Origin of the sequence: Salipiger pentaromativorans (assembly GCF_024721115.1) — a bacterium.
Classification (GTDB): domain Bacteria; phylum Pseudomonadota; class Alphaproteobacteria; order Rhodobacterales; family Rhodobacteraceae; genus Salipiger; species Salipiger pentaromativorans.
Genome location: NZ_JAMDHK010000009.1, coordinates 111,397 through 169,067, shown reverse-complemented (window position 1 = coordinate 169,067; position 57,671 = coordinate 111,397). Strand labels below are relative to the sequence as shown.

43 protein-coding genes (2 of these 43 only partly in view) are annotated in these 57,671 nt (G+C 66.5%); 22 read left to right on the top strand and 21 right to left on the bottom strand.

The genetic code is table 11. The features are described from left to right. Nucleotides 1-10, top strand: partial view of a DUF302 domain-containing protein gene (locus M4578_RS14995; protein ID WP_258094099.1) — the end only. 428 nt of this gene lie to the left of the window's left edge; the window shows 10 of its 438 coding nt (coding positions 429-438); its start codon lies off the left edge, out of view; it ends in the stop codon at nt 8-10. A 389-nt stretch (nt 11-399) separates the two neighbouring features. On the opposite strand, the gene clpB is transcribed toward M4578_RS14995, so the two are convergent. Continuing rightward, the gene (gene clpB, locus M4578_RS14990; RefSeq protein ID WP_258094098.1) at nt 400-3,015 is read right to left on the bottom strand and encodes an ATP-dependent chaperone ClpB; all 2,616 of its coding nucleotides are present in this window, start codon (nt 3,013-3,015) and stop codon (nt 400-402) included. Nucleotides 3,016-3,305: 290 nt separating this feature from the next. On the opposite strand from clpB, the gene pyrF reads away from it, so the two are divergent. Next, nucleotides 3,306-4,025 carry an orotidine-5'-phosphate decarboxylase gene (gene pyrF / locus M4578_RS14985; RefSeq protein WP_258094097.1) on the top strand — a complete coding sequence of 240 codons (720 nt, stop codon included), beginning with the start codon at nt 3,306-3,308 and terminating at the stop codon, nt 4,023-4,025. Nucleotides 4,026-4,220: 195 nt separating this feature from the next. Beyond that, entirely contained in the window at nt 4,221-5,222 is a 1,002-nt protein-coding gene (gene trpS, locus M4578_RS14980) for a tryptophan--tRNA ligase (RefSeq protein WP_258094096.1), read from the top strand. Nucleotides 5,223-5,256: 34 nt separating this feature from the next. On the opposite strand, the gene M4578_RS14975 is transcribed toward trpS, so the two are convergent. The 3 genes from M4578_RS14975 to M4578_RS14965 form a co-directional block, all read right to left on the bottom strand. Beyond that, nucleotides 5,257-5,523, bottom strand: coding sequence for an NfeD family protein (locus M4578_RS14975; protein WP_258094095.1), 267 nt, complete (start codon nt 5,521-5,523; stop codon nt 5,257-5,259). Next, nucleotides 5,523-6,386, bottom strand: a complete 864-nt coding sequence (locus M4578_RS14970) for an SPFH domain-containing protein (protein WP_420854815.1) — start codon at nt 6,384-6,386, stop codon at nt 5,523-5,525. Before M4578_RS14970 ends, M4578_RS14975 begins: the two co-directional genes overlap by 1 nt. A 178-nt stretch (nt 6,387-6,564) precedes the next feature. Then, nucleotides 6,565-6,957, bottom strand: coding sequence for an NUDIX hydrolase (locus M4578_RS14965; RefSeq protein ID WP_258094093.1), 393 nt, complete (start codon nt 6,955-6,957; stop codon nt 6,565-6,567). Nucleotides 6,958-7,024: 67 nt separating this feature from the next. Between M4578_RS14965 and M4578_RS14960 the strand changes: the two genes are divergently transcribed. Together M4578_RS14960 and M4578_RS14955 are read left to right on the top strand one after the other, a co-directional pair. Continuing rightward, nucleotides 7,025-8,278, top strand: coding sequence for a DNA polymerase IV (locus M4578_RS14960; RefSeq protein WP_258094106.1), 1,254 nt, complete (start codon nt 7,025-7,027; stop codon nt 8,276-8,278). 118 nt (nt 8,279-8,396) lie between these two features. After that, a complete protein-coding gene (locus M4578_RS14955; protein WP_258094092.1) occupies nt 8,397-8,795 on the top strand; it encodes a CZB domain-containing protein in 399 nt (132 codons plus the stop codon). A gap of 33 nt (nt 8,796-8,828) precedes the next feature. Here M4578_RS14955 and M4578_RS14950 read toward each other — a convergent pair whose 3' ends face one another. The 4 genes from M4578_RS14950 to M4578_RS14935 form a co-directional block, all read right to left on the bottom strand. Continuing rightward, complete coding sequence (locus M4578_RS14950) at nt 8,829-9,158, bottom strand: DUF3775 domain-containing protein (RefSeq protein WP_258094091.1); 330 nt, start codon at nt 9,156-9,158, stop codon at nt 8,829-8,831. Nucleotides 9,159-9,319: 161 nt separating this feature from the next. Then, nucleotides 9,320-10,456, bottom strand: a complete 1,137-nt coding sequence (locus M4578_RS14945) for a DNA recombination protein RmuC (RefSeq protein ID WP_258094090.1) — start codon at nt 10,454-10,456, stop codon at nt 9,320-9,322. Beyond that, on the bottom strand, nt 10,453-12,279 hold the full coding sequence (mutL, locus tag M4578_RS14940) for a DNA mismatch repair endonuclease MutL (RefSeq protein ID WP_420854814.1): 1,827 nt from the start codon (nt 12,277-12,279) through the stop codon (nt 10,453-10,455). Before mutL ends, M4578_RS14945 begins: the two co-directional genes overlap by 4 nt. Before the next feature lie 315 nt (nt 12,280-12,594). Next, entirely contained in the window at nt 12,595-13,821 is a 1,227-nt protein-coding gene (locus M4578_RS14935) for a urate hydroxylase PuuD (protein WP_258094088.1), read from the bottom strand. 291 nt (nt 13,822-14,112) lie between these two features. Here M4578_RS14935 and M4578_RS14930 point away from each other — a divergent pair, with 291 nt between their 5' ends. Continuing rightward, on the top strand, nt 14,113-14,487 hold the full coding sequence (locus M4578_RS14930; protein ID WP_258094087.1) for a rhodanese-like domain-containing protein: 375 nt from the start codon (nt 14,113-14,115) through the stop codon (nt 14,485-14,487). A 136-nt stretch (nt 14,488-14,623) separates the two neighbouring features. On the opposite strand, the gene M4578_RS14925 is transcribed toward M4578_RS14930, so the two are convergent. Together M4578_RS14925 and M4578_RS14920 are read right to left on the bottom strand one after the other, a co-directional pair. Further along, nucleotides 14,624-16,024, bottom strand: coding sequence for an aspartate aminotransferase family protein (locus tag M4578_RS14925; RefSeq protein ID WP_258094086.1), 1,401 nt, complete (start codon nt 16,022-16,024; stop codon nt 14,624-14,626). Nucleotides 16,025-16,091: 67 nt separating this feature from the next. After that, complete coding sequence (locus M4578_RS14920; protein ID WP_258094085.1) at nt 16,092-16,748, bottom strand: GntR family transcriptional regulator; 657 nt, start codon at nt 16,746-16,748, stop codon at nt 16,092-16,094. 150 nt (nt 16,749-16,898) lie between these two features. Between M4578_RS14920 and M4578_RS14915 the strand changes: the two genes are divergently transcribed. From M4578_RS14915 to M4578_RS14895, 5 genes are all read left to right on the top strand, one after another. Then, complete coding sequence (locus M4578_RS14915) at nt 16,899-17,984, top strand: polyamine ABC transporter substrate-binding protein (RefSeq protein WP_274705640.1); 1,086 nt, start codon at nt 16,899-16,901, stop codon at nt 17,982-17,984. Nucleotides 17,985-18,054: 70 nt separating this feature from the next. Next, nucleotides 18,055-19,176 carry an ABC transporter ATP-binding protein gene (locus M4578_RS14910; RefSeq protein ID WP_258094083.1) on the top strand — a complete coding sequence of 374 codons (1,122 nt, stop codon included), beginning with the start codon at nt 18,055-18,057 and terminating at the stop codon, nt 19,174-19,176. 140 nt (nt 19,177-19,316) lie between these two features. Further along, a complete protein-coding gene (locus M4578_RS14905; RefSeq protein ID WP_258094082.1) occupies nt 19,317-20,207 on the top strand; it encodes an ABC transporter permease subunit in 891 nt (296 codons plus the stop codon). 91 nt (nt 20,208-20,298) lie between these two features. Further along, a complete protein-coding gene (locus tag M4578_RS14900) occupies nt 20,299-21,120 on the top strand; it encodes an ABC transporter permease (RefSeq protein WP_258094081.1) in 822 nt (273 codons plus the stop codon). Further along, nucleotides 21,117-22,436 carry an NAD(P)/FAD-dependent oxidoreductase gene (locus tag M4578_RS14895; protein ID WP_258094080.1) on the top strand — a complete coding sequence of 440 codons (1,320 nt, stop codon included), beginning with the start codon at nt 21,117-21,119 and terminating at the stop codon, nt 22,434-22,436. Before M4578_RS14900 ends, M4578_RS14895 begins: the two co-directional genes overlap by 4 nt. Before the next feature lie 64 nt (nt 22,437-22,500). On the opposite strand, the gene M4578_RS14890 is transcribed toward M4578_RS14895, so the two are convergent. The 5 genes from M4578_RS14890 to M4578_RS14870 all read right to left on the bottom strand — a co-directional run bounded on the left by M4578_RS14890 (nt 22,501) and on the right by M4578_RS14870 (nt 26,267). After that, a complete protein-coding gene (locus M4578_RS14890) occupies nt 22,501-23,241 on the bottom strand; it encodes a substrate-binding domain-containing protein (protein ID WP_258094079.1) in 741 nt (246 codons plus the stop codon). Next, complete coding sequence (modC, locus tag M4578_RS14885; protein ID WP_258094078.1) at nt 23,234-24,328, bottom strand: molybdenum ABC transporter ATP-binding protein; 1,095 nt, start codon at nt 24,326-24,328, stop codon at nt 23,234-23,236. Before modC ends, M4578_RS14890 begins: the two co-directional genes overlap by 8 nt. Then, entirely contained in the window at nt 24,328-25,020 is a 693-nt protein-coding gene (modB, locus tag M4578_RS14880) for a molybdate ABC transporter permease subunit (RefSeq protein WP_258094077.1), read from the bottom strand. The genes modC and modB overlap by 1 nt, the downstream gene beginning before the upstream one ends. 9 nt (nt 25,021-25,029) lie before the next feature. Next, nucleotides 25,030-25,818, bottom strand: coding sequence for a molybdate ABC transporter substrate-binding protein (gene modA / locus M4578_RS14875; RefSeq protein WP_258094076.1), 789 nt, complete (start codon nt 25,816-25,818; stop codon nt 25,030-25,032). A 68-nt stretch (nt 25,819-25,886) separates the two neighbouring features. Beyond that, nucleotides 25,887-26,267: a winged helix-turn-helix domain-containing protein gene (locus M4578_RS14870; RefSeq protein ID WP_258094075.1), complete on the bottom strand. Its 381-nt coding sequence runs from the start codon at nt 26,265-26,267 to the stop codon at nt 25,887-25,889. Nucleotides 26,268-26,812: 545 nt separating this feature from the next. Between M4578_RS14870 and M4578_RS14865 the strand changes: the two genes are divergently transcribed. Continuing rightward, on the top strand, nt 26,813-28,585 hold the full coding sequence (locus tag M4578_RS14865) for a putative bifunctional diguanylate cyclase/phosphodiesterase (protein ID WP_258094105.1): 1,773 nt from the start codon (nt 26,813-26,815) through the stop codon (nt 28,583-28,585). Here the strand turns inward: M4578_RS14865 and M4578_RS14860 are convergent. Further along, nucleotides 28,549-30,897, bottom strand: coding sequence for an ATP-binding protein (locus M4578_RS14860; protein ID WP_258094074.1), 2,349 nt, complete (start codon nt 30,895-30,897; stop codon nt 28,549-28,551). The two genes, M4578_RS14865 and M4578_RS14860, sit on opposite strands and share 37 nt — an antisense overlap. Nucleotides 30,898-30,900: 3 nt before the next feature. Next, nucleotides 30,901-31,272, bottom strand: coding sequence for a response regulator (locus M4578_RS14855; protein ID WP_258094073.1), 372 nt, complete (start codon nt 31,270-31,272; stop codon nt 30,901-30,903). Nucleotides 31,273-31,354: 82 nt separating this feature from the next. Here M4578_RS14855 and M4578_RS14850 point away from each other — a divergent pair, with 82 nt between their 5' ends. The 4 genes from M4578_RS14850 (at nt 31,355) to M4578_RS14835 (ending at nt 38,386) form a co-directional block, all read left to right on the top strand. Next, entirely contained in the window at nt 31,355-33,967 is a 2,613-nt protein-coding gene (locus tag M4578_RS14850; protein WP_258094072.1) for a CheR family methyltransferase, read from the top strand. A gap of 173 nt (nt 33,968-34,140) precedes the next feature. Continuing rightward, the gene (locus tag M4578_RS14845; RefSeq protein WP_258094071.1) at nt 34,141-35,535 is read left to right on the top strand and encodes a phosphomannomutase; all 1,395 of its coding nucleotides are present in this window, start codon (nt 34,141-34,143) and stop codon (nt 35,533-35,535) included. Between the two features lie 175 nt (nt 35,536-35,710). Continuing rightward, nucleotides 35,711-37,036, top strand: coding sequence for a UDP-glucose dehydrogenase family protein (locus tag M4578_RS14840; RefSeq protein ID WP_258094070.1), 1,326 nt, complete (start codon nt 35,711-35,713; stop codon nt 37,034-37,036). A gap of 285 nt (nt 37,037-37,321) precedes the next feature. Beyond that, nucleotides 37,322-38,386 (top strand): Hint domain-containing protein, encoded by a 1,065-nt coding sequence (locus tag M4578_RS14835; RefSeq protein ID WP_258094069.1) that lies wholly within the window; start codon nt 37,322-37,324, stop codon nt 38,384-38,386. Nucleotides 38,387-38,493: 107 nt separating this feature from the next. On the opposite strand, the gene M4578_RS14830 is transcribed toward M4578_RS14835, so the two are convergent. Further along, nucleotides 38,494-38,994 carry an SH3 domain-containing protein gene (locus M4578_RS14830; RefSeq protein WP_258094068.1) on the bottom strand — a complete coding sequence of 167 codons (501 nt, stop codon included), beginning with the start codon at nt 38,992-38,994 and terminating at the stop codon, nt 38,494-38,496. Between the two features lie 105 nt (nt 38,995-39,099). On the opposite strand from M4578_RS14830, the gene M4578_RS14825 reads away from it, so the two are divergent. After that, nucleotides 39,100-40,086, top strand: a complete 987-nt coding sequence (locus tag M4578_RS14825; RefSeq protein WP_258094067.1) for a 2-hydroxyacid dehydrogenase — start codon at nt 39,100-39,102, stop codon at nt 40,084-40,086. 82 nt (nt 40,087-40,168) lie between these two features. Here M4578_RS14825 and M4578_RS14820 read toward each other — a convergent pair whose 3' ends face one another. Then, a complete protein-coding gene (locus M4578_RS14820; protein WP_258094066.1) occupies nt 40,169-41,080 on the bottom strand; it encodes a glycosyltransferase in 912 nt (303 codons plus the stop codon). A gap of 565 nt (nt 41,081-41,645) precedes the next feature. Here M4578_RS14820 and M4578_RS14815 point away from each other — a divergent pair. Then, nucleotides 41,646-42,965, top strand: coding sequence for an ICP22 family protein (locus tag M4578_RS14815; protein WP_258094065.1), 1,320 nt, complete (start codon nt 41,646-41,648; stop codon nt 42,963-42,965). 54 nt (nt 42,966-43,019) lie between these two features. Here the strand turns inward: M4578_RS14815 and M4578_RS14810 are convergent, their stop codons facing one another. Continuing rightward, nucleotides 43,020-44,588 carry a 2-isopropylmalate synthase gene (locus tag M4578_RS14810; RefSeq protein ID WP_258094064.1) on the bottom strand — a complete coding sequence of 523 codons (1,569 nt, stop codon included), beginning with the start codon at nt 44,586-44,588 and terminating at the stop codon, nt 43,020-43,022. 339 nt (nt 44,589-44,927) lie between these two features. Between M4578_RS14810 and M4578_RS14805 the strand changes: the two genes are divergently transcribed. Then, nucleotides 44,928-47,903, top strand: a complete 2,976-nt coding sequence (locus tag M4578_RS14805) for a calcium-binding protein (protein ID WP_258094063.1) — start codon at nt 44,928-44,930, stop codon at nt 47,901-47,903. A gap of 6 nt (nt 47,904-47,909) precedes the next feature. Here the strand turns inward: M4578_RS14805 and epsE are convergent, their stop codons facing one another. Next, nucleotides 47,910-49,124, bottom strand: a complete 1,215-nt coding sequence (gene epsE / locus M4578_RS14800; RefSeq protein ID WP_258094062.1) for an exopolysaccharide biosynthesis GT4 family glycosyltransferase EpsE — start codon at nt 49,122-49,124, stop codon at nt 47,910-47,912. 152 nt (nt 49,125-49,276) lie between these two features. On the opposite strand from epsE, the gene M4578_RS14795 reads away from it, so the two are divergent. The 3 genes from M4578_RS14795 to M4578_RS14785 form a co-directional block, all read left to right on the top strand. Then, nucleotides 49,277-50,134, top strand: coding sequence for a glycosyltransferase family 2 protein (locus tag M4578_RS14795; protein WP_258094061.1), 858 nt, complete (start codon nt 49,277-49,279; stop codon nt 50,132-50,134). Then, a complete protein-coding gene (locus M4578_RS14790) occupies nt 50,131-51,498 on the top strand; it encodes an oligosaccharide flippase family protein (protein WP_258094060.1) in 1,368 nt (455 codons plus the stop codon). The genes M4578_RS14795 and M4578_RS14790 overlap by 4 nt, the downstream gene beginning before the upstream one ends. Nucleotides 51,499-51,685: 187 nt before the next feature. Then, a protein-coding gene (locus tag M4578_RS14785) for a type I polyketide synthase (protein ID WP_258094059.1) crosses the window boundary here: on the top strand, nt 51,686-57,671 show its 5' portion. 473 nt of this gene lie beyond the right edge of the window; only the first 5,986 of its 6,459 coding nucleotides appear in the window; the start codon lies at nt 51,686-51,688; its stop codon lies beyond the right edge, outside the window.

Below are 57,671 nucleotides of genomic sequence, written 5' to 3'. Positions count from 1 at the left end.
TCTGGACTGAGCGCAAGCGGGTGGTGGGCAGATTGCCCACCCTACGGGGTCTGCGCCATGCAATGTAGGGTGGGCAATCTTTGCCCACCGTCGCCAACCAGTCTCCGCTTCGCAAAGATCGAGAGCCGCGCATGCGCCGGACCGTGGGCTGGCGCTCGGCCTTCTGAGCCTCTCGATTTATCCCGGCCACGTCCGAAAGACCTCAACACTTGACGCGGTCGTCACAAAAGCGCCAGACCGCCGGGACGGTCCGGCGCTTGCGCGGCGCCCTTCGGGCTTGTTCCGCGCCGGGACAACGCTCATTTGTAGGGTGGGCAATCTGCCCACCATCCCTCAAACCGAACCCAACGAAAAAGGCCCGCCAACCGGCGGGCCTTTTCCTGTTCATAAATGCAACACTCAATGCACGACCGCATCGTCCGGGCGCGGGCGGTTCGAGGCCCCGACGCGCTCGCCGATCAGCAGCCCGTCGGCCCCGGCGCTCACCGGCACCAGATCGCCGTCATGGATGTCGCCACCGAGGATCATCTCGGCCAGCGGATCCTGCAAGGCACGCTGGATCACCCGCTTGAGCGGACGCGCCCCGAAGACCGGGTCGTAGCCTTCCTCGGCCAGCCATTTCTTGGCCGCCTCGTCCAGCTCCAGACGCACCTTGCGCTGCGCCAGCCGCTTGAGCAGCCGCGACAGCTGGATCTCGACGATACCATCCATATCGTCCCGCTTCAGCCGGTCGAAGATGATCGTCTCGTCCAGACGGTTGAGGAACTCGGGGCGGAAATGCGCCCGCACCGCGTCCATCACGTCGCGCCGTGCCTGCGCACTGTCCGCGCCTTCCGGCAGCTGCGACAGCGCCTGAGACCCGAGGTTCGAGGTCAGGATGATCAGCGTCTGCTTGAAGTCGACCGTGCGGCCCTGACCGTCGGTCAGCACCCCGTCGTCCAGCACCTGCAGCAGCACGTTGAACACGTCCGGGTGCGCCTTTTCGACCTCGTCGAACAGCACCACCTGATAGGGGCGCCGGCGCACGGCCTCGGTCAGCACACCGCCCTCGTCATAACCGACATAGCCCGGAGGCGCGCCGATCAGACGCGAGACCGCGTGTTTCTCCATGAACTCCGACATGTCGATCCGCACCATGGCGTTGTCGTCGTCGAAGAGGAACTCGGCCACCGCCTTGGTCAACTCGGTCTTGCCCACGCCGGTCGGCCCGAGGAAGAGGAACGAGCCCAGCGGACGGTTCTCGTCGTTCAAGCCCGCGCGCGCCCGCCGCACGGCATTCGCCACGGCGCGCACCGCCTGCGCCTGACCGACGACCCGCTTGTGCAGCCCGTCTTCCATGCGCAGCAGTTTCTCGCGCTCGCCCTCCAGCATCTTGGAGGTCGGGATGCCCGTCCAGCGTTCCACCACCTCGGCGATCTGCTCGGGACGCACGGCCTCTTCGACCATGACATCGTCCTCGGCGCTTTCCGCCTCGGCGAGCTTTTTCTCCAGCTCCGGGATGCGCCCGTATTGCAGCTCCCCGGCCTTGGCGAAATTGCCCTCGCGCTTGGCGATCTCAAGATCGGCCCGCAGCTTGTCGAGCTCTTCCTTGATGTCGCGCGCCGAGGCCAGCTTGTCACGCTCGGCCTGCCACTGGGCGGTCATCTCGGCGGATTTCTCCTCGAGATCGGCCAGTTCCTTTTCGAGCTTTTCGAGCCGGTCCTTCGACGCCGCATCGTCTTCGAGCTTCAGCGCCTCGACCTCGATCTGCATTTGCAGGATGTTCCGGTCGAGCTGGTCGAGCTCTTCGGGCTTGCTGTCGACTTCCATCCGCAGACGCGACGCCGCCTCGTCCATCAGGTCGATGGCCTTGTCGGGCAGGAAGCGGTCGGTGATGTAGCGGTGCGACAGCGTCGCGGCGGCCACAAGGGCGCTATCCGAGATCCGCACACCATGGTGCAGCTCGTATTTCTCCTTGATGCCGCGCAGGATCGAGATCGTGTCCTCGACCGTCGGCTCCTGCACCATCACCGGCTGGAAGCGCCGGGCAAGGGCCGGGTCTTTCTCCACATGCTTGCGGTACTCGTCGAGCGTGGTGGCGCCGACGCAGTGCAGCTCACCCCGTGCCAGCGCCGGTTTCAGCAGGTTCGAGGCATCCATCGCCCCGTCCGCCTTGCCCGCGCCGACCAGCGTGTGCATCTCGTCGATGAAGAGGATGATTTCGCCCGCGGCGCTCTCGATCTCCTTCAGGATGGATTTCAGCCGTTCCTCGAACTCGCCACGATATTTCGCGCCGGCGATCAGCGCGCCCATGTCGAGCGCCAGAAGACGCTTGTTCTTCAGGCTTTCGGGCACGTCGCCATTGACGATGCGCAGCGCCAGCCCCTCGGCGATGGCGGTCTTGCCGACACCGGGCTCGCCGATCAGAACCGGGTTGTTCTTGGTCCGGCGGGACAGCACCTGCATCGAGCGGCGGATTTCCTCGTCGCGGCCGATGATCGGGTCGATCTTGCCCTGTTCGGCACGCTCCGTCAGGTCCAGCGCGTATTTCTTCAGCGCCTCATAGCCTTCCTCGGCATTGGCGCTGTCGGCGGTGCGGCCCTTGCGGATGTCGTTGATCGCCTCGTTGAGCTTTTGCGGCGTCACGGCACCGGCTTCCAGCGCCTCCTTGGCACCGGATTTCTCGATGGCCAGCGCCATGAGAATGCGCTCCACGGGCACAAAGCTGTCACCGGCTTTCTTGGCGATCTTCTCGGCCTCGTCCAGCACCTTGCCGGTCGCAGAGTCGAGATAGACCTGCCCCGCGTCGCCCGAGACTTTCGGGAATTTGGCGAGCTTCTGCTCCAGCGCCTCGACCACACGGTTGGGCTGACCGCCCGCGCGGGTGATGAGATTGGACGCGAGCCCCTGGTCGTCGTCCATCAGCGCCTTGAGGATATGTTCGGGCGCCAGCCGCTGGTGGCTTTCCCGCATCGCAATGGTCTGCGCCGCCTGAATGAAACCGCGCGACCGCTCCGTGAACTTCTCCAAGTTCATGGTGTCTCTCCTTCCATTAAGCGCCCGATCGGGATTTGCAGCGCCTGCCAGGCAGCACGCGGCGATGTCGGGCCTCATCCCTCAAGATGGTCCTGAGAGCGCGTGCCTTCAAGTCCCGTGATCACAAAATCCGCAGCGCGGTTCCGCTGAAAATACCCCGGTCTTCCGCACCGCATAACGAATCTTTTGGCAAAAGCGCCCACCCCCTGTTCCCGAGGCTTGACGCTGCGGAGCCGCCGCCGCATGAGAGGCCCGTCCCAAACATACCGCCCACATATAAGGAGCGCCCCATGTCCGACGACCGCCTGATCGTTGCCCTCGACGTGCCCAACGCCCTGGAGGCGCTGAAGCTGACCGACGCCATCGGCGACGCCGTGTCCTTCTACAAGATCGGGCTGGGCATGCTCACCGGCGGCGGGCTGGCGCTGGCCAACGAGCTGAAGCAGGAGCATGGCAAGCGCATCTTCCTCGACATGAAGCTCTTCGACATCGGCCAGACGGTGGAGAACGCGGTGCGCGGGCTGGCACAGTTCGATCTCGATTTTCTCACCGTGCATGGCGACCCGCATGTGGTGCGCGCCGCCAAGGAAGGCGCGGCGGGCAAGGATCTCAAGATCCTCGCGGTGACCATTCTCACCTCGCTCGACCGCACCGATCTGGATGACAGCATGATCCGCGCGGGCGAGGTGCCCGATCTGGTGGTGGAACGCGCTGCCCGCGCCTTCGAAGCGGGGGCCGATGGCGTCATCGCCTCACCCAACGAGGCCGCCCGCATCCGCGCGCTGCCCGAGGCCGAGGGGCGTCTGATCGTCACCCCCGGCGTGCGCCCCTATGGCACGGCGGATGACGACCAGAAGCGCATCGCCACCCCCGCCAGCGCCATCGCCGCCGGGGCCGACCATATCGTCGTCGGCCGCCCGGTCTGGCGCGCGCCGAGCCCGCGCGACGCGGCGCTGTCGATCCAGCAGGAGCTGCGCTCGCCGCAGGCCCAGCGCCCCAACCGGGGCTGAGGCCCTTGCTCCCGGCGCGGCAAGCGTCTAACCAGCAGCGCATGACCCGCGCCGTGACCCATACTCAGTTCTGGTGGCAGCCCTCGTAACAGGGCGGCCCGCGCGATTCATGCAAACACAGGCCGCCGCATCGGGCGGCCTTTTTCACATCCCCTCCCCCTGCGGCGTCCCGTCCCTTCCAAACGGAGACCCCACATGACCAGACCCGTGATCCTGACCGGCGACCGCACCACCGGCCCGCTGCACATCGGCCATTACGCCGGTTCGCTGAAAAACCGCCTGAGCTTTCAGGACAGCCACCGGCAATTCCTGCTGCTCGCCGACACCCAGGCACTGACCGACAATGCCGACGACATCGGCAAGGTGCGGCGCAATGTGCTTGAGGTGGCGCTGGATTACCTTGCCGTCGGCATCGACCCGGCGAAAACCACGATCTGCCTGCAATCGCATCTGCCCGCGCTGGCGGAGCTGTCGATGCTCTACCTGAACTTCGTCACCGTCGCCCGGCTGGAGCGCAACCCCACCATCAAGGACGAGATCCGCGCGCGTGGCTTCGGGCGCGACATCCCGGCGGGGTTTCTCTGCTATCCCGCCGCCCAGGCCGCCGACATCACCGGCTTCAAGGCGACCGTGGTGCCGGTGGGCGAGGATCAGGCGCCGCTCATCGAGCAGACCAATGAGATCGTGCGCCGCATCAACACCGCCGCCGGGCGCGAGGTGCTGCCCGAGGCACGGGCGGTGATCCCCAAGGCGGGGCGTCTTCCGGGGATCGACGGCAAGGCCAAGATGAGCAAATCCGGCGGCAATGCCATCGCCCTCTCGGCCAGCCCCGACGAGATCTCGGCGGCGGTGCGCGCCATGTACACCGATCCGGGCCACCTGCGCGTGAGCGATCCCGGCAAGGTCGAGGGCAATGTGGTCTTCACCTATCTCGACGCTTTCGACGAGGATCAGGACGAGGTCGCGCGACTCAAGGAGCACTACCGGCAAGGCGGCCTTGGCGATGCGGTGGTGAAACGGCGGCTGGAGGACATCCTTCAGGCGCTGCTCGCCCCGATCCGCGCGCGGCGCGCCGAGTATGCCACGGATCTGGCCGAGGTGACGCGCATCGTCGCCGAGGGCACGCAGCAGGCGCGCGAGGTGACCGAGGCCACCAAGCGCGAGGTGATGGACGCACTCGGCGTCTTCCGGCTCTGAGCCCGAGGGCCCGTCCCGAAACCGGGGCGGGCCGTCAGTCTTCGTTGATGTCGCGGTCCCAGTGCTTGATCTGGCCCTTGCGGATGCCCACCACCTGCCGCAGCGCCAGCCAGGCGGCCAGCGAGACCAGCGCAAAGATCAGGAACAGCCAGGGCCAGGCCAGCGCATAGCCCGCCAGCAGCCAGAGCCCGACCGCCGCCGCCCCGATGGCAAAGCCCAGAAAGACAAAGGCCGGGGCCAGCATCTCCAGCACCAGCAGGATCACCGCCGCCGCCAGCCAGACCCACCAGAGCGTCACCATCAGCTCCGCCCCTTCAGCATCCCGAAGGCGTTCTTGAACGCGTCCAGCGCGTCGGCGGGCACCACGATGGTCTGCTTGCCCTCGCCCTTTCCGAGCGAGACCAGCGCCTCGACCTGCTTGAGCGCCACCTGATACTGCGCGGCCGCAAGACCATGCTCGGCAATGGCCTGCGCCACGACCTGGGTCGCGTAGGCTTCGGCATCCGCCGCGATGCGCCGCGCCTTGGCCACCTGTTCGGCGGCGTAAAGCTCGGCGTCGGCGGAAAGCTCCACCGCGCGTTTCTTGCCCTCGGCCTCGGTCACCTGCGCGCGGCGCGCGCGCTCGGCATTGAGCTGCTGGAGCATCGCGTCGCGCGTCGCCTGATCGAGATTCACGTCGAGGATCTCGGCCCGCGTGACCTCGATCCCCCAGTTGTCGACCGCATCCTCGACATTACCCTTGATGGTCGAAATCAGTGCCGAGCGGTTGGACTGCACCTCGTCCAGCTCCATCTTGCCGATCTCGGCCCGCACGATCCCCGCCACGGTGGTGGCGATGGCCGCGTCCACGTCGCGAATCCGGTAGACCGTCTTTTCCGGCTCCAGAATGCGGTAGAAGACCGAGGTTTCCACCTGCACCAGCACGTTGTCGGCGGTGATGGCATCCTGCGAGGCGGTCGGAAGCTGGCGTTCCAGGATCGACACCTTGTGGGCAACCCGGTCGAGAAACGGCACGATGAAGTTGATCCCCGGCCCCAGCACCGCGCGCAGCCGCCCGAAGCGTTCGACCACATGTTTTTCCGACTGCGGCACAATCCGCACCCCAAGAAGGATGGCGAGGATGAGGAACCCCGCCAGCAGCAGGATCACAAGGTTCCCGCCCATAAAAATCTCTGCAACAAGCTCTTCAACGTTCATAATGGCCTTCCTTCTCTATGCGCGCAGTATGCCCTGCCGCGTGAGGGCCGAAAAGCGGTTTCGGACCCACCGCGCGTCCTTGGCAGCTCTTGGCAAACCGAGTGGAATCGCGGACAGAGAGCGCCCATCGCGTCCCCGGGCGCCGTCACCCCTGTGTCGCCAGATAGGCGGACAGCATCTCCTGAAAATGTGGAATCGCATCGTCACGGCGGGCGTATTCCTCGGGCGGCATGAGCTGCCAGCCATAGCCCTCGCCCCCGAACCGCACATCCTCCGCCCGGCCGGCGGGCAGATGCGCCGCGAAAAACCAGCTCGGCCCGTTGCGGCGGCGCCAGACCAGCGCGCTGCGCGGCAGCGTCAGCCCCACCTCTTCCTGGGTCTCGCGCAAGGCGCACTCCTCGGCGCTTTCAGAGCCTTCGCGGCCACCGCCCGGAAAATCCAGATAGCCCGGCCAGGGAATCCCCGTGCTGTGATCGCGCCGGATCACCAGCAGATCGCTGCCCAGAAACAGAATAAGTTTCGCACCTGCAAAGCTCACGGCGTGGCCCCACGCTCCATTCCCGCGTATAAGGAAGAGGTAACCACTCATGGCGGAATTACCACCCATGCCCGCGCTTTGCCGCGACTGTCTGGCAGAATTCGACGCGGGCACGCGCTGCCCGAGCTGCGGGCGCCCCAGAATCGTCTCGCATGACGAACTGTGGTCGCTGTCGATCGCGCATATGGATTGCGATGCCTTCTATGCCAGCGTCGAGAAACGCGAGAATCCCGCGCTGGCCGACAAGCCGGTGATCATCGGCGGCGGCAAGCGCGGCGTGGTCTCGACCGCCTGCTACGTGGCGCGCATCCGGGGCGTGCGCTCGGCCATGCCGATGTTCAAGGCGCTACAGCTCTGCCCCGACGCGGTGGTGCTGAAACCGCGCATGTCGCTTTATGCCGAGGTCTCGCGCAAGATTCGCGGCTTCATGGAAGAGCTCACGCCCGCCATCGAACCGCTGTCGCTGGACGAGGCGTTTCTGGATCTGACCGGCACCGCGCGGCTGCATGGCGCGCCGCCCGCCGTGGTGCTGGCGCGGCTGGTCAAACGCATGAAGGCCGAGCTGGGCGTCACCGGTTCCATCGGGCTCTCGCACAACAAGTTTCTCGCCAAGATCGCCTCGGATCTCGACAAGCCGCACGGGTTTTCGGTGATCGGCGCGGCGGAAACCCAGGCCTTCCTGCGCCCCAAGCCGGTGCGGATGATCTGGGGGGTGGGGCAGGCGACGCAGGATGCGCTGGAACGTTCGGGCATCCGCAGTTTCGAGGATCTGCTGCGCTGGGAGCGCGAGGATCTGACCGCGCGCTTCGGCTCGATGGGCGATAGGCTCTGGCATCTCGCGCGCGGTGAAGACCACCGGCGCGTGACCCGCGATGCGCCGGTGAAGTCGATCTCGAACGAGACCACCTTTCACGAGGATACCGCCGACCCGGATCTTCTCGACGGCCATCTCTGGCGCATGTGCGAAAAGGTTGCCGACCGCGCCAAGGCCAAGGGGCTGGCTGGGCGGGTGGTGGTGCTCAAGGTGAAGCGCGCGGATTTCCAGCTTATCACGCGGCGCCACGCGCTGGGGGATGCCACGCAAATGGCCGACCGGATCTATCGCGAGGCGCGCGCGCTCTTCGACCAGCTCGGACCGCGCGGCCCCTATCGACTGCTGGGGGCCGGGATCTCGCAGCTTGTGCCCGCCGAGCAAGCCGACCGGCTGGGAGATCTGCTCGACCCGCAGGCGGCGCGGCGCGCCGGCGCCGAGCGCGCCACGGATGCGATCCGGGCGAAATTCGGCGAGGACGCCATCGTCAAGGGGCGCGCCCTGCGATAGCGACCGGTGTTGCGCCAGGTGACCTGACCGCGGCCGCCATCCGGAAGCCCTCCGGCTCTAGCAGAGGGGAAAGGTCTTTGCGTCACATTCGCCTAGTGGGGCGCTTCAGGAGACGACAATGACCGAAGCTGACATCGACGCCGCCCTTGGCGATGCGATCCGCAAACATGTTGAATGGAAAGTCCGTCTGTTCAAGGCCGCCTCCACCGGGCGGCTCGACGTTTCCCCCGCGATGATCGGAAACTGCCAGGGCTGTGCCTTCGGAAGATGGCTGGACGACCCCAGTATGACCCCGCAGATCCGCGCCGGCAAACCATGGCAGGTCGTCTACCGGCTGCACAAGGAGTTTCACGAGATCGCCGGCGACGTGGCAGCGCTGATTGCCGAGAACCAGACCGACCAGGCTCTCGACATGATGCACGGCCTTTACAAGCAGAAATCCGACAAGCTGGTCTCGGCGCTGGCTCTCTGGCGCTCGGAACTGCGGCTGGGCGCAGTACACGCCCCCGCCTCCTGACAGGGAGGCGGATCGCCGGGCTTAGACTCAGGCTCAGGCGCCGCGGCGCAGCAGCTCATCTTCCTCGTCGGAGGAATCGTAGCCCAGCGCTTCGAGGCCCGCTTCGAGATGGTCGGCCACATGCGGCGTGCCGATCAGGTAGTCGGCCGTAGGTGTCGAGGCTTCGGCGACGGCGGTCGCATAGGCCTCGGCCCATTCGTCGGCATCGAACGCGTCGCGGCCGATCCACATGATCGCGACCAACGCGGCCTGTTCCTCTTCGGTCATCTGGTCGATGATCCCGCGCAGCTCGCCTTCGCCGCGGTCGATCTCGCGCGCCAGCAGGATCACATGGGCGACCTTACGGACACTGATCTCTTCCATTTCCCCGTCTCCTCTATCTGGCCCGGCAGCATGGGCGCGGGCCGGCCTCCCGTCCTTGATCTTGCGCAAGAATACGGCAGGATGGCCCGTCTGGCAAAACATGTCCGATCCGCAATACGTAAGAATTCATCCGGTGGGAAGAGCGCGGCGTCCGCGCGGGCTCAGGAATTGCGCGGCAGCGGCACCACCGTGTCGGCGCGCCGGTCCTCGAAATCGAAATCGTCGAGCCTGCGCGCGCGCCGGCCCGCCTTGTCGGCGCTGATGCGGATTTCGGACACATCCCGGGCGGCCTGGGCGAAATGCCGGTCGAGATTCTCCACCCGCGCGCCCAGCCGTTCGACATCCGTGTTCAGCAGCGCCAGCTCGCGCCGGATCGCCCCCGCCTGCTCGCGCATCCGCGCATCCTTGAGCACCGCGCGCAGCGTGTTAAGCGTGGCCATGCAGGTGGTGGGCGAGACGATCCAGACCCGCAGCTTGAAGCCTTCGCGCACCACCTCCGGGTGGTTGGCGTGCAACTCGGCATAGACCGCCTCCGAAGGCAGGAACATCAGCGCCGAGTCGGCGGTCTCGCCCTCGATCACATAGCGCTCTGCGATGTCGCGCAGGTGCTTGCGCACCGAGAGGCGAAAGGCCTGCGCCGCGCGCGTGCGGCTGTCGCCCATCTCGGCCCGCATCAGCGCCTCATAGGCTTCGAGCGGGAATTTCGCGTCGATGACGATGGGGCCCGGCGGCTCGGGCATGTGGATCAGGCAATCGGCCCGGCGCCCGTTCGACAGCGTCGCCTGAAGGGTATAGCTGTCCGGCGGCAGCGCCTTGCCGACGATGTCGGTGAGCTGGATCTCGCCAAAGGCGCCGCGCGTCTGCTTGTTCGACAGGATGTCCTGAAGCGACAGCACGTCGCCCGAAAGCCGCGAGATATTCTCCTGCGCGCGGTCGATGAGTTTCAGCCGTTCCTGCAACTCGCCGAGGCTGTGGGCGGTACGGCGGGCGGTGCCGTGCAGGCTTTCCGACATATGGCCCTGCACCTCGGCCAGCCGCCGCTCCATCAGTTCCAGCATGGCGGTCTGGCTTTGAAGCTGCGCCTCGGTGACGTGGTGCAACCCGCCCGCCAGCCGCTCCTGCCCCTCGCCCAGCGCATGCACGCGGGCATTGAGCTGCGCCAGCGGCTGCGCCAGACTCGCGGCGCGGTTGGCAGCGCGGATCGCCAGAAACAGGACCAGCAGCAGCGCCGCCAGCGCCAGGCCCGCCCAGAGGCGCGGGTCGTCCAGCGCGACCGTGACCCCGCCGAGATCGCTCATGTGCGCCCGAACAGCCGCTCGATGTCGGAGAGTTTCAGTTCCACATAGGTCGGCCGGCCATGGTTGCATTGGCCGGAATGCGGCGTTGCCTCCATCTCGCGCAGGAGCGCGTTCATCTCTTCGGCGCGCATCCGGCGGCCCGACCGGATCGAACCGTGACAGGCGACACGCGACAGGATCGCCTCGATCTTCTCCTGGACAAGCTGGGAACTGCCGTAATCGGCAAGCTCGTCGAGAACATCGCCGAGCAGCGCCTTGGCATTGACCTCGCCGAGAATGGCCGGGGTCTCGCGCACCGCGACGGCGCCGCCTCCGAACGGCTCGACAGTGAGCCCCATGCGGGCGAGCTCCTCGGAAATAGAGAGCAGGCGCACAAGATCGTCGGCAGAGAATTCGACGATTTCGGGGATCAGCAGCGCCTGGGCGGCGACGCCGCGCTCGGCCATCTGGCGTTTCAGCTTTTCATAGACGAGACGTTCATGCGCGGCATGCTGATCGACGATGACGATGCCGTCCCCGGTCTGGGCGATGATGTAATTCTCATGCACCTGGCCGCGCGCGGCGCCAAGCGGCAGCGTCTCATCGGCGCCTTGCGGCGCCTCTTCGACCGGATCGACACGGCCGGAATAGGCCTGCGCCATCTCGGCGAACCCCGCCTCGGGCTGCGGTGCCGGCATCGGCGCCTGCGCCCGCCAGGCGGTGGAGAGCGCCCCCTGCGAGGGCCGGTCCATCTGATAGACGCGCGGAGCCACCGGTTCCGGCCGCATCGCCCCCAGCGTGGCGCCCGCCACGGTGCTCGACGCCCGGTGCCCGGCCTCGGCCAGCGCGTGGCGCAGCGCCGAGACGATCAGCCCGCGCACCACGCCGGGATCGCGGAACCGCACCTCGGATTTCGCCGGGTGCACGTTCACATCCACCTTGTGCGGGTCGCAATCGACAAACAGCGCCACCGCCGGGTGCCGCTCGCGGCTGAGGAAATCCGCATAGGCGCCGCGCAGCGCGCCATGCAGCAGCTTGTCCTGAACCGGGCGCCCGTTGACGAAGAGATACTGCGCCACCGAGGTGCCCCGCGAATAGGTCGGCAGCGCCGCGAGACCGGTCAGCCGGAACCCCTCGCGCTCGGCATCGACGGAAAGCGCATTGTCGGTGAACTCCGCCCCCATCACCTGCGCCAGCCGCCCGCGCAGCGCGTCGAAGAGATCGCCCGAGCAGGGATCGGCGCGGAAACTCACCCGGTCCTTGCCCTCGCTCACATCGCGCAGGGTAAAGCCCACCGAAGGCTCGGCCATGGCCAGCCGCTTGATCACATCGGAAATCGCCTGCTGCTCGGCGCGGTCGCTGCGCAGGAATTTCAGCCGCGCCGGCGTGGCGAAAAACAAATCGCGCAGCGTCACCACCGTGCCGCCGTTCAGCGCGCAGGGCTTGGCCGGCGTCATCTTGCCGCCGGAGACCGAGATCTCGGCCCCTTCCTCGCCCGCGGCGCGGCTCTGGATCGTCAGTCGACCGACAGCGCCCAGCGAGGGCAGCGCCTCGCCGCGGAATCCGAAGCTGTGGATGTTCAAGAGATCGCTGCCGTCGATCTTGGAGGTGGCATGGCGCGACAGCGCCAACGGCAGCTCTTCGGCGCTCATGCCGCAGCCGTCGTCGCTGACCCGGATCAGCGTCTTGCCACCGTCCGCCACCTCGACCGTGATCCGCCGCGCGCCCGCGTCGATGGCGTTTTCCACCAGCTCCTTCACCGCGGAGGCGGGCCGCTCCACGACCTCCCCCGCCGCGATCCGGTTGATCGCGGCCTCGTCGAGCTGACGGATGACAGGGCGCATATTGGGGCTGCAAGTATTCATCCTACAAAACCTAGCAGAGCCGCCGCGATTCTGAAACGGGGGAATCGCAGCGCATCACTGCGGTGCCCGAGCATGAAACCAAAGTCGCACTTGGCTCGAAGGGGAAATAAATGCAAAGATTTAACACGGAATGACGCAGCATTGTTGCGTTACTCCGGGAGCAGTCAGAGGAGGCCGAGATGCCCGTAACCCGCTTCGCCTATGAAACCATCGCCGCGCTTTACGGCCAGAGCTTTGCACAAACCTGGTTCCGCCCGGTATCGGCGGTCTTCAAGGACGCCGAGTAAAGAGCGGTCAGCCCTCGCTCGCCGCTTCGAACCAGCGGCGGATGACCTCGCGTTCGCCGTCCTCCATGAAGGACAGGTTGGCAGGCGGCATGGCCCGGCTCAGCCCGGCCTGAAGATAGATCGCCTTGGCATTGGCCGCGATGCCCTGCGCGCTGTCCAAATGCACGCCCTTGGGCGCCCAGGCGAGCCCGTCCCAGCCCGGCTCGGCGCTGTGGCACATGGAACAGCGGCCCAGCACGATGTCCTGCACCTCTTCAAAGCCTTCGGCCTGCGCATAGCGCAGCGTCGCCCCCTGCGCTTCGGCCTCCCAATCCGACTCGCCCGGCAGATCCAGCGTGGACAGCCACATGATCGCGATGAAGAGCAGCGCCGTGACCAGCCAGGTCCAGTAGGGCGTGCCCTTGCGCGCATGCATGGAGTTGAAGAAATGCCGGATGGTGACGCCCATCAGGAAGACAAGGCTGGCGATGATCCAGTTATACTCGCTGGCAAAAGCCAGCGGGTAGTGGTTGGACAGCATCAGGAACAGCACCGGCAGCGTCAGATAGTTGTTATGGGTCGAGCGCTGCTTGGCGATCTTGCCGTATTTGGGATCCGGGGAGCGGCCGGCCTTCAGGTCCTCGACCACGATCTTCTGGTTCGGGATAATCACGAAGAACACGTTGGCGGTCATGATCGTCGCGGTGAAGGCGCCCAGATGCAGCAGCGCGGCGCGGCCGGTGAAAACCTGCGTATAGCCCCAGGCCATGATCACAAGCACCACGAAGAGGAACAGCATCAGGCGGGTGTTGTCCTCGCCGAATTTCGATTTGCAGAGCAGGTCATAGGCGATCCAGCCGATGCTCAGCGACAGGAGCGAGATCACGATCCCGGCCCAGATCGGAATATCCAGAACCTCGGGATCGACGAGATAGAACTCGGCGCCCAGGTAATAGACCAGGATCAGCATGGCGAAGCCGGAAAGCCAGGTCACGTAGCTTTCCCATTTGAACCAGACAAGATCGTCCGGCATGTTCGCGGGCGCCACGAGATATTTCTGGATATGGTAGAAGCCGCCGCCATGAACCTGCCATTCCTCGCCATCCGCCCCCGAGGCGAGATTGCGGTCGCGGTGCAGACCCAGATCGAGTGCGATGAAATAGAACGAAGACCCGATCCAGGCGATCCCGGTGATGACATGCAGCCAGCGCACCGCAAATTCCACCCAGGCCTCGGCCGCCAAGAAATTGATCATGTCCCGTCTCCGTCTTCTTTTTCTTCTAGGTTTTTCCGTCCGTCCGGCGCATCCCGCGCAAACGACCGTTTCCTTTAGAAAACCCAGTTTTGCGCGAAATGCATCCGGAAAACCGCCCCCCTGCGCCGCGCCGGCACATTTCACAGGCGTTCTGCCCGCCCGGTGACCATCTCGCGCGCCGAAACACGCGGCGCGATGCCGCGTCGCAGAATACGCCCCCTTGCGCGACAGCCGTCCGAGACGCACTTACTTAGACAATCACGCTTCACAACGCCCGAAAGGAATTGCGCCATGAAAACCGAACAGGTCGGCGACGGCATCCTCGAAACCTGGACCGTCGAAGAGGTCGATGAGGCCTTCAAGAAGAACGAGATCGTTCTGATCGACGTGCGCACGCCGCAGGAATACATGTTCGAACATGTGGAAGGCGCGCTGCTGATGCCGCTGTCCTTCTTCAAGGCCGAGAAACTGCCCGGCCAGAGCGACAAGCGCATCGTGTTCCACTGCGGTTCGGGCGTGCGCTCCGAACGGGTGGCCCGCGCGGCGCTGGACGCGGGCTTTGCCCGTGTGGCGCATATGGAAGGCGGGTTCGGCGCATGGAAAGGCGCCAAGAAACCCTATATCGGCACCAACATGGCCACCGGCGCGCCGCATCTGGTGAGCTGACGCATCGCTCTGGTGCCGCAACCTCTGGCCGGCGCCGTTTTTTGCGTATTTGACAAGAGAAGAAGGGCCAAGAGCGATCCTGGCCCTTCTTCTTTTTCATAAATACGCAACCGCAGCCTGGCCGCCGGGCGCGCCGTCAGCCGCGCTGGCCGGCCACCATGAGCCCTTCGGATTTGAGCGCCGCATGGCACTCGTCGAGCGAGGTCCAGGCACGTTCGATGAGGGTGTCGATCTCGGCCTTGGTCAGCACCAGCGGCGGCGAGATGATCATCCGGTCGCCCACATGGCGCATCACCAGATTGTTGGCGAAGCAGCGCTCGCGGCAGATATAGCCCACGGTGCCCGCCTCGGACGCGAAGGGCGCACGCGCCGCCTTGTCCGGGGTCAGCGCGATGGAGCCCATGAAGCCCGCGATCTTCGCCTCGCCCACCAGCGGGTGATCGGTCAGCGATTCGAACTTCTCTTTCAGATAGGGGCCGGTCTCCTCGCGCACGCGGGTCACGATGTTCTCTTCGTCGAGGATGCGCAGGTTTTCCAGCGCCACGGCACAGGCCACCGGGTGGCCGGAATAGGTGTAGCCGTGGTTGAACTCGGTGCTGGCGATGACCTCGGCCACCTCGTCGCAAAGCACCGACCCGCCGATCGGCTGGTAGCCGGAGCTGAGACCCTTGGCGATGGTCATGATATGCGGCGTGATCCCCATGGTTTGCGAGCCGAACCAGTTGCCGGTGCGTCCGAAGCCGCAGATCACCTCGTCGGCGATCAGCAGGATGCCGTATTTGTCGACGATGCGCTGGATCTCGGGCCAGTAGCTGGCGGGCGGGATGATCACCCCGCCTGCACCCTGGATCGGCTCTGCGATGAAGGCCGCGACCTTCTCGGGGCCGATCTCCTCGATGGCAGCTTCGAGCTGGCGGGCGCGCTCCAGGCCGAACTCCTCGGGGCTCATGTCCCCGCCCTCGGCCCACCAGTGCGGCTGGTCGATATGGTGCACATCCGGGATCACGCCCCCCTGCCCGTGCATGCCCTTCATGCCGCCGAGGCTGGCCGAGCCCACGGAAGAGCCGTGATAGGCGTTCCAGCGCGAGATGATCACCTTGCGCTCGGGCTGGCCCTTTTCGGCCCAGTAGGTGCGCACCAGGCGGATATTGGTGTCGTTCGCCTCCGACCCGGAGGACGCATAGAAGACGTGGTTGAGATCGCCCGGCGCCAGCTCCGCCAGCCGCGCCGAAAGCTGGATCGCGGGCACATGGGTGGTCTGGAAGAAGGTGTTGTAATAGGGCAGCTCTTCCATCTGGCGGGCGGCGGCGGCGGCGAGTTCCTTGCGCCCGTAGCCCACATTCACGCACCAGAGCCCGGCCATGCCGTCGAGAATGCGTTCGCCCTCGCTGTCGGTCAGCCACGAGCCTTCGGCGCGGGTGATCACCCGCGCACCCTTTTTGGCAAGCTCGTTACCATGGGTGAAGGGATGCACGTGATGGGCGGAGTCCAGCGCCTGCAGCTCGGCTGTGGGCGCGTTGGGAGAAATGAAGGTCATGGCCGCGTCTCCTGAATTTCGGGGGTCGAGGCGCAGAATATGATCAAATTATTTCCTGTCAATCGAATCAGGACAATCCGGCGGCGATCTGCGTCATCCCCTGCGCGACATCGGCCTGCATGGCCGCGGCGGCCCCCTCCGGGTCGCGGCGGGCCAGCGCGGCGAGGATCGCCTTGTGCTGGTCGGGCAGGTTGCGCGTGCCGAACTGGCCGCAGACCACCCGCAGCGACGGTCCGAAGCGCAGCCAGAGCCCTTCGACCAGATCGGTCAGTATGGGGGCGCCCGCCACCGCATTCAGCTCGGCATGGAACTGGTGATTCTCGACCAGGTAACCGCGCACGTCGCCCTTGGCGATGGCCGCATCCAGCCGCGTGTCGGTGGCCGTCAACAGTGCCACCGCCGCGTCGTCGCAGCGCAGCGCCGCACGCCGCGCCAATTGCGGCTCAAGCGCCACGCGCGCCAGCGTCAGCTCCTCGACCGCGGCCGCGTCCAGCACCGGAACGGTGATCCGCCGGTTGCCCTGAAACACCAGCGCCCCTTCGGCGATCAGCCGCCGCAGCGCCTCGCGCACCGGGGTCATGCCCGCCCCGAGCCCCTCCACCAGCCCCTGGATCGTCACCGGCTGTCCCGGCTCCAGCTCGCCGAAGAGAATCATGTCGCGCACCTGGCGATACACCACTTCATGGGTCGGCAGGCCCGCACCCTCTGCCCGCAAGTTCACCATCTGCCTCCTGTTTGACCAATCCGCCCGCAAACCCATCTTGCACGCTCCCGCAGCCCGTGAAAACATCTCGTATGTTGCCATATCGCGCAACATTTGATCAAATCCAAAGGCCACGGGGCGACAAGACCCCATGTCCAACGGGAGCACATGATGAAAACACCCCTTCTGACGATTACCGCGACCCTCGCGCTGGCCACGGGGATGGCCCAGGCCGAAGAGGTCCGCGTCTACAACTGGTCGGACTATATCGACGAGGATCTTCTGACCAAGTTCGAAGAGGAAACCGGCCTCGATCTGATCTACGACGTGTTCGACAGCAACGAGGTGCTGGAGACCAAGATGCTCGCCGGCGGCTCCGGTTATGACGTGGTGGTGCCCACCGGCACCTTCCTGCAGCGCCAGATCGCCGCGGGCGCATTCCAGAAGCTCGACAAGTCGAAGCTGCCGAACATCGCCAATATGTGGGATGTGATCGCCGACCGGACCTCGAAATACGACCCCGGCAACGAATACGCGATCAACTACATGTGGGGCACCACCGGCATCGGCGTGAACGAACCCAAGGTCAAGGAAATCCTCGGCGAAGACGCGCCGGTGACCTCCTGGGACCTGGTCTTCAAGCCCGAGAACATGGAAAAACTCGCCGCCTGCGGCGTGATGTTCCTCGACGCCCCGACCGAGATGATCCCCGCCGCGCTGAACTATATCGGCGAGGATCCCGACAGCCACGACCCCGAGGTGATCGCCAAGGCCGAAGCGGTCTATATGCCGGTGCGCCCCTATATCCAAAAGTTCCACAGCTCGGAATACATCAACGCGCTGGCCAATGGCGACATCTGCGTGGCGGTGGGCTGGTCTGGTGACGTGCTGCAAGCGCGCGACCGCGCGGCCGAGGCCGACAACGGCGTCGAAATCTCCTATTATGCGCCGGACGAGGGTGCACAGATGTGGTTCGACGAGATGGCCATCCCGGTCGACGCCCCGAACCCCGATGGCGCCCATGTGTTCCTGAACTTCATCATGGATGCGCAGAACATGGCGGCGGCGTCGAACTACGTCTATTACGCCAACGGCAACCTCGCCTCCCAGGAATTCCTCGAAGAGGACGTGATCGGCGATCCGGCGATCTATCCGACCCCGGCGGCGATGGAGAACACCTTCACCACCACGCCCTATGAGCCAAAGGTGCAGCGTGTGGTGACGCGCCTCTGGACCAAGATCAAGTCGGGCACCTGAGACCCCGACGGACCGGCCCGCGCCCCAAAGGCGCGGGCCTTTTCTTGACCCAGACAGGACAGTATTCCGCATGGCTCAGACCGTTTTCGCCCCGTGGACAGACCCCGATCAGAAACCGCTGATCGAATTCCGCAACGTGACCAAGCGCTTTGGCGACTTCACCGCCATCGACACGCTGTCGCTCGACATCTACGAGCGCGAGTTCTTCGCCCTGCTCGGCCCCTCGGGCTGCGGCAAGACCACGATGATGCGGATGCTCGCCGGGTTCGAGACGATCTCGGACGGCGAAATCATCCTCGGCGGTCAGAACATCAGCGCCGTGCCGCCCAACAAGCGCCCGGTGAACATGATGTTCCAGAGCTACGCGCTGTTTCCGCATCTGTCGATCTGGGAGAACATCGCCTTCGGCCTGAAGCGCGAGAGCCGCGACAAGGACGCCATCGCCGCCCGCGTGGAAGAGATGCTGCGCCTCACCCGGCTGACCAAATTCGCCAAGCGCAAGCCGCATCAGATTTCCGGCGGCCAGCGCCAGCGCGTGGCGCTGGCCCGCTCGCTCGCCAAGGCGCCCAAGCTGCTGCTGCTCGACGAGCCGCTGGGGGCGCTCGACAAGAAGCTGCGTGAGGAAACGCAGTTCGAACTGATGGACATTCAGGAAAAGACCGGCACCACCTTCGTGATCGTGACCCACGATCAGGAAGAGGCGATGACCGTCGCCTCCCGCATCGCGGTGATGGACGAGGGGCGGCTGGTGCAGGTCGCCACGCCCCCGGTGATCTACGAACAGCCGAATTCGGTCTATGTGGCCGGATTCCTCGGCGATGTGACCGTGCTCGAGGGCAAGGCGCGCAAGGCGGGCGATGTCTATGAGCTGCACTGGGCCGAGGGCCAGCCGCCGCTGCGCTGCGCCTCGCCGCTGGTGCTGTCCGAAGGGCAGACCGGCTATGTGGCCGTGCGGCCCGAGAAGGTCGAGATCCACCACAACAAGCCCGAGGACGACAATGTGCTGCGCGGCAAGGTGATCGACATCGGCTATCTCGGCAACCTCTCGACCTATCATGTCGAGCTTGGCAACGGGCAGATCATCAAGGCGCAGAACTTCAACACCGAACGCGACACGCGGCGCAGCTTCACCTGGGAAGACGAGGTCTGGGTGAACTGGACGGACCGCTGCGGCGTGCTGCTGGAGGGCTGAGCCGATGCTGACCGCCCTCCCTCGCCACCCGTCCCGGCCCCCGCGCCGGGACCTCGCCGGTGGAACAGATGACAGATGTGGAGGCCCCGGAACAGGTCCGGGGCGGGTTTCGCAAGCCCCGAGCCGGGGAGGCTTCTGAGATGCGCCGCTTCGCCCTCATCGCCGTGCCCTATCTCTGGCTTCTGGTGCTCTTCCTCGTTCCCTTCGTGATCGTGCTCAAGATCTCGCTGTCGGACGTGGCGCTGGCCCGCCCGCCCTACACGCCGCAGCTCGATTTCTCCGCTGGCTGGGAGGGGCTCAAGACCTTCTTCTCGGAGCTGGACTTCGAGAATTTCGTCTTCCTCACCACCGACTCGCTCTACTGGAAAGCCTATCTCAGCTCGCTGAAGATCGCCGCGCTCTCCACCGTCCTGACGCTGCTGGTCGGCTACCCCGTCGCCTATGGCATGGCCCGCGCCGCCACCGAATGGCGCCCCACCCTGCTCATGCTGGTGATCCTGCCGTTCTGGACCTCTTTCCTGATCCGCGTCTATTCCTGGATGGGGATCCTCTCGACCGAAGGCGTGCTGAACACGGTGCTGCTCAAGATCGGCATCATCTCGGACCCGCTGATGATCATGAACACGCCCACGGCGGTCTATATCGGCATCGTCTACACCTACCTGCCCTTCATGGTGCTGCCGATCTATTCGGCGCTGGAAAAGATGGACGAAAGCCTGATCGAAGCCGCCGAGGATCTCGGCTGCTCGCGCTTCGCGGCCTTCTGGCTGGTCACCTGGCCGCTGTCGAAAAACGGCATCATCGCGGGCTGCTTCCTGGTCTTCATCCCGGCACTCGGCGAATTCGTCATCCCCTCGCTGCTCGGCGGCTCGGGCACGCTGATGATCGGCAAGGTGCTCTTCGAGGAGTTCTTCTCCAACCGCGACTGGCCGGTGGCCTCGGCGGTGGCGGTGATCCTGCTGTTGATCCTGATCATCCCGATCATCCTCTTCCAGCGCAACGAGCAGAAGGCACGGGAGGCGGAAGGATGACATCTCTTCCCACCCCCCTGCGCTTCTTCTCTTTCCAAATACGCAAACCCGACCCTGCCGCCCGCGCGGCGCGGGGCATGGAGGCGCAGGCATGAGACGCTTCTCCTGGTTCAACGCCACCTCGCTCACGCTGGGCTTTGCCTTCCTCTACCTGCCGATGATCCTGCTGGTGATCTACAGCTTCAACGAAAGCCGTCTGGTCACCGTCTGGGCGGGGTTCTCGACCAAATGGTATGGCGAGCTGTTCCGCGATCAGGAGTTTCTCGACGCCGCCTGGGTCACGCTCAAGGTGGCGGTCTTCTCCTCGACCCTCGCCACCGTGCTCGGCACCATGGCCGCCTATGTGCTGGTGCGCGCGGGCCGTTTCCTTGGCCGCACACTGTTTTCCGGCATGATCTACGCGCCGCTCGTCATGCCCGAGGTGATCACCGGCCTGTCGCTGCTGCTGCTCTTCATCGGCATCGGGCTCGACCGGGGCGTCTTCACCATCGTTCTGGCCCATACCACCTTTGCCATGTGCTATGTCTCGGTGGTGGTCTCCTCCCGGCTCACCAGCTTCGACAAATCGCTGGAGGAAGCCGCTCTCGATCTCGGCTGTTCGGCCTTCGAGGCATTCCGGCTGGTCACCCTGCCGATCATCGCGCCCGCGGTGATCTCGGGCTGGCTGCTGGCCTTCACGCTCTCGCTCGACGATCTGGTGATCGCCAGCTTCACCACCGGGCCCTCGGCCACCACCCTGCCGATCAAGATCTTCTCGGCGGTGCGCTTGGGTGTCAGCCCGCAGATCAACGCGCTCTCCACGATCCTCATCGCCATCGTCACCGTAGGGGTGATCAGCGCCTCGATCATCACCAAACGCGCCGCCGTGGCCCAGGCCCGCGACGAACAGGCCGCGATCCGCACCGAAGAATGAAACGCATCTACGAACCGGCCGCCTACGGCCCGCAGGGCGCCTGTTTCTGGGCCGATACCGTGCCGCCCGATGACTGGCCGACATTGCCCGGCCCGCGTCACACCGAGGTCGCCGTCATCGGCGGCGGCTTCACCGGGCTTTCCGCCGCACTGCATCTGGCGCAGGACGGGGTCGGGGTCACCGTGCTGGAGGCGGATCACGCGGGCTATGGCGCCTCGGGGCGCAACGGCGGGTTCTGCTGTCTTGGCGGCGCCAAGGCCTCGGGCGCCAGCCTGCGCCGCAGCTACGGCGCCAAGGGGTTGAAGGACTGGCGTGCCACCGAAAAAGCCGCCATCAACACCGTGGCGGGGCTTATAGAAGCCCACGGGATCAACGCCGACTCCCATTCCGAGGGCGAGACGCTCATCGCCCACAACGCCCGCGCCTTCGAAAAGCTGAAGGCGGGGGTTGAGGAGACACAAACCGACTACGGGGTCACGCCCCGGCTCATCGAAATGGAAGACATGGCCGCCGAAGGGCTCGGCGGACCGTTCTTCGGGGCGCTCACCACGCCGCTCGGCTTTGCGCTGAACCCGCGCAAATATCACGCGGGCCTCGCCCGCGCCGCGCAATCCGCCGGTGCCACGCTCCACGCCCACAGCCCGGTCACCAGCCTGAAGAATAACGGCACATGGCGACTTCAGACGCCGCACGGCACGCTGACCGCCGATAGGGTGCTCCTCGCCACCAACGGTTATTCCTCCGAGGATCTGCCCGACTGGCTGCGCGGCCGGTATCTGCCCGTGCAGTCGAGTGTGATCGTCACCGAACCGCTCTCTGACGCGCGCAAGGCCGCGCAGGGCTGGACCTCGCATCAGATGGCTTATGACACGCGATTTCTGCTGCATTATTTCCGCCTGATGCCCGACAATCGCTTTCTCTTCGGCATGCGCGGCGGACTCACCGCACGACCGGGCAGTCAGGCGGCGATCTCGCGCAAGATCCGCGCCGATTTCACCCAGATGTTCCCCGGCTGGCGCGATGTGGCGCTGACCCATGAATGGGCCGGGCTGGTCTGCCTCATGGCAAGCCTCACCCCTTTCGCCGGGCCGGTGCCCGGCCACCCCAGCCTTTTCGCCGGCATGGGCTATCACGGCAACGGCGTCGCCATGGCCAGCCACACCGGCATGATCCTCGCCGATCTCATGCAGGGCAAAGCCCCCCGGGCGCCGCTCCCCGAGGCCATGCGCCATCCGCCGCGCCGCTTTCCGCTGGGCCGGTTCCGCCGCGCATTGCTGGCACCGGCCTATGCCACCGCCAGCCTGTTCGATCTGTAAACGACAGCCTCCCACGCCCCGATGACCCGCCGCTCAGCGCGGCAGCGTCAGGCAGCCCGGCCTCTCACATCTCGAAACCAGTTTCGGCGAGATGCTGCGCAAATCGTCCGGAATGGATATACTCCCAAACCGTCTCGCACAGCGCCCCGGGCGCCCCGAGGCGCAGCCCCCAGAACTCGGCAGCGATGGCCAGTTCAGGCGGCGGTTCCAGCATGGTGAGCTCGGGATAAAGCGCGACGGCCTGCCGGGCGCTGCTCGCATAGGTCAGGAACACATCCGCCAGCCCCTCTGTCACGATCCAGCCGTAGTGATGGGTTCCTTCGGGCGCCGAGGGCGCCCCCGGCCCGCCGGCCAGCAGGCGGACCTTGCGCTTCAGCGCCTCGCGGGCCCCCGGACGCAGCGTTTCGGCCTTGTCGAATATGCTCCAGGCATAATCCCCCGAGGGATCGGCCAGCGGAGTCGAAGTCGCCAGCGTGACACCCTCGGCCAGCAGCAGGTCGAGAAACGGTCTGTCCCGCGGCACGGACGGGCCCAGCAGCGCGACGATGCGGTTGCCGCAAAAACGCCGCGGCACCTGTCCCAGCCCGCGCAAGACCAGCCTGTCGATATGCGCGCGCGCGGCGGACAGGAAGATGTCGGGCCGGGCACCGCCCTCGATGCGCTGCCGCAACGTTCCGGAAGGGCCGCATTGCAACGCAAGACGGATGCCCCCTGCGGCAAGATCGCAGCGCGCCTTCTCGAGCGGCAGCACAAGGCTCCCGGCAGCCCAGAGCAGCACATCGCCCCTGTCGGCGGTATCACGCATGGCCGCCACCGGCACCGATGTCGCCGGGCGCCACCGACACCGTCTTGACGACCGCATGGGCCGTGACACCCGGCGCAAGCCCCAGTGCCGCGACCGAGCGGCGGGTGATGCGGGCAAGAACCCGTCCTCCGGGCGTGTCGAGCGCAACGATCGCGCCGGGCCCCTCCCCCGAACGGATTTCCTTCACGGTTCCCCGAAGGATATTGAGCGCCGAAAGGTTCTCGGGGCGGCCCCGCGCCAGAATCACGTCATGCGCCGCGATGCGCACGCGGATCTGGCTGCCCAAAGGCTGCGCGATATGCGGCAGGAACAGCGGCGTGCCCCCCGCGCTGAGCTCGGTCAGCCCGTCCGGATGGTGTGCCGCAACGGTCGCGGTCAGCACCGCGCCGGCCTCGCGCGCGCCGGCGGGAAGCACGGAGGGATCGCCCAGAATCTCCGATGCCGTGCCCTGCCGGATCACCTTTCCGGCGTCGAGCGCCACGACCGTGGTTGCCAATCGCGCCACTTCCGAAGCCGAATGGCTGACATAGAGGATCGGCACCGACACCTCGTCGCGCAGCCGCTCGAAATAGGGAAGGATCTCCGCCTTGCGTGCCTCGTCGAGCGCGGCCAGCGGTTCGTCCGCAAGGATCAGGCGCGGCGAGGACAGCAGCGCGCGGCCGATGGCGACCCGCTGCTTTTCACCGCCCGAAAGCGCCCCGGGGCGGCGATCGAGAAGATGGCCCACGCCCAGCAGCTCGACCACCCGGCCAAGATCCTCGCGCGGCGCGTCCTTCGGCGCGAACCATGCCCCGTATCCGAGGTTTTGCCGGACGGTCAGATGCGGGAAGAGCCGTCCTTCCTGAAAGATATAGCCCAACCGGCGGCGATGCGGTTTCAGGCGAATGCCCCGCGCGGTGTCGAGCAGCACCCACTCCCCCGCCGCGATGCGCCCCTCATCCGGGGTGAGCAGCCCCGCCACCGCGTTGACGATGGTGGTCTTGCCCGATCCCGAGCGACCGAACAGAACGGTCACCCCCGGCGGCGCCTGAAACCGCGCCTCCAGCGTGAAGCCACCGAAGGAATGGTGCAGATCGACCTCCAGCATCACTTGCCCCCCACCCGGGCCGCGACACGGCGGGCGATCAGCTCGGACACCAGAAGCGCGCTCATCGCGACCGTGACCGAGACGAGCACCAGCTTCATCGCCGAGCCCTCCCCGCCCGGCACCTGAAGAAAGGCATAAATCGCCGACGGGATCGTGCGGGTCTGGCCGGGGATGTTCGAGACGAAGGTGATGGTCGCGCCGAATTCGCCCATCGCCTTGGCGAAGGCAAGGATCGCGCCCGCGACGATGCCCGGCAGCGCCATCGGCAGCGTGACGGTCAGAAACACCCAGAGCGGCGCAGCCCCCAGCGTGGCGCTGGCCTGCTCCAGCTTGGGGTCGACCGCCTCGATGGACAGGCGGATCGCGCGGACCATCAGCGGAAAGGCCATCACGCCGGCCGCCAGCGCCGCCCCCGTCCAGCGGAAGGCGAACACGATGCCGATCTCGTTAAGCAGGCTGCCGACCGGTCCGCGCGTGCCGAACGTCAGCAGCAGGATATAGCCGGTCACCACCGGCGGCAGGATCAGCGGCAGATGCACGATCCCGTTGAGAAGCTGCTTGCCCGGAAAGGACCACCGGGCAAGCGCGTAAGCCGTGAAGACCCCGAGCGGAAGGCTGACAAGCGTCGCCCAGAACGACACCTGCAACGAGAGCGCAACCGCCCGCCATTCCTCGGGGCCCAGCCAGTCCATCCGGGTGCCTTACTCCGCCACGACGACAAACCCCTGGCGTTCAAAGGCCGCACGGGCCTCTGCGCCACGGAGATAATCGAGAAATTCGGTTTCGGCGGGGAAATCGCGATTGGCGAGATCGGCGGCCGGATAGACGATCGGCGGATGGCTGTCGGCGGGGAAGGTGCCGACCACCGACACGCTGTCCTCGGCGGCCGCGTCGGTGGCATAGACGATGCCATAGGGCGCCTCGCCCGTCGCCACGAGCGCCAGCGCGGCGCGCACATTGTCCGATTGCGCCACCTGCGGCGCAACGCTTTCCCAAAGCCCGAGGCTTTCCAGCGACGCCTTGCCATAGATCCCGGCGGGCACCGCATCGACCAGCGCCATGGCCAGACGGCCCTCGCCGAGCAGCCCGGCCAGATCGGTATCCGGCCCGATCTCGACCGGCGCGGCATCGGCGCCATGGGCGATCAGCACGATGGCATTGTTCAGCAGATCAAAGCGCGTGCCCGGCTCGACCAGCCCATCGGCCTCGAGCGTGTCCATCCATCCCGGGTTGGCCGAAACGAAGATATCCGCCGGCGCGCCCTGCTGGATCTGCCGCGCCAGCGCCGAGGAGCCCGCCAGCGAGACGACCAGATCGTGACCGCTGGCCGCCTCGAACCCCTGCTCGATCTCGGCAAGCGCGTTGGTCATGCTGGCGGCGGCAAAGACGGTGATTTCGTCGGCCGATGCCGCGCCCGGCGCAAGTGCCGCAAGGCTCAGCGCGAGGCCGGCAGCCCCCGCCGTCATGTGGTGAATAGAAACAAGTGCCATCGAGAGACATCCCCCAGCCAGTTATGGTTTGGAAAACATATCGCAATCCTGTCTGTGGCTGGCAAGCGTTATTTTCCTTCGGGAATATCCCGCAACATCGAGCGGATGAGTCCGATCCGGGCGGCACCGGCCTCTGCCGTGATCTCCTCGAGCTTGCGGTAATTCGACAGGACGGTTTCGCCGGCCTCCGTCAGATGCGCGCCACCGCCCTTGGCCCCGCCCCGGGTCGAATCGACAAGCGGCTCGCGAAACGCCTTGTTCATCTCTTCGACCAAGGACCAGGCCCGCTTGTAGCTCATCGACATGGTGCGCCCGGCCGCCGCGATGGAACCGGTATCGCGGATGCGTTCCAGCAGATCGGCCTTTCCCGGCCCCAGCATCGCGCCGTCTCCGAAATAGATCCGAAGCCGCAGGCGCGTTTCGGTGTCATGGATCGCATCGTCGGTCATGCCGCAACTCTGCCCCGCCGCGAGGCCCCGGGCAAGCGCGAACCGCAGCCCCGAATACCGGTGCGAACGGCCCTTCCAGCAGTTCGATATATCTGACAAAATATAGCGAATCACGGATAAGCTGCCCACCCGCACCGGAGCGCCGATATGAACACCCCGTCTCCCGCGACACGCAAAGGCGTTTTCTGCTGCCTGAAGGCGTCAGCAATCACGCTCTTCCTGTTCTGGCTCCTGCTCACCTTCACCGATGCGCAGGGGGCGGCAGGAGATGGCTTCGTCTGGCCTCCCGCGCCCGACAGGACAAACGCGGCCCGGTAGCGCCGCCGCCGAAAGCGCGCCGCTCGACCCTACCGTCCCGGACAAGCGCCTCCCCGGACCACCGCCGCGCCGGCGCCTTCTTTTCCTCGCCGCCGCACCAAAGTTTAAGAACTTGTTAACCACCTTCCGCCAAACAGGGTGCCGGAGGGGGCAGAAACCCGCATTGTTTGACTCAGAGATCCAAAGTCATTCCATAGACCGCGATTCAGAGGGGCGCGTAATTCGTGATGCTTGTGCCGGACCCGCACGTCCATGTCCCCGAAACCAGCCCTGCCGCGCAAGAGCTCGAGCAGCGGATCGAAAGCGTCCTGGCGACGCTGCTCTCGCCGCATATCGGCGCCGTGTTCTTCCTCCCCGCGCCAACCCGCTTCCTGCCGCAGCTCGCGCCGCTTTCGCTGGCCCGCGATGCGGCGGACCGCGCCGCGCTTGGCTGCTGGCTTGCCCGGGTCGCAACGCTGACCAATTGGCGCGAAGCCCTGCGCGGCGTGGTGCAGGCAGACTGCCCGGAGCTGCTGGAACGCGGAGAGGCCGGCACCTTCAGCGCCTCGGTGGTCGCAGCCGGCGATGACGCCTGTTTCGGGATCCTCGCGCTGAAATTCGGTCCGGATCTCGCGCCGGGGGATCCTTATCTCGATCAGGGACCGCGGGCGGGCCGGCTTGTCGGGCAGACCATTCAGCAATGGCGCAACGCCCGCGTGCTGGAACTCGAACTGGCGGGCGAGACCAGGCGCACGCAGCGCCTTGCGCAGCAGGCCGAACTGGACGGGCTGACGCGGCTCCTGAACAACCACGCCTTCAAGCTGAAATGCACCGAGACGCTGGGGCACAGCCATCAGAAGCAGGCGCTGATGATGATCGACGTGGACAATTTCAAATCGGTCAACGACATCTACGGCCATCACTTCGGCGATCTCTATCTGCGCGAAGTCGCCCACGCCATCGTCCGCGCGCTTCCCGAAAGTGCGATTGTCGGCCGGCTCGGGGGCGACGAATTCGCCGCGCTCGTCCCGCGCCCCAGCCAGTGCGAACCCTATCTCGAGCGGCTGATGCTGGGCTGCGCGACCGATGTGCAGCGCGCCGCCGCACGTCTCGGCAAACCGAATCTCGGCCGTGTCAGCATCGGCTGCTCGATCGAATCCGAGGCCTGCCCGAACGTGGAAAAGCTGATGCAGGGCGCCGATGCCGCGCTTTACGCCAGCAAGAAGAACGGCAAGGGCGTCGGCGCGATCTTCGATCCGGAAAGCCACCAGAACCTCAGCGCGCAATTGATGCGCCCGCGCTTCCTCAGCGCATTGCAGCGACGCGAGATCCAGCCGTTCTTTCAGCCGGTGATCGCGCTCGAGACTGGCAGGACCTGCGGTTTCGAAGTGCTGGTACGCTGGCAGGACCCGGAAAAGGGCCTGCTGGGCCCCAGCGATTTCACTTCGGTGCTCGAAGCGCCCGAGCTGGCCGAAAAGCTGACCCGCCGGCTCTTCGCCGACGCGCTCGAACATTTCGTGCGGCGCCCCGGCTACCGGGCCGAAACCCTCGCGATCAACCTGGGCACCGTCGATCTGATCAAGCAGGAATTCGTCTTCGACCTGCAAAGCCTGCTCGACCGCTATTCCGTCGACTGGCATCAGATCGTGATCGAGGTGACCGAGAACACCATGCTCGGCCCGATCAGCGGACCGGTGTTCCAGAACCTGACAGAGCTGCGCAGCCGCGGCGCCAAGGTCGCGCTGGACGATTTCGGCACCGGCTATGGCGGGCTGTCGCATCTGCGTTCCTGGCCGGTGGACATCATAAAGCTCGACCGCAGCTATGTCACACCGGCAACGCGCAGCCCGCAGGACGAGATCTTTGCCCGCGCGCTGATCGAGATTGCGCAAACCCTGGGTCTGGAGGTCATCGCCGAGGGCGTGGAAACCGAGGAGACGGCGGCATTGCTGCGGGGTCTGGGCTGCGACAAGGCGCAGGGGTTCTATTTCGCGCGCCCGGCCCCGCCCGACCGTTTCTGAGCCGCCATCACCGTGCGGATGGCATTGGCGAGCACCCGCAGCCGCACCGGTTTGCGCAGCACCAGCCCGCCGGGCGGCACGGCGCCGCGCTTGCCCTGAAACCCGCTGAGCAGCAACATCGGAAGCTCGGGAAAGCGCTGCGCAACGATTTCCGCCAGATCGGTGCCGCTCATGCCGCCGGGCAGGCGAATATCCGACAGCACAAGATCGAAACCCGGCCCCCTCTCCAGCCGCTCCAGCGCCCGCTCGGCCTCGACGAAGCGTTCCACCTCGGCCCCGAGCTGGAGCAGCGCGGCAGGCAGTGCCTCGCGAAACTGCGGATCGTCCTCCACGACCAGCACCCGCAGCCCGGCAAGGCTCTGCACCGGCTCCGCAGGTTCCCCGTCATGCCGCTCCCCGCTCTCCTCCCGCAGCGGCAGGGTGATCTCGACCGTGGTGCCCGCGCCCGGCGCCGAGCGGATCGACAGCTCACCACCGCTGCGCCGGGCAAAGGCCTCGACCATCGACAGGCCAAGCCCGGTGCCGCCTTCTCCGGCGCGCGAGGTGAAGAACGGTGTGGTGGCCCGCCGCAGAGTCTCTTCGTCCATGCCCGCGCCCCGGTCCTGCACGGTGACGCTGGCCATCTCGCCCGCGGGGCGCAGCGTGAGACGGATCAGGCGCGCCGCCCCCGGCGCCGCCCGGATCGCATTCGCCGCGTTGATCACGAGGTTGAGCAGAGCCGCCTCGAAATCGCTGCGGTCGAGCTCGGCATAGAGCGGCGCATCGGGCAGCGCGAAAGCGAGCTCGATGTCTCCGGGCAGAGCTGCGATGAGCACGGGGGCGGTGGCGCGGGTCAGCGCGACAAGATCATGCGCCGCCAGCGTGCCCAGACTGTCGCGCGACAAGGTAAGCAACCGCTCGGTCAGATCGGCCCCCCGGTCGCAGGCCCGCACGATCGCCTCGAAGGGCGCGGCGTCCTCGCCCGAGCATTTGAGCAACCCGACATCCGCGCTGAGCTGGATCACCCCGATGATATTGGAGAATTCATGCGCCGCCCCGCCGGCCATCACCCCCACCGCTTCCAGCCGTTCGATCCGGGTGATCTGGTCGCGGGCGCTCCAGCTCTCGGTCTCGTCGAGGATGGTGAGGATCGTCATGTGCCGGCCGCTCAGCGCGTCGCCGATGCGATGCGAGGACAGGCGCAGGCTGTGCTCCCGCCCCGCACCGTCGAGCCAGCCGGCATAGAGCCGGGCATCGCCGCCCCCGGGCGACACGAGATTGCGCGGATGCCGCCCCCCTGTCAGCGGCTCATAGGTGCCCGGAATGAAAAACGCCGTTTCCTGCAGCCACTCCGCCGGCGCGCCATCGGTCAGGCTCAGCGCCAGACGGTTCGCAAGCACCAGATCGCCGGCATCGTCGAAGCCGAAGGCCGCCGCTTCGGTGGCATCCAGCACGTCGCGCAGCCAGGCCATTTCGGTGATCATCCGCGCCTCTTCCTGGCTGCGGTTGCGGGCGATGAGAACCAGCGAGCCCACTGCGGACACCATCAGCACATCCGCGAGCAGCGCATGGCTGAGCGCAATCGAGAACACCCCGTGATCGGCCGCCGCCAGTGCGAGCGCCGTCAGCACGAAGGGCGCGACAACCGACGGCACGAGCAGCAGGCGGGCCAGCCGCGCCCCCGCGCTGCGCCCGAGCAAATGACGCGGCCAGCTCCGGTGCCCGTCCTGAAGCAGAATCGCCATCGAAAGCAGAAGCAGGCAAAGCGCGGTCGGCACCGACATGCCCGACAGCAGGAAGAAATCGTACAGCCCCGGCGCGTCGAACGCGTATCCGGTGAGACAGACAAGCGCCAGAATGCCGCCCAGCGTCGCCGGCAAGCCGGGCTGCAACAACAGGCTGTCGGCCCGCGCGGTCAGTTCGAACAGCGCGACGCAGACGAGGACCAGCCCGAGCGCCGTCCCCACCGACACCCGGTCGCTGTGCAGGTCGATCTGCGACAGCGTGACCGCGACCGCTCCCAGCCGCCACAGTGCAAAGGCCATAACCGCCCCGGCCAGAAGACGCGCGCTGCGGCGCCAGCCGAACCGCGCGGCGGTCAGCGCAAGAGCGGCGCCCATGACCGAAAGCGCGGTCGGCGGCACCATCGCCGCAAAACCCGGCCAGAGCCGTGACAGCGGCAGCCCGGGAAACAGCCGGTCGCCGATCAGGATGACGAAGGCCAGCACAAAGGCCAGCGCGGCGCAAAGCTGCGCCCAGCGCCCCAGATGGTCGAGACCCGCAGCCGGAACCGGCGCCCCATGTGTCTGGTGGTACAGGGCCGGCCGGTGCATCGCTCAGCCGGAGAGGAGTTCGGTGACAACGGCGTCCAGATCGCGCAGCTTGGTCGATTTCCGCAGCCGCCGCTGCGCCGACTGCAAGCCACGGGTGAAGATCGGCGAATCCACCAGTTCGGTGCGACCGGTGATGACCACCACCGGAATATCCCCCCACAGATCCCGGATCCGATGCAGCGTGCTGACCGCGCCGCCGCCGCTCATCACCACATCGAGAAACACCAGATCAAAGCCACCCTCCGCCTGCGCCAGCATATCGACCGCCTCGTCGCCCGTCTCGGCGGTTTCGACCTCATGGCCAAGCGCCGTCATACCCGCCCGGAACGCGGCGCAATAATCCGGATCGTCATCCGCAAGTAGAAGCCTTGCCATGAGAGCTTTCCCAATGGTTGTTCCAGCTCCACTATGTGTTAGGCTTCGAAATGCGACAAGACGTGTTTGGAGTTGGGTTGTGGTGACGGAAGACCCCGGGGGCGAAGACGCCGAACAAGCGCCACGAATTCCGGTGGTCGCCATCGGCGCCTCTGCGGGGGGGTTGAGCCCGCTCGAAGCATTTTTCCAGAACGCCCCCGACGATCTTGGCTGGTGCTACATCATCATCCAGCACCTCTCGCCCGATTACCGTTCGATGATGGACGAGCTTCTGGCACGCAAGACCAACCTCGAGATCCGCCATATCGAAGACGGGCTCGAGATCGCCCCCGATACGATCTATCTCAACCGCCCGAACACCGGGTCTGTGCTTGAGGGCAACGTCTTCCGCACCTTCGGCTACAACAAGGACGACAAGGTTCCGCATCTGCCCATCGACAGCCTGTTCGCCTCGCTCGCCTCCCGGGGCGGTGCAAAGACGGCAGCGGTGGTCTTGTCGGGCTCGGGCAGCGACGGCTCGAGCGGCGCGCAGATCCTGCATGCGGCGGGCGGCGCGCTGCTCGTCCAGACGCCGCAAGAGGCGGATTTCCCCTCGATGCCGCGCGCCATCCTGTCGCTGGGTATCCACGACCGCATCGTCGATGCGGCAAAGCTGCCCCTCGCGATCCGCGAGATCTTCGAGACCGGGCAACGCGCCGCGCCCGATACCACGACCGGGACCAACGACGACATCAACCTGTCCATCCTCGCCCTGCTCGAACAGCAGCACGACCTCGATTTCAGCTCTTACAAGGAGATCAACGTGCAGCGCCGCATCACCCGGCGCCAGCATCTGCGCGGCCTCGACAGCCCGCTGCAATATCTCGAACTTCTCTCCTCCTCGCCGGAGGCGGTGGACGAGCTCTATCAGGATCTGCTGATCGGCGTCACCGAGTTCTACCGCGACCCCGAAGCGATGGCGATCCTGCGGGAGACGGTGATACAGCCGCTGGTCGATACCGCGGAATCCGAAGATCCGGTCCGGGTCTGGGTCGCCGGCTGCGCCAGCGGCGAAGAGGCCTATACCATCGGCATCGAGCTGTCCGAGGCGATGCTGGCGGCGGGCGACCTGCGCAGCTTCCGGATCATCGCCACCGATGTTCACCGGCAATCCATAGATTTCGCCTCGGTCGGCCGCTACTCGGCCGAGTCCGTGCGCAACATCCCCGAAGCGCTTCGCAAGAAATACTTCAACCGGCAGGGAGCGTTCTACTCGGTCAAACCCTCCCTGCGGCAGAAGATCATCTTCTCGGTCCATGACGCGCTCACCGATCCGCCCTTTCTCGACCTCGATCTCGTCTCCTGCCGCAACCTGCTGATCTATCTGCGCGAAGAGGCGCAGGCGCGGGTGATCTCGATGTTCCTCTTCGGGCTGAAGAAACAGGGCGCGCTGTTCCTCGGCCCCTCCGAGACGCTGGGACGGTTCGAAGAGGAATTCGACACGATCAACGCTCGCTGGCGTCTGTTCCGCAAAGCCTCGTCGCAGCGCGTCTTCGACCGGACGATGCTGCCCAGCCGGATCGGCCGGCGCAGCCAGCGGCTGCTGGCGCATAACGACGACGACCTGCCCGGCACGCGGCAATATATGTCGCCGGTGCTGCGCGAATTCGCCGATCTGCGCGGGCGCGAGGCGCTCATCCGCTCTTATGATATCCTGCTCAAGAACTACGCCCCCTCTTCCTTCCTCGTCACCTCGGACGCCGAGGTTCTGAGCTGGTTCGGAGCCGCCACCGCCTTTGTCGATACACGCAGCAACCTGACCGACTGGTCGGTCGAGCATATCCTGCACCGCGACCTGCATTTCGTGATCAACGTGGCGCTCGAGAAACTGCGCACCGGCGAACTCGAGACCTTTTCCCGCCGAGTCGATGTGGACATGGGGAAAGCCCACGATCAGGCGGTGACCCTGACCTTCGAGCCGCTCGACAAGGTCAACAAGCCGCGGCTCATGCTCATCCGAGTCCGGCTCGAGGCCGAGGTCGCCGACGAGGCCATCCATGCCGCGGTGAACGCGGATGCGATCACCTCCGAAGACGCGATGGTTCTGGCCAAACGGGTCCACGAGCTGGAGCGCGACCTGCGCCTGACCGAAGAAACCCTGCAACATGTCACCGAGCGGCTGGAGGCGAGCGGCGAGGAACTGCAAGCCTCCAACGAGGAGCTTCAGGCCTCCAACGAAGAGCTTCAGGCCTCCAACGAGGAGCTGCAAAGCTCCAACGAGGAACTGCACGCAGTGAATGAGGAGCTGGTGACCGTCAGCGCCGAACACGAGCGCAAGATCGTGGAACTGTCCTCGCTGAACAAGGAAACCGAATATCTGCTCGACGTTCTCAAGATCGGGCTGATCGTCGTCGATCACGAGCTTTACGTGAAGCGTTTCAGCGGCCTTGTGGCGCGCCGCTTCAGCCTGGAACCGCATGATGTGAACCGCAGACTCAGCGTGATCGGCCCGCGGTTCGATTTTGTCGACCTGCCCGAGGCGGCCGGCACCGTGCTCGAAACCGGCACACCGGTCGCCGCACAGGGCATCCACGAGGGCGAGCGGATGTCGGTCGAGCTTCAGCCGATCACCGGCGACGGGCTCCGCAACCGCGCGATCGGCGCCTTCATCATCTTCCGCCCCTCAGAAACCGCCCCCGAAGACGCCGGCGCCTGACCCTCAAACGGGCGTCCGCGCGGCGTGGCACTTGGGGCAACGCCCCCGACACCGCCACCCCTTCGCCGAAACCCGCGAATGTTGCGACGCGCCGCCGCTCGGGGGTTGCACGCCTGTGAGGTTGCGGCGAAAACGAAAGCAATTTTGATCCATCTCTGATTAGGAGAGACTTCATGGCTCCCAAATTTGGCACCAGCGGTCTGCGCGGCCTTGTGACCGAACTCACCCCCGCGCTGGTCGCCGATTACACCCGCGCCTTCCTGGCCGCCTGCCCGCATGGCGGCGCCGTGCATGTCGGGTGGGATCTGCGGCCCTCCTCCCCCGGCATCGCCGAGGTCGTGATGGAAACGGTGCAGGCGCAGGGCCTGCCGGTGCGCTGCTGCGGCGCGCTGCCCACCCCGGCGCTGGCTCTGGCGGCGATGCAGGCGGGCCATGCGGCGGTGATGGTGACCGGCAGCCACATCCCGGCCGACCGCAACGGGCTCAAGTTCTACGTGCCCGGCGGCGAGATCTCCAAGGCGGACGAGACCAGCATCCTCGCCGCGCTGGGGCAGGAGGCGGTCAATGCCGCCGCCGCGCCGCGCCTGGACACGCCCGAGGCGCTCGACGCCTATGTCCGGCGCTATGTCGCCGCCTACGGCGCCGAGGCGCTGGCCGGGCTGCGCATCGGGGTCTATCAGCACAGCTCCGTCGCGCGCGACGCGATGGTCACGGTGATCGAGGCGCTTGGCGCCCAGGTCGTACCGCTGGCGCGCTCCGAAACCTTCATCCCGGTGGACACCGAGGCGCTGGACCCGGAAACGCGGGGTATGCTGGGCGGCTGGTGTGCCGAACACGGGCTCGATGCGGTGGTTTCGACCGATGGCGACGCCGACCGGCCGATGGTGGCCGATGCCACCGGACGGGTGGTGCCGGGCGATGTGCTGGGCGCGCTGACCGCCCGGGCGCTGGGGGCCGAGGTGGTCTGTACCCCGGTCAATTCCAACACCATGGTGCTTGAGATGGGCTTCGGCACGGTCACCTCGACCCGCATCGGCTCGCCCTTCGTCATCGCCGCGATGGAAGAGGCGCTGGCCGCCGATCCCGCCGCGCGGGTCGTGGGTTACGAGGCCAATGGCGGCTTTCTTCTGGGCTTTGCCGCCAGCGCCCCCGCCGGGCCGCTCGCGCCGCTGATGACCCGCGACTGCCTGCTGCCGATCCTCGCGCCGCTGGCGGCCGCCAAGGCAGCGGACCAGGGCCTGGCCGAGCTGGTGGCCGACCTGCCGCCGCGCTTCACCGCCGCCGACCGGATCGCCGGGATCGAACCCGAGGTGGCGCGCGCCTTCATCGCGCGGCTGACCGAGGACGCGACGGCACGCGCCGGCTTCTTCGACGGCATGGGCGCGGAAGCCGGGCTCGACCTGACCGACGGGCTGCGTGTGCGGTTTGCCAGCGGCGCCGTGGTGCATCTGCGCCCCTCCGGCAACGCCCCCGAATTCCGCTGCTACGCCGAGGCCGAAACCGCCGAAACCGCCGAAACCCTGATGCGGCGCTATCTGGCCAAGCTGGGCGAAGAGCTCGCCGGCTGAGCTCTGCGGCACCGGCGGCGGGGCGGTCCATCGCCCGCCCCACTGCCTCGTCCCCGCCCGTGTCCCGGGAGGCATATCTCCGCCGTTTCCCCCCGGATGCGGCGGCCCCGCCCGTTGACATGCGCCGGGGGGCGGCTCATGAGAGGCGCAAACGGGCCGGAAAGGGGCAAGGACCATGAAAATCGCAATGATCGGCACGGGCTATGTTGGGCTTGTCTCGGGCGTGTGCTTTTCGGATTTCGGCCACGAGGTCGTCTGCGTGGACAAGGATCCGCGCAAGATCGAGATGCTCGAACGCGGCGAAGTGCCGATCTACGAGCCGGGGCTCGACACGCTCATGGCCAAGAATGTCGAGGCCGGGCGGCTCTCCTTCACCATGGATCTGCAAAAGGCCATCGACGGTGCCCGGGCGGTGTTCATCGCGGTCGGCACGCCTACCCGGCGCGGCGACGGCCACGCGGATCTGCGCTATGTGATGGCGGCGGCGGAAGAGATCGCGAAAGCGGCGAAGGATTATATCGTCGTGGTGACGAAATCGACCGTACCGGTGGGCACCAACCGCGCGGTCCGGGAGGTGCTGGCCAAGGCCAATCCCGCGCTCGATTTCGATGTCGCCTCGAATCCGGAATTCCTGCGCGAAGGCGCGGCGATCGACGATTTCATGAAGCCCGACCGCGTGGTCGTGGGCGTGCAGTCCGAGCGCGCCGCCGATGTGATGGCCGAGATCTATCGCCCGCTCTATCTGCGCGATTTCCCGATCATCACCACCGATCTGGAATCGGCGGAGATGATCAAATACGCCGCCAACGCCTTTCTGGCGACCAAGATCACCTTCATCAACGAAATCGCCGCCCTGTGTGAAAAGGTCGGCGCCGATGTAAAGCAGGTCTCCAAGGGCATGGGACTCGACGGGCGGATCGGCAACAAGTTCCTGCACGCCGGGCCGGGCTATGGCGGCTCGTGCTTCCCCAAGGACACCAAGGCGTTGGCCCGGATTGGTCAGGATCACGCGATCCCGATGCAGATCACCGAGACGGTCATCAAGGTGAACGAGGAAACCAAGCGCCGCATGGTCGACAAGCTGCTCGACCTCTGTGGCGGCAGCTTCAACGGCAAGACGGTGGCGGTGCTGGGGGTGACGTTCAAACCCAACACCGACGATATGCGCGATGCACCGTCGCTGACCATCGTGCCCGCTCTGGTGGGCGGCGGCGCCAAGGTGCGCGCCGTCGATCCGCAGGGCCAGCGCGAGGGCGAGGCGCTGCTGCCCGGCGTCCAGTGGATGGACGACCCTTATGCCGCCAGCGAAGGCGCCGACCTGCTGGTGCTGCTGACCGAATGGAACGAGTTCCGCGCGCTCGACCTCACGAAGCTCGCGGAAAACATGGCCGCGCCGCGCATGGCCGACCTGCGCAATATCTATTCGGTCCGGGATGCCAAGCGGGCCGGTTTCGAGGCCTATGACAGCATCGGCCGCGACGGGTTCGGCATCGCCGAGTAACTCCCGCCGCCGCGCCTGCCTTCCCGGTCGCGGCCTACCCGCAGGCCGAGTCTTTGCCATGCCGCCGCTGCGCGCGGAGAAACACGCGCAGGAACAACCAAAACGGTAGCCCGCCACCCCATCACGCGCAGGGCGCGATCTTTCCGGCCGCGCTTGTGTCGTAGCGGCAACATTCGGAAATCTGGCACAAATTCGCCCGGAGTGCGGCTCACAGCAGGCTAGGCAGCGCCTGTCGATTTTGGTAGGTCTTTGACCATAAAACAATAAGAGCAGGCATACAGGCACATGGGAACGGGCTTTCGAGGCACGTTCGTCATCTCCTGGTCGCAGACGAGTATAGACGGTCTAGAGGCCGCGCCACTGTCGTCCCTGCAAGTTGGGGTAGCGTGGTCGTGGCTGGGTGAAGCCGTTCGGGTGGACGGGCCTTCGCAGCTTCTGGAACTTGTCCAGGCCGATGGCGAGACGGATATTCGCAGGCGCGCGGCGCGTATGGTCCGCCGCCTCGTCGGTGCGGCGGTGACGAACACGACACGACTCGACGAGGTCGAGGTGGCGCATCCGCTGGCGGACACCAGCTTTGTCGTCACCGACGGCAGACAAAGCTACACGGTGACAGCAATCGAGGTCGAGGGCACCGCTGGCCCCCTGCTGATGTTCCTGGACGAGATTCCGCCCCGCGGTGCCGATCTCTGGGTGGTGCATCTGGCGCTCAGCCACAGCGCACGCCACGCCGATGCCGAACAGACCGGCGGCGTGATCTGTTTTACCCCGGGCACGCGGCTGCGCACACCGCGCGGCACGATTCTGGTCGAGGATCTGCGCGAAGGCGATCTGGTGCAGACCAAGGACAATGGCGCGCAGGAGATCCAGTGGATCGGCAGCCGCCGGATGAGCGGCGCGCGGCTCTACGCGCTGCCCAAGCTGCGCCCGATCCGCATCCGCGCCGGCGCCTTCGGGCTCGAGCGCCCCGACGAGGAATTCCTGGTCTCGCCCGAACACCGCATGCTGCTGACCGGACCGGTGGCGCAGGCGCTGTTCAACACGCCCGAGGTGCTGGTGGCCGCCAAGGATCTGGTCAACGGCCGGACGGTGACGCGCGATCTGACGGTGCGCGAGGTGACCTATGTGCACCTGCTCCTGCCCCGCCACGAAGTGCTGTTCGCAAACGGCGTCGAGACCGAGAGCTTCCACCCCTCGAATACCGCGCTTTCCACGATCCGCGAGATCGACCGCCTGCGCCTGCTGGCCATGCTGCCCGAGATCCAGAACAATCCGCAGACCTATGGCTGCCACGCCCGCCGCAACCTCTCGTCCACCGAGGCCGCCATCCTGATGCATGAGGCCGCCTGAGCAGGAACGGAGGCGCCGGTCAGACGCGCAGCACGCCCGGTGGCACGGGTGGCCTTGATCGGTTCAAACAACGGAAAAGGGGCCGCCCTGGCCCCGCCCGCTGCGCGTCAGTCGCGCAGCTCGTCCGGCGCCACGCCCCAAAGCGCGGTCTTCCGGGCCCAGCCCTCGTAGCCGCCGGCGCTCAGCTCGCACCATTCCGGCCCGCAATCGCCCAGCCGCGCGATGACGCCCAGCGCCAGCTTGGCGGTCACCGGCGTTGTCTCGCCGGCCCGGCTATGCAGCTCTAGCATGTCCTCTTCGACCAGCACGGTACGCGCGCCCGACAGCAGCGAATAATGCACCCAGCCGCCTGCGCCATCGGCATCGCGCACCCGGCGCCAGTGCCCGTATTCGGCGGTGATCTCAAGCGGCATGTCCCGGCGCTTGTAGACCCAATCGATGCGATGGGTCAGCGACGGGCCGCGCCGCACATTGCCTTCGGAGGCCTTGAGAGACACGTAACGCGGGAGTGGCAGATTGGTCACCGGCCCGCGCTCTTCGGTCGCGCCTGCGGCGGCGCCCGTGAGAAGGGCCGCAACAAGCCCCACGATCAAAGCGGCTTTGCTCATTTCTCTGTCCTGCCCGAGTTTTTCCGGCGGGGTTCTTGTGCCCCGAACGCTCATAAGACAGTGTGCCAAACAGGACGAGCGATGGAAAGGGAGGGGAGGGGAACCATGCCTCAGAAACGCCTGAGTGTTGTCGTGACGCGACGCTTGCCGGAAGCGGTCGAGACGCGTCTGAGCGAACTCTTCGACGTCACCCTGCGGGAAGACGACACCCCGATGACCCGCGCCGAGCTGGCCGAGGCCATGGCGCAGGCCGATGTGCTGGTGCCCACGATCACCGACCAGATCGACGCCGGGCTGATCGGCCAGGCCGGCGAGAACCTGCGGCTCATCGCGAATTACGGCGCCGGGATCGACCATATCGACGTGGAAACCGCGCGGCGCCGGGGGATTCTCGTCTCGAACACCCCGGGGGTGATGACCGACGACACCGCCGATATGGTCATGGCGCTGATGCTGGCGGTGACCCGGCGGATGCAGGAAGGTCTGGCGGTGATGCAGGCCGGCGAATGGGACGGCTGGGCGCCCACCGCCTTCCTCGGCACGCGGCTGGGCGGCAAGCGGCTGGGCATCCTCGGCATGGGCCGGATCGGCCAGGCGGTGGCCAAACGCGCCCAGGCCTTCGGCATGCAGATCCACTATCACAACCGCCGTCGTCTGCGCCCCGAGATCGAAGAGAATTTTGAAGCGACCTGGTGGGAAAGCCTCGACCAGATGGTCGCGCGCATGGATGTGATCTCGGTCAACTGCCCGCACACGCCCAGCACCTTCCACCTGCTAAACGCACGGCGGCTGCGGCTGCTGAAACCCCGCGCGGTGATCGTGAACACCTCGCGCGGCGAGGTGATCGACGAAAGCGCACTGACCCGCATGCTGAAGGCAGGCGAAATCGCGGGGGCCGGGCTCGACGTGTATCAGCACGGCATCAAGGGCAACCCGGAGTTGGTGAACATGCCCAATGTGGTGATGCTGCCGCATATGGGCTCGGCCACCATCGAGGGCCGGATCGAGATGGGCGAAAAGGTGCTGCTGAACGTCAAGACCTTCGCCGACGGGCACCGCCCGCCGGATCAGGTCGTGCCTGCGATGCAGTGATCCGCATTTCGGCTCCGGGCGGCGCAATCGGCCCGCCCGGGACCGCCCCTGCCCGGAAGAGATGAGGCGCCCCGCGCGCCGTTCAGACGCGCCCCAGCGCCGCCGCTCCCGCCATCAGCGCGGTTTCCAGCCGTCCCTGCCGGTGCAGCCCCAGCTTCTGCCAGCCCGTCAGTACACAGACGCCCTTGCGCCGGCGCAGCGCAGCGAAGTCCTGCAGGATCGCCCGGTTTTCGTCGGTCAGCAGATGCTGGCTGCGCTGAAGGGCCACGAGATTGCGGGTGATCCAGTGATGATAGCGCCCTTGCCAGATCGTCCCCAGCCGCGCATAGCGCGCCACCAGTCCCCGGTTGCGGCCAAGCTGGTTGCCGTGATGCTGGCGGTAGAACAGCGTCGGCTGCCGGTCGTACAGGATCTCGCCGCCGGCGCCGGCGAGAATCTGGTAGAACCACCAGTCGTGGAAGGCGGGCAGCGGCTCGATCCCCGCCGCGCGCGTCAACGCTACCGCAGCCGGCGACATCACCATGGTGTTGCCCCCCGCGACGGTCTGGATCAGCGCGTTCCGGAACGAGGGCGGCCGCTGCCAGAGCGGCGAGGTGCCCACCGGCTTGTCCGGATCGTAGCCGACTTCGGTGCGTGAACAGTAAAGCGCAGGGCGGTCCCCCACCCGCGCCAGATGGTCGAGTGCACGGCCAAGCCGGTGCTGATACCAGATGTCGTCCTGATCGCAGAAAGCGACCGGCCCCTCGGGCAGCTCGGGATGGCAAAGCAGCGTGAGGAAATTCGCGGCAACCCCCCGGCAAGGGCCGTCGAGAACGCGCACCTCCTGCGGCACCGACCGTGCGAAGGCCGCCAGAATCTCGCGCGTGCCGTCGCTCGACCCGTCATCACCGACCCAGAGGCACCAGTCGCGGTGATTCTGCCGGGCCAGCGAATCGAGCTGCTCCTGCAAGTGCGCCGCGCCGTTCCGCGTTCCCATCAAGATCGTGATCTGCATTACGGGTGCCTTGGCCCCAATAGGGCGTCTTCTTCCAATTCCGCTTCGGCGGGCGTCAGCCTTTCGGCCCGGCCACCCCGACAGGCGCAGCGCGTTCTAGATCCTGTTTTGCCGGAAACGTAAATCATGCCGCGTCCGATTTATTTTCAATCCATCCAAGAAATACAGGGCCGAAATCCGGCCCCGGGCCTTTGCCCTTATCATCGTGCCCGGCGCGCGGTTCGGCAAGCCTGTTCTTGTTTCACCGGCGGAACATCGCAACTCTCTGGCTTTTATGAAAAACCCTAGGGGAAAGCCGCGGTATCGCCGCTTTCCCGTGCCCGCCGCCGCCACGCGACAGCCTCAGCCTTGCCCGACGTGATGGTAATTTTGGGCTGAATACAGGTGTATCGTGGTGGAACCGATCTTTGGTGCAACGCTCCCGCAGGGGGCAACCGGTGCGGCAACCGGGTTTCCGGACATAGAACTGACGGAAGCGGGAAACGACACGTTTCTGTTCTCCGCCTCCGCCGTTGTGGCGACCGAGGTCTCGTATAACCGAGACACAAGCCCCGCCTTCGGGAGGATGGGCGATCACGCCGGCCCCGGCGGGCTCGACGGCGCGGATCTCGCGTTGGCGGATCTTGCCGTGCACACCTGGCCGTCTGGCGCGCATTACGGCGAAGAGGCAGAGGCGGCGCAGGGCGGCGCGCCGCAGGGCGTTGCCGCCTGGGGCCTGATGACCGGCCCCGAGCTGCGCGACGCGGTGGCACAGGCCTCTTACGGCGACCTGCTGTTCACCGGGCGCCGGATGGGCGGGCTGTCGACGATGAAATGGGAGGGCGACGGCAGCGTGCGCAATCTGCGCAACGCGGCGGTCAGCCTTGGCCATTTCGTCACGCTCGAAATCGTCGAGGAATTCGAAGAGGACTTCCTGATCGGCGTCTCGGAAGCCGGCAAGCTGCTGCTCTCCTGGCGGCTTTCGCCAAGCGGCGAACTCTCCGAGATCGCCCGCATCGGCATTGAACAGGATCTGGGAATCGCCTCTTCCGGCGGTATGACCGTGACCGTGGTCAACGGGGTTCCCTATGTGATCCTCTCCGATGCCGACGGCACCTCGCTTAGCGCACTCACGCTCGGAGAGGACGGCAGTCTGAGCCCCGCCGATCATCTGCCCGGCGATAGCGATCTCGGACACGGCGAAACGGCCTCCGCCGACACCCCGCCGCCCGCTGTCGATACACCCGCCGTGCCAGAGCACAGCTCCGACGACCATGGCCCGGCGGCGGGCGCCTTCGGCAACGCCTCGGACGGGCAGGAGCGCGCGGAATCGGATCACATCCCGAATCTGGCGGGCGACGGGGGCGCGGCCCCCGTTCTCCCCCAACACGGACCCGACGCGCCGGACCCAACGCGCGGCCCCCTGTTCGACGCGCCGGAAAGCCCCACGCACACTGAGACGCCCGGCAGCCCCGAACAGCCCGACAATGGCCCTGAAAACCCGGCTGGCGGCCCGCAGGGCGCCACCGAGCTGCTGCTCCGGCTGGGTGCGACACCGCAGGCCGCCGACTCGCTGACGCTCGACAATCACGCGACGGCGCAGAGCCTGGACATGCTGTTCGATGAAGATGAGACCGACAGCTTTCAGTTCCGGACCCCGGACGAACGAACCGCCCTGCCGCCCGCGCCGGGGCTCTTGCAGCGTCTGGAAGACGGGCCGGGGATGGAGATTTTTGCCGAACTCACCGGAGATCTGAATGTCTGGACAGACGCTCCGGCGCCGGACGGCACGGATCCGATGCCGCACGACAGTGACCCCCATCCCGATTCTATCGGCGCAATACCGGATGCCGAGCTGTCTCTGCTGGACACCGGCCTGCCGGATGCAAGCGATCTGCCGTTCTGAGACCGGCAAGTCGCTGCCGGTCGCGGGGGCTGCAACCGCCCCCGCGACGCTAAATCAGCTCACATCCTTGTAGCTGATTTCCTTCACATCGCCGCCGGTCTTGCCCCGGCGCACATGCAGACGGTTGAGCGCGTTGACATAGGCGCGGGCAGAGGCGACCACCGTGTCGGTATCCGCCGACTGGCCGGTGGCGATCTTGCCGTCCTCTTCCAGACGCACGGAAACGGTGGCCTGCGCATCGGTGCCCTCGGTCACCGCGTTCACCTGATAAAGCTGAAGCCGCGCCTTGTTGGGATAGAGCTTGCGCACCGCCTTGAAGGTCGCATCCACCGGGCCGTCGCCGAATTCGTCGGCGCTCATCTCTGCGCCGCCGACTTCCATCTCAAGCACCGCCTCGGCCTGACCGGCCGTGCCGCAGATCACCTTGAGCGAGACGATCTCCAGGTGGTTCTCCTGCTCGTCGGCCATATGGGCGGTGACAAGCGCGAGGATGTCGTCGTCGAACACCTCTTTCTTGCGGTCGGCAAGATCCTTGAACCGCACGAAGATGTCCTTGAGCTGGTTGTCGCCCACATCGACACCGAGATCCTTGAGCTTGGCGCGCAGCGCGGCGCGGCCCGAATGCTTGCCGAGCGGCAGCGAGGTGCCCGCGATACCCACATCCTCGGGGCGCATGATCTCGAAGGTCTCGGCGTTCTTGAGCATCCCGTCCTGGTGGATGCCGCTCTCATGCGCAAAGGCGTTCTTGCCGACGATGGCCTTGTTGAACTGCACCGGGAAGCCCGACACCGTCGAGACGCGGCGCGAGATATGCATGATCTTCCTGGTGTCGATCTCGGTGTAGAAAGGCATGATGTCGCCGCGCGTCTTGAGCGCCATCACCACCTCTTCCAGCGCGGTGTTGCCCGCGCGCTCGCCCAGCCCGTTGATCGTGCATTCGATCTGCCGCGCGCCGCCCTCGACGGCGGCAAGCGCGTTGGCCGTCGCCATGCCGAGGTCGTTGTGGCAGTGGGTGGCGAAAATCACCTCGTCGGCGCCGGGCACCGTCTCGATCAGCCGCTTGATGAGGCTCGCGCTTTCGCGCGGCGCGGTATAGCCCACCGTGTCGGGGATGTTGATCGTGGTGGCGCCCGCCTTGATGGCGATCTCGACCACGCGGCAAAGGTAATCCCACTCGGTCCGCGTCGCATCCATCGGCGACCATTGCACGTTGTCGCAGAGGTTGCGCGCGTGGGTCACCGTTTCATGGATGCGGTCGGCCATCTCGTCCATGGTGAGGTTGGGAATGGCACGGTGCAGCGGCGAGGTGCCGATGAAGGTGTGGATACGCGGGCGCGGCGCGTGTTTCACCGCCTCCCAGCAGCGGTCGATATCGGGGAGCTGGGCGCGGGCGAGACCGCAGATCACCGTCTCCTTGCTGCGTTCGGCGATGTCCTTCACCGCCTTGAAATCGCCCTCGGAGGCGATGGGGAACCCGGCCTCGATGATATCGACGCCCATATCCTCGAGGAGCTCGGCGATTTCGAGCTTTTCGTCATGGGTCATGGTTGCGCCCGGCGATTGCTCGCCATCGCGAAGCGTCGTGTCGAAAATATACACGCGGTCTTTGGATTGGTCGGTCATGTCTCTGGAATCTCTGTAAGGTCTTCGTCCTGGGGTTTCGCCGGCGCGAAACGGTCCTCCTCTGAGCGGTCGCGCCGGGTCTGCGCGCTCAGAGGCGGATTAGGAGAAGAGACAGGCCAAGCGCAACCGGCGCGCCAGGGGCGCGGGCAAGGGGAGCGATATGGCCAAGGGTCATCATGCGGCGGACTATACGCCCAAAAAGGTAAATGAAAACCCGCAAAATGCGCGATTTCCCGCAGAAAAACTCGCTGCAACGCAGCGTTCCGGAAAGGGGGGTTGAGCGCCCCGCTGCCTGATCCATATTGAACCAGAGGTTTCGGGGAGCAGGGAGAGCGGGCGATGTTCGCGCGGGTATTACGGGCTGTCGTTTTGGTGACCATCGCTCCGCTCATGGCGATGGCCGAGGGCCGCGACGAGGCCGATGTCTATGTCTTCGGCAACAGCCTGGTGCATTATCTCGGCGAACAGCCGCAATCCAACGTTCCGCACTGGATGAACGAAATGGCCCGTGCCGACGGGCGACGGCTGGCGCTGGACGGGCAGTGGGGGTTTCTGCGCGGCTTCGCCGAAAGCCTGCCGCCGGCGCCCAACTGGTCGTTCGACGGGGTGACCAGCCTGTGGGATCCCGGACGCGGCAGCTTTGCCGATGCCGGGTTCGACGCGGTTCTGATCACGCCCGCGAATTTCATCCAGTACCAGCCCCCCGAAGCGCCCTATGAGGGCGACAACCCCTCGGGCGCCAGCCCGCTGAGCGCCACGCTGACGGTGGTCGACTGGCTCCGGGGCCGCATCCCCGAAACCCCGGTCTATCTTTACGAAGGCTGGGCGGACATGTCGGGCGTCGCGGGCCGCTTTCCGCCATCGAACCGTGCGCTGCGGCGCTATCACGATTACAATCTCGGCGACTACCACGATTGGTACGAAACGCTTCTGGCCGATCTCCGCGCCGAACGGCCGGACACCGACCTGCGCCTGATCCCCGTCGCGCGGCTGCTCTCGTCGCTGCTGGGCGAGGGCGGGCTGCTCGAGGAGGTGCCGGTCGAGGCGCTTTATGTCGACCCCGATCCGCATGGCACACCCACGCTCTATTTCCTCGCGGCGATGATCACCTATGCCGCGCTTTACGAGGCGCCGCCGCCTGCCGGCTACACACCCCCGGCAACGCTGCACCCCGAGGTGGTCGCCGCCTATCCCGAACTGGCCGCCTGGGTCTGGCAAGAGATCTCGGCCACCGAGAGCCTCAGGAGCACCGCCACCGCAGCGCCTGCCGCTGCGGCCCCCATCCAGACCGCCGCAGCACCGACCCCCGAAACCCTCGCCGACGCGCCGCTTCCGGCCCGGGGCGAGGTCTCTCTTCCCGCGCCCGGCGCGCGGCCGCAGGGCCTGCCCGCGCTCGGCATGGGCCTGAACGGGATCGCCGACTGGTCCACTCAGCAACCCTTCATCGACCTGATGAAGACCGCACGCGAATGGATCGGGCATCTGCCCGGCCAGTGGGGCGGGGTCAGCGCCGACGAGCTGCGCGCCGAAGGCGTGCTGGACGACAATGGCTGGCCGCTGCGCCTCCCCGAGCGGGTGGAACGGCTCGAGGCGCTGCTGCTGACCGACCAGCCCGAAGCGGCCGAACATCTGCGCGGCACCTATCTGGTTCTCTATGACGGTCAGGGCAAGCTGGAACTGACCGGCCGCGCGCGGCGGGTGCTCTATGACGAGGGCGAGGCGCAGTTCTCCTACAGCCCCGGCGAGGGCGCGGTGGGCATCTCGATCAGCGCCACCGATCCGGCAGACCCGATCCGCAACATAAGGGTGATCCGCGAGGACCAGCGCGATCTCTACGAGGCCGGCGTGCTGTTCAACCCCCTGTGGATCGACCGCATTCACGATCTCCGCAGCGTGCGCTTCATGGACTGGATGATGACCAACGGGTCTCCGGTGCAAAGCTGGGCCGACCGGCCCCGGGTCTCCGATTACACCTGGTCGGCCTGGGGCGTGCCACTGGAGGTGATGATCGCGCTGGCCAATCAGATCGGCGCCGATCCCTGGTTCAACATGCCCCATATGGCCAATGACGCCTATGTCCGGTCCTTCGCGGAAACGGTGAAGGCGGGGCTCGATCCCCGGCTCAAGGCCTATGTGGAATATTCCAACGAGGTCTGGAACCACATCTTCCCCCAGGCCGGCTGGGCCGAAACCCAGGCCGATGCGCTCTGGGGCCGGTCGGAAACCGGCTGGATGCAATATTACGGGCTGCGCGCGGCGCAGATGATGCGGATCTGGTCGGATGTGTTCGGAGCCGAGATCGACGACCGGCTGGTCCGGGTCATGGCCACGCATACCGGCTGGCCCGGGCTCGAGGAAAACGTGCTTGTCGCCCCCCTCGCCTATCTTCAGCTCGGCCATCCGCCGCAAGAGGATTTCGATGCCTATGCGGTCGCCGCCTATTTCGGCTACGAGCTGGGCGGCGAGGAGATGGCGGCGCAGATGGACAACTGGCTGGCCCGCTCCGAGGCGCAGGCCGTGGCCGAGGGCGAGGCCGAGGGTCTGCGCCGGGTGGCGCTGCGGGAATTCGTGAAAGGACGCCGCTACGAGGCGGCGGTGGCCCCGGTCGCGCTGGCGCTCCAGGAAGGCTCGCTGAAAGAGCTGATCGAAGAGGTACTGCCCTATCATGCCGGCGCCGCCGAGGCGGCGGGGCTGCACCTGGTGATGTATGAGGGCGGCACCCATGTGACCGCGCAGGCCGCCCGGGTCGAGGACGAGCGGCTGACCGGCTTCTTCGAATATTTCAACTACACGCCGGAGATGGCCAAGCTCTACGAAGAACTGCTGACCGGCTGGGTCTCGGCCGGGGGCACGCTGTTCAACGCCTTTGTCGATGTCGCCCCCGCGTCGAAATGGGGAAGCTGGGGGGCGCTGCGCCATCTCGAGGACGCGAACCCGCGCTGGGACATGCTGATGGCCTACAACGCTTCCGGCCCCTCGGACTGGGAAACCCGTGACCCCGCCGCCTTTGCCGATGGGCTGCTGCGCCGCGGTGAGGCCGGAGCCGACCGGCTCGAAGGCACGGCACAGGCCGACATTCTGCTGGGCGGGGCCGGCAACGACCTGCTGATTCCGGGCGGCGGGCAGGATCACCTGCATGGCGGGCCGGGACAGGACCGCGCGCTGCTGCCGGGATCGCAGGACGGCTACAGCTTCACGCGCGACGGCGCGCGGCTTGTCGCCAAAGGGCCGGCAGGCACGGTGACCATGGTCTCGGTCGAACAACTGAGCTTCGAGGCCGCGCCCGACACCGAGATCGCGACTGCGGGGCTCTGATCGCCGCTAGCCCTGCGCCCGCGTCGCCAGGATTTCCTCCACCAGCGTCTCGGCGCCGAGGCTGGCGCGGAAATGCGCCTCCACATGCGCCCGCCCGGCGGCGCTGAGCCGCTGCGCGCTCTCGGGGTTCTGCGCCAGTTCGCGGATCGCGCGGGCCAGCGCGGTCGGGTCCTTGGGCGGCACCAGCTTGCCCGTCACCCCGTCCTCGATCAGCTCGCGCACCCCGCCCGCATCGGTGCCGATGGTCGGCACCCCGCAGGACATCGCCTCCATATAGGCAACGCCCAGCGGTTCGTGCCACGAGGCCAGAACGAAGACATGGCTCTCGATCAGCTTGTCCTTGACCGCGCCCGCGTCGATCGCGCCCAGCAGCTTCACATGATCCTGCAAGCGCAGCTTGCGCAGATGCGCCTCCAGTTCCTTGCGGAACCCCTCGCCACCGGCATCGTCCTCGCCCGCGATCTCGAGCCGCACATCCACGCCCTGATCCAGAAGCTGCCGAACCGCCGACATCAGGTCCTGATGCCCCTTCACCACGTTCAGCCGCCCGCAGGAGAACAGCTTGATCGGGCGGCCCTTCTCGGGCGGCTGATACGGCGTGTCGCGGCACAGCACGCGGGTGTCCACCCCCATCGGCCGGATCGCCAGCCGCTCGGGCAGCGCGTCGGGCAACTCGTCCTGCATTTCCCCCAGCAGCTTGTGGGTGATGATGGTCGCAAAGGCCGCGCCGCGCCATTTGAACCGCTGGCCCGGACCGTAATCCGACAGCGGCCCGTGCAGGGTCAGCGAATAGCTCGGCCCGCCCATCTTCTGCGCCAGCGCCGCGATCAGCGCCGCACGGCCGCAAGAATGCACATGCACATGATCCAGCTCATGCTGCGCAGCATAGCGCAGCAAGGACTGCGCCGCCGAAAGCGTCACCGCCACATCCTTGGCAAAGCCGGCGCCCTCCTGCGCGACCCATCCGGCCAGCCCCCTGGGCAGCAGCGCACAAAGTGCCCGGGCCGCCGCAACCGGTTCGAGCCGGCCCAGATAGGTCGTCCGCGCGATGGCCTCCTGCGACCAGTCGTGCGAGATCAGCCCCGAGGGCGGCATCCGCGTCGACAGCAGATGCACCTCGTGGCCCATCTCCTCCAGCACCTGTACCTCGCGCCAGAAAAAAATATGGGTCTGCCCCGGGAATTGGGGCACCAGATACCCGATCCGCAATCGCTGCGACACGCGTTCCCCCGCTCTCAGGCTTGTTCCGGACAAATTTGTCCGGAAATTACGACAACTTCTATTCGATTTCTTTTTTTGGCCACAGTTTGATGGCAGGCCCGTCACATCTATGGCCAGGAAATAGTGCATGTGTGACCGCTTGGGTACGGATAATGACGGATAATCGAAAAACTGCCGGAACACCCGCGGTTTCGGTGATCCTACCGGCGAGTAATGAGGCAGCGCTGATTGCGCAATGCCTGAGGGCGCTCTGCGCATCGCACTGGTCCGATACCGCCCCGGTCGAGGTGATCGTGATCGCCAACGGCTGCCGCGACGACACCGCCGAACGGGCCCGCGCCGAAGCGCCGGCCTTTGCTGCGCGCGGCTGGGCCCTCACGGTGATCGAGCGTGCCGAAGGCGGCAAGCTCGCCGCGCTGAACGCCGGCGACGCCGCCGCACGCGGGGCGATCCGCATCTATCTCGATGCCGACGTGACCGTGAGCCCGGAACTTCTGGCACAGATTCGCGATACCCTCTCCACCGAGGCGCCCCGCTATGCCAGCGGCCGGGTCAACATCACCGCCCGCGGCTGGATCTCGCGCGCTTATGCCCGCATCTGGCGGCAGGTGCCCTTCATGGCGCAAGGCGTGCCGGGCTGCGGCGTCTTTGCCGTGAACGCCAGCGGCCGCGCCCGCTGGGCGCGTTTCCCCGACATCATCTCGGACGACACATTCGTGCGCCTCAGCTTCACCCCCGACGAGCGTATCTCTGTCCCCGCCTCTTACGACTGGCCCATCGCCGAAGGGTTCGGAAACCTGGTGCGGGTGCGGCGACGGCAGGATGCCGGCGTGACCCAGATCGAAGCGCGCTATGCCGCGCTTTTGCAGAACGACGACAAGGCCCCCTTCCCGACCGCCCGCAAGCTCGCCATGGCCCTGCGCGATCCGCTGGGCTTTGCGGTCTATGCCGGCGTGGCGCTGGCGGTCCGGCTGCGCCCGGCAGCAAGCGGATGGAGCCGCGGACGATGAGCATGACATTCTGGCACCGGGTGCAGGGCAGTTCGCTCACCGCGCGCGCGCTGCGGTCGTCGCTGCTGACCGTCGGCGGCTTTGGCTTCAGCCAGGTGCTGCGGCTGGCATCGAACCTGATCCTGACGCGATTGCTGTTCCCCGAGGCTTTCGGCCTGATGGCGCTGGTCTCGGTCTTCATGATGGGGCTGCAACAGTTTTCCGACGTCGGCGTCACCCCCGCGATCCTGCAAAGCAAGCGCGGCGACGAACGCGATTTTCTCAACACGGCCTGGACCATACAGGTGCTGCGCGGCGCCGGGCTCTGGCTGGTCGCCTGCGGGCTGGCCTGGCCCATGGCCTGGTTCTATGACGAGCCGCAGCTGTTGCAGATCCTGCCGGTGGCCGGGCTGGCGCTGCTCATCCTCGGGTTCCGCCCCACCCGCATGGACACGGCGAACCGCCATCTGCTGCTGGGCCGGGTGACGCTTCTGGAATTCGTCACCCAGGTCGTCGGGCTGCTGACCGCGATCCTGCTTGCCTGGCTCACCGGTTCGGTCTGGGCGCTGGTGCTGAGCGGCATCTTCAGCAGCGTCGTCGAGGTGATCATCAACTGGCTCTTCCTGCCGGGCGAACGCAACCGGTTCCGCTGGGAAAAAGCCGCCGCCGACGAGTTGGTGAATTTCGGAAAGTGGATCTTTCTGTCGACCGTCTGCGGTTTCTTCTTCAGCCAGAGCGACAAGCTCCTGATCGGCAAATACCTCTCGCTCGATCACTTCGGGGTCTACAATATCGGCTATTTCCTGGCCTCCTTCCCGATGCTTCTGGGCGGCATGGTCACGCGCAAGATCCTCATCCCGATCTATCGCGAGACCCCGCCGACCCAAAGCCGCGAAAATTTCCTGCGCCTGCGCAAGATGCGCTTCGCCGTCACCGCGATGCTGATCCTGATGGTCGGCGGCTTCGCCATGCTGGGCGGCTGGATCGTCGATCTGCTTTACGATCCGCGCTACGCGGCGGCCGGGGCGGTGGCGGTGATCGTCGCCTGCATGCAGATGCCGCAGATCATCGTGCAGACCTACGATCAGGCGGCGCTTGCAGCGGGCGACAGCCGCAGCTTCTTTGTCCTCGCGCTGGCGCGCGCGGTGCTGATGATCGGCTGCATCCTTGCCGGGCTCGAGATGGCCGGGCTGATCGGCGCGCTGCTCGGCATGGGCACGGCCTTTCTGCTGGCCTATCCGGTGGTGGTCTGGCTGGCGCGGCGCATGGGGGCATGGGATCCGCTGCATGACGCGGTTTTCGCGGTGATCGGATTCGGCCTCGCGGCGCTGGCGGCAACCATCAACTGGCCCGGAATTGTGGCACTGGCCAGCGTGGGCGGATAAACGCCACCGGTTCCATATTGGCAACAATTCCCCTTGTTTGCGACACTGTCCCCCAGTGCATAACAAGCCATGGGCGCAAGCCGATGAATCGTGGCGATCTCGGGGTGGATACCTAAAAAGCGCCGCATTTTCTCCCCATTCCTCCTTTACCGGAAGGGACAGGTCACATGTGACGGGGTATCAGGTCATGAGCGCAGAAACGCAGCAGCAAACGGGCGAAAACGACATCGCCATCGTCGGCATGGCGGCGCATCTTCCGGGTGCGGACAGCATTCTGCGCTATTGGGAAAACCTGCGCGCGGGCCGCAGCGCCATCCGCCGGCTGTCGGAGGAGGAGCTGCTGGCAGCGGGCGAGGATCCCGGCCTGATCCGCCACAAGGATTACGTGCCCTTCGCCGCGCCGCTCGATGATTTCGAGATGTTCGATGCCGAGTTCTTCGGGTTCTCGCCCAAGGAAGCGGCGATCATGGATCCGCAGCACCGGCAGTTCCTGGAAACCGCCTGGGAAGCGCTGGAGAACGCCGGCCACGTACCCGAGACTTTCGACGGTCAGGTCGGCGTGTTCGCGGGCTGCGGCATGGGCAGCTATTTCTATTTCAACGTCTGTTCGAACCCGGATCTGGTCGAGAACACCGGCATGTTCCTGCTGCGCCACACCGGCAATGACAAGGATTTCATGACCACCCGGCTGAGCCATGTGCTCGACCTGCACGGGCCCTCGATCAACCTGCAAACCGCCTGCTCGACCTCGCTGGTGGCCACCCATTACGCCGCGCAGGCGCTGCTCAACGGCGAATGCGACATGGCGATCGCCGGGGGCGTGACCATCGAGCTGCCGCAGGGCCGTGGCTACCTCTACAAGGAAAACGAGATCCTCTCGCCGGACGGCGAATGCCATGCCTTCGACCACCGCGCCCAGGGCACGGTGTTCGGCTCGGGCGCGGGGGTCGTGGTGCTGCGCCGGCTGGCGGATGCCATCGCCGACGGCGACCATATCTATGCGGTGATCAAGGGATCGGCCGTCAACAACGATGGCGCGCAAAAGGCCGGCTATCTGGCGCCCTCCGTGGACGGTCAGGCTCAGGCGATCGCCGAAGCGCAGGCGGTGGCGGGGATCGACTCGGATACGGTGGATTATGTGGAATGCCACGGCACCGGCACCTATCTGGGCGACCCGATCGAGGTCGCCGCGCTGACCCAGGCTTTCCGCGAAACCGCAGAGGCCACGGGCCATTGCCGCATCGGATCGGTGAAAACCAATATCGGCCACCTCGATACGGCGGCAGGGGTCGCCGGGCTGATCAAGACCTCGCTGGCGCTGCACGAGGGCGAGATTCCGCCCTCGCTGGGCTATGAGGCGCCGAACCCGGCGATTGATTTCGACACCTCGCCCTTCATGGTTAACGACAGCCTCACCCCCTGGCCGCAGACCGGTCGTCCGCGCCGCGCCGGGGTCAACGCGCTTGGCGTCGGCGGGACCAACGCGCATGTGGTGCTGGAAGAGGCGCCCGCGCGCGCGCCCTCGGGCGAAAGCGACTGGCCGTTCCAGATCCTGACCCTTTCCGCCCGCAGCAAGGCGGCGCTGGACGAGGGCGCAAAGCGCCTTGCCGCGCATCTGCGCGCGCATCCCGAGCAGCCGCTCGCCGATGTTGCCTGGACGCTGAAAGAAGGCCGCCGCGCCTTTGAAAAGCGCCGTATCGTGGTGGCCGAAAACCATGAGGAGGCCGCCCGGCTGCTGGAGGAGGACGCGCCGCGCCGGGTGCATTCCCACAGCGCGCTGGACCGGCCCGAGACCGTCTTCATGTTCCCCGGCGGCGGCGCGCAATATGCGGGCATGGCGCATGATCTCTACGAGACCGAGCCGGTCTTCGCCGAATGGATGGACCGCGGCCTCGACGCGCTGGCCGAGATCTCCGACCACGACATCCGCGCGCTGTGGCTGCCGGAAGACGGCGCCCGCGAAGACGCGGACGCCGCGCTGACCCGCCCCTCGCTGCAACTGCCGCTGATCATGATCACCGAATACGCGCTGGCCCAGCTCTGGATGAGTTGGGGCGTGACGCCCGCGGCGTTGGCCGGCCATTCCATGGGCGAGAACACCGCCGCCTGCCTGGCCGGCGTGATGAGCTTCGAGGATTGCATCGGCCTCGTGCATCTGCGCGGTCGGCTCTTCGACAGCGTGCCCGCCGGCGGCATGCTCTCGGTCAATCTCACGGCCGAGGCGCTGCAACCCTATCTCGGCGAAGATCTCGACCTCGGCGCCGTCAACGCGCCTGAGCTGACCGTGGCCTCCGGCCCGCAGGCGGCGCTCGATGCGCTGGAAGCCCGGCTCAAATCCGAAAGCATCGACTGCCAGCGCATCCAGATCGACATCGCCGCGCACAGCCGGATGCTGGAGCCGATCCTCGATCAGTTCCGCGCCTATCTGCGCTCTATCGACCTCTTCCCCCCGCAGATCCCGCTGACCTCGAACCGCACCGGCCAGCTCATGACGCCGGAACAGGCGACCTCGCCCGATTACTGGGTCGAGCATCTGCGCGGCACCGTGTTTTTCGCCGACTGCATCGGCACTCTGGCCCAGCCGAACCGCATCTTCCTCGAAGTCGGCCCCGGCAAGGCGCTGTCCGCACTTGCCCGCCAGCATCCCGACGTCCCCGGTCAGCAGGTCCTGTCCTCGCTGCGCCACCGCGACGATGCCATCGCCGACGACAAGCACATGTTCGAGGTTCTGGGCCGTCTCTGGGCGCTCGGCGCGCCGATCGACTGGAGCCAGATCTGGGGCGAGGCGCGCCGCAATCGCGTGGTGCTGCCCTCTTACGCCTTCCAGCGCGCGCCCTATTTCATCGCCCCCGGCAAGCGCCAGTCCGACACCGCGCCGCAATATCTGATGCGCAGCGACGATGTGGCGGAATGGGGCTGGAAGCCGGTCTGGCGCCCGCGCGCGGCCGAGGTCGAGGTCGATGTGGCCGAAGGGCTCGCCGATGCCGATCCGCAATGCTGGCTGATCTTCATGGACGAGGCCGGGCTCGCCGCCCGCGCCGCCGCGAAGCTGAAAGCGGCCGGTCATACCGTCGTCGAGGTGCGCCCGGGCGACAGCTTTACCCGGCTGTCCGACACCTCTTACCTGCTGGCCTCCGAACGCGGCCGCGAAGGCTATGACCTGCTGGTGCAGGATCTGGCGCTGCGCGGCCATGTGCCTACGCGCATCGCGCATTTCTGGATGGTCACCGAAGGCGAGCATCACCGCCCCGGCTCCAGCTTCTTCCACCGGGTGCAGGAACAGGGCTTTTATTCTCTGCTCTTTCTCGCCCAGGCCGTGGCCGAGGAAAACCTGCCACGCCCGCTGCATCTGACCGTGGTGACAAACGGCGCCGCCCGCCTGCGCGACGAGGCGCTGCCCTATCCTTCCAAGGCGACCGTCGCCGGCCCCGCCCGCGTGATCCCGCGCGAATTGCCGGGGGTCAGCGTCTCGACGCTCGATCTGACGCTGCCCGAAACCGCCCAGACCGGGCTCTTCGGCGGCCGCAAGGCGCAGGCCGCCCGCGACGCAGCCCTCGAGACGCTGACCCTGCAAGTGCTCGAAGAGCTGCTCTCCGAACCGGCCAATGCCATCGCGGCGCTGCGCGGGGCGCGGCGCTTCGAATGCGCCATGAAACCGGTGGCACTGCCCGAGGCCGCGCCGGTCGCCGCCGAAGGCGGCACCTATCTCATCACCGGCGGCTTCGGCGGGATCGGCCTGACTCTGGCGCAGGATTTCGCCGCCAGGGGCGCCAATCTGGTGCTGGTCGCGCGGCACGATCTGCCCGAGCGCGCGCAATGGCCCGACTATCTGGCCCGGCACGCCCCGCAGGACCGCACCGCCCGCCGCATCCGCGCCGTTCAGGCGCTGGAAGAGACCGGCGCCCAGGTGACGATCGCCGCCGTCGATGTCTGCAACCTCACCCAGATGCAGCGCGTCAAGGAGGCCGCCGAAGAGCGCTTCGGCCGGATTTCCGGTGTCATCCACGGCGCCGGCGTAATCGCCGACGGCCCGCTGATGACCAAGAGCCCCTCCTCCGTCGAGGACGTGTTCACGCCCAAGATCCACGGCACGCAGGTGCTGGGCGAGGTCTTCCCCGATGGCAGCACCGACTGGATCGTGCTCTTCGCTTCCTCCTCCACCGTGACCGCCCCGGCGGGTCAGGTGGATTACGTCGCCGCCAACGAATATCTCAACGCCTTCGCGCAGGCCCGCGCGGGCGGCAAGACCCGCGTCGTCGCGATCAACTGGGGCATCTGGAACGAGGTCGGCATGGCCGCCGAAGCGGTGGCCGCGCGCCGAGGTGAGATACCCAAAGCGCCGGTGGAGCCCGCGGGCGTGCCGATGCTCGACCAAAAGACCTTTGACGCGCAGGGCAACCGGCTCTTTACCGCGCGCTACTCGGCGGCGGATTGGTTCATCGACGAACACCGCACCAAATCCGGCGACGCGCTGCTGCCGGGCACCGGCTATCTGACGCTGGCCGCCGAAGCACTGAAGGCGCAGAACGAGCCCGGCGGCTTCGAGATCCGCGACCTGACCTTCCTGCGCCCGCTGCGCGTGGCCGATGGCGGCGCCCGCGACGTGCGGCTGCGGTTGACCCGGCGCGACGAGGGCTATGGGTTCGAGATGCTCGCCGACGCGACGCTGGGCGGCAAGCGCGGCTTTGCGCTGACCGCACAGGCAACGCTGGCGCTGGTCCCCATGCGGCGCCCGGCGCCGCTGGACCTGGCCGCGATCCGCGCCCGCTGCGGCAACCCGGTCGAGGCCGCCGCCGGCGGCAAGCTCGCCGCCGCGCAGGAGGTGCAGCTCGCGTTCGGGCCGCGCTGGAAAGTGCTCGACAGCCGCGCGCTGGGACAGGGCGAGGGCATCGCCGATCTGTCGCTGGCGGCCAGCGCCCGCGCCGATGGCTGCCTGCTGCACCCCGCGCTGATGGACATCGCCACCGGCTGGGCCATGGAGCTGATCGAGGGCTATCAGCCCACCCATCTCTGGGTGCCCGTCTCCTATTCCCGCGTGCGGGTGCACGCCCCGCTGACCGATCACGTGGTGAGCTGGGTGCGCAACGCCGCGCAGAACCGCGCCGATGCGGAGACGGCGAGCTTCGACATCACGCTCTGTGCCCCCGATGGCATGGTGCTGGTCGAGATCTCGGGCTTCACCATCCACAAGCTGGCGCAGGCGGACATCCTGCATGCCGCGCCGCGCCTCACCGCCGCCGAGCTGGAAACCGACGCGCCGCAGGATGCCGCGCAGCCGCTCTCGCCCGCCGAAGAGCGCCTCGCGCATAATCTCAGCCAGGGCATCCTGCCCGCCGAGGGCGTGAGCGCCTTTGCCCGCACGCTGGCGTTCGACGTGCCTCAGGTGGTGATCTCGTCGATGGATCTCGATCAGCTCACCCGCCAGACGGCCGCCTCGACCGAGGACAGGGGCGAGATCCAGAAATTCGACCGCCCGCAGCTCGAAGGCGATTACGTCGCCCCCGAGAACGACATCGAACGCACGCTGGTCGGCTTCTGGGAGGATCTTCTGGGCGTGCAGAACGTCGGCGTCGAAGACAGTTTCTTCGATCTCGGCGGGCACAGCCTCATCGCGGTACGGCTCTTTGCCATGGTCAAGAAAGCCTGGCGCATCGAGTTCCCGATCTCGGTGCTGTTCGAGGCGCCGACGATCCGCAAATGCGCCGCGCTGATTGCCGAACAGACCGGCATCGCCACCGAGGGCGCCGTCCCCGAAGGCCAGCCCAAGGCCCCCGAGCGCCGCTTCAAGCATCTGGTCGCCATGCATGATGGCGAAGGCGGGCCGCGCACGCCCTTCTTCCTGGTGGCCGGCATGTTCGGCAACGTGCTGAACCTGCGCCATCTGGCGCATCTCCTGGGCGCGGACCGGCCCTTCTACGGGCTTCAGGCCAAGGGGCTTTATGGCGGCGAAGACCCGCATCAGAGCATCCAGGACGCCGCGCGCGACTATATCGCAGAGATGCGGCAGGTGCAGCCGGAAGGCCCCTATATGGTCGGCGGCTTCTCGGGCGGCGGCATCACCGCCTTCGAGATCGCCCGGCAGCTCGAGGTTGCCGGCGAAGAGGTGGCGCTGTGCGTGCTGCTCGACACGCCGCTGCCCGCGCGCCGGCCGCTGTCGCGCAAGGACCGTCTGC

Coding starts and splice junctions, on each gene's coding strand:
- clpB (WP_258094098.1), bottom strand. CDS start 3,015: ATGAACTTGGAGAAGTTCACGGAGCGGTCGCGCGGTTTCATTCAGGCG.
- pyrF (WP_258094097.1), top strand. CDS start 3,306: ATGTCCGACGACCGCCTGATCGTTGCCCTCGACGTGCCCAACGCCCTG.
- trpS (WP_258094096.1), top strand. CDS start 4,221: ATGACCAGACCCGTGATCCTGACCGGCGACCGCACCACCGGCCCGCTG.
- M4578_RS14975 (WP_258094095.1), bottom strand. CDS start 5,523: ATGGTGACGCTCTGGTGGGTCTGGCTGGCGGCGGCGGTGATCCTGCTG.
- M4578_RS14970 (WP_420854815.1), bottom strand. CDS start 6,386: ATGGGCGGGAACCTTGTGATCCTGCTGCTGGCGGGGTTCCTCATCCTC.
- M4578_RS14960 (WP_258094106.1), top strand. CDS start 7,025: ATGCCCGCGCTTTGCCGCGACTGTCTGGCAGAATTCGACGCGGGCACG.
- M4578_RS14955 (WP_258094092.1), top strand. CDS start 8,397: ATGACCGAAGCTGACATCGACGCCGCCCTTGGCGATGCGATCCGCAAA.
- M4578_RS14950 (WP_258094091.1), bottom strand. CDS start 9,158: ATGGAAGAGATCAGTGTCCGTAAGGTCGCCCATGTGATCCTGCTGGCG.
- M4578_RS14945 (WP_258094090.1), bottom strand. CDS start 10,456: ATGAGCGATCTCGGCGGGGTCACGGTCGCGCTGGACGACCCGCGCCTC.
- mutL (WP_420854814.1), bottom strand. CDS start 12,279: ATGCGCCCTGTCATCCGTCAGCTCGACGAGGCCGCGATCAACCGGATC.
- M4578_RS14935 (WP_258094088.1), bottom strand. CDS start 13,821: ATGATCAATTTCTTGGCGGCCGAGGCCTGGGTGGAATTTGCGGTGCGC.
- M4578_RS14930 (WP_258094087.1), top strand. CDS start 14,113: ATGAAAACCGAACAGGTCGGCGACGGCATCCTCGAAACCTGGACCGTC.
- M4578_RS14925 (WP_258094086.1), bottom strand. CDS start 16,024: ATGACCTTCATTTCTCCCAACGCGCCCACAGCCGAGCTGCAGGCGCTG.
- M4578_RS14920 (WP_258094085.1), bottom strand. CDS start 16,748: ATGGTGAACTTGCGGGCAGAGGGTGCGGGCCTGCCGACCCATGAAGTG.
- M4578_RS14915 (WP_274705640.1), top strand. CDS start 16,899: ATGAAAACACCCCTTCTGACGATTACCGCGACCCTCGCGCTGGCCACG.
- M4578_RS14910 (WP_258094083.1), top strand. CDS start 18,055: ATGGCTCAGACCGTTTTCGCCCCGTGGACAGACCCCGATCAGAAACCG.
- M4578_RS14905 (WP_258094082.1), top strand. CDS start 19,317: ATGCGCCGCTTCGCCCTCATCGCCGTGCCCTATCTCTGGCTTCTGGTG.
- M4578_RS14900 (WP_258094081.1), top strand. CDS start 20,299: ATGAGACGCTTCTCCTGGTTCAACGCCACCTCGCTCACGCTGGGCTTT.
- M4578_RS14895 (WP_258094080.1), top strand. CDS start 21,117: ATGAAACGCATCTACGAACCGGCCGCCTACGGCCCGCAGGGCGCCTGT.
- M4578_RS14890 (WP_258094079.1), bottom strand. CDS start 23,241: ATGCGTGATACCGCCGACAGGGGCGATGTGCTGCTCTGGGCTGCCGGG.
- modC (WP_258094078.1), bottom strand. CDS start 24,328: ATGCTGGAGGTCGATCTGCACCATTCCTTCGGTGGCTTCACGCTGGAG.
- modB (WP_258094077.1), bottom strand. CDS start 25,020: ATGGACTGGCTGGGCCCCGAGGAATGGCGGGCGGTTGCGCTCTCGTTG.
- modA (WP_258094076.1), bottom strand. CDS start 25,818: ATGGCACTTGTTTCTATTCACCACATGACGGCGGGGGCTGCCGGCCTC.
- M4578_RS14870 (WP_258094075.1), bottom strand. CDS start 26,267: ATGACCGACGATGCGATCCATGACACCGAAACGCGCCTGCGGCTTCGG.
- M4578_RS14865 (WP_258094105.1), top strand. CDS start 26,813: ATGCTTGTGCCGGACCCGCACGTCCATGTCCCCGAAACCAGCCCTGCC.
- M4578_RS14860 (WP_258094074.1), bottom strand. CDS start 30,897: ATGCACCGGCCGGCCCTGTACCACCAGACACATGGGGCGCCGGTTCCG.
- M4578_RS14855 (WP_258094073.1), bottom strand. CDS start 31,272: ATGGCAAGGCTTCTACTTGCGGATGACGATCCGGATTATTGCGCCGCG.
- M4578_RS14845 (WP_258094071.1), top strand. CDS start 34,141: ATGGCTCCCAAATTTGGCACCAGCGGTCTGCGCGGCCTTGTGACCGAA.
- M4578_RS14840 (WP_258094070.1), top strand. CDS start 35,711: ATGAAAATCGCAATGATCGGCACGGGCTATGTTGGGCTTGTCTCGGGC.
- M4578_RS14835 (WP_258094069.1), top strand. CDS start 37,322: ATGGGAACGGGCTTTCGAGGCACGTTCGTCATCTCCTGGTCGCAGACG.
- M4578_RS14830 (WP_258094068.1), bottom strand. CDS start 38,994: ATGAGCAAAGCCGCTTTGATCGTGGGGCTTGTTGCGGCCCTTCTCACG.
- M4578_RS14825 (WP_258094067.1), top strand. CDS start 39,100: ATGCCTCAGAAACGCCTGAGTGTTGTCGTGACGCGACGCTTGCCGGAA.
- M4578_RS14820 (WP_258094066.1), bottom strand. CDS start 41,080: ATGCAGATCACGATCTTGATGGGAACGCGGAACGGCGCGGCGCACTTG.
- M4578_RS14815 (WP_258094065.1), top strand. CDS start 41,646: ATGGGCGATCACGCCGGCCCCGGCGGGCTCGACGGCGCGGATCTCGCG.
- M4578_RS14810 (WP_258094064.1), bottom strand. CDS start 44,588: ATGACCGACCAATCCAAAGACCGCGTGTATATTTTCGACACGACGCTT.
- M4578_RS14805 (WP_258094063.1), top strand. CDS start 44,928: ATGTTCGCGCGGGTATTACGGGCTGTCGTTTTGGTGACCATCGCTCCG.
- M4578_RS14795 (WP_258094061.1), top strand. CDS start 49,277: ATGACGGATAATCGAAAAACTGCCGGAACACCCGCGGTTTCGGTGATC.
- M4578_RS14790 (WP_258094060.1), top strand. CDS start 50,131: ATGAGCATGACATTCTGGCACCGGGTGCAGGGCAGTTCGCTCACCGCG.